The organism is Kitasatospora sp. NPDC005748 (assembly GCF_040630735.1).
GTDB lineage: Bacteria > Actinomycetota > Actinomycetes > Streptomycetales > Streptomycetaceae > Kitasatospora.
The window spans coordinates 170,847-215,537 of the sequence record NZ_JBEXYD010000007.1 but is presented as its reverse complement, the minus strand read 5'-3'; the positions used below and the strand labels follow the sequence as shown (position 1 = coordinate 215,537).

At 73.2% G+C, this 44,691-nt stretch carries 35 protein-coding genes and 1 tRNA gene (1 of these 36 cut by a window edge); 11 read left to right on the top strand and 25 right to left on the bottom strand.

Annotation, left to right across the window (positions count from 1 at the left end; all coding sequences use genetic code 11):
• Positions 1–270: 270 nt before the first annotated feature.
• The 5 genes from thrC to ABZ495_RS08780 all read right to left on the bottom strand — a co-directional run bounded on the left by thrC (position 271) and on the right by ABZ495_RS08780 (position 6,439).
• Positions 271–1,359 (bottom strand): threonine synthase, encoded by a 1,089-nt coding sequence (gene thrC / locus ABZ495_RS08800; RefSeq protein WP_329489603.1) that lies wholly within the window; start codon positions 1,357–1,359, stop codon positions 271–273.
• Between the two features lie 8 nt (positions 1,360–1,367).
• On the bottom strand, positions 1,368–2,660 hold the full coding sequence (locus ABZ495_RS08795) for a homoserine dehydrogenase (protein ID WP_329489602.1): 1,293 nt from the start codon (positions 2,658–2,660) through the stop codon (positions 1,368–1,370).
• 136 nt (positions 2,661–2,796) lie between these two features.
• Positions 2,797–4,188, bottom strand: a complete 1,392-nt coding sequence (lysA, locus tag ABZ495_RS08790) for a diaminopimelate decarboxylase (protein ID WP_359803158.1) — start codon at positions 4,186–4,188, stop codon at positions 2,797–2,799.
• 87 nt (positions 4,189–4,275) lie between these two features.
• Complete coding sequence (gene argS / locus ABZ495_RS08785) at positions 4,276–5,937, bottom strand: arginine--tRNA ligase (RefSeq protein ID WP_352289355.1); 1,662 nt, start codon at positions 5,935–5,937, stop codon at positions 4,276–4,278.
• A 73-nt stretch (positions 5,938–6,010) separates the two neighbouring features.
• Positions 6,011–6,439, bottom strand: coding sequence for a response regulator (locus tag ABZ495_RS08780; RefSeq protein ID WP_352289352.1), 429 nt, complete (start codon positions 6,437–6,439; stop codon positions 6,011–6,013).
• Between the two features lie 178 nt (positions 6,440–6,617).
• Here ABZ495_RS08780 and ABZ495_RS08775 point away from each other — a divergent pair.
• Positions 6,618–6,689 (top strand) — tRNA-Arg (locus ABZ495_RS08775).
• 145 nt (positions 6,690–6,834) lie between these two features.
• On the opposite strand, the gene ABZ495_RS08770 is transcribed toward ABZ495_RS08775, so the two are convergent.
• The 5 genes from ABZ495_RS08770 to ABZ495_RS08750 all read right to left on the bottom strand — a co-directional run bounded on the left by ABZ495_RS08770 (position 6,835) and on the right by ABZ495_RS08750 (position 13,275).
• A complete protein-coding gene (locus ABZ495_RS08770) occupies positions 6,835–7,680 on the bottom strand; it encodes an LppX_LprAFG lipoprotein (RefSeq protein ID WP_359835030.1) in 846 nt (281 codons plus the stop codon).
• Positions 7,681–7,766: 86 nt separating this feature from the next.
• Entirely contained in the window at positions 7,767–8,750 is a 984-nt protein-coding gene (locus ABZ495_RS08765; protein ID WP_359835028.1) for a serine protease, read from the bottom strand.
• Positions 8,751–9,023: 273 nt separating this feature from the next.
• A complete protein-coding gene (locus tag ABZ495_RS08760; RefSeq protein ID WP_359835026.1) occupies positions 9,024–10,514 on the bottom strand; it encodes an MFS transporter in 1,491 nt (496 codons plus the stop codon).
• A gap of 303 nt (positions 10,515–10,817) precedes the next feature.
• Positions 10,818–12,521: a DUF885 domain-containing protein gene (locus ABZ495_RS08755; protein ID WP_329489596.1), complete on the bottom strand. Its 1,704-nt coding sequence runs from the start codon at positions 12,519–12,521 to the stop codon at positions 10,818–10,820.
• Between the two features lie 64 nt (positions 12,522–12,585).
• Positions 12,586–13,275, bottom strand: coding sequence for a rhomboid-like protein (locus tag ABZ495_RS08750; RefSeq protein WP_359835024.1), 690 nt, complete (start codon positions 13,273–13,275; stop codon positions 12,586–12,588).
• 267 nt (positions 13,276–13,542) lie between these two features.
• Between ABZ495_RS08750 and ABZ495_RS08745 the strand changes: the two genes are divergently transcribed.
• On the top strand, positions 13,543–14,277 hold the full coding sequence (locus tag ABZ495_RS08745) for a TetR/AcrR family transcriptional regulator (protein ID WP_329489594.1): 735 nt from the start codon (positions 13,543–13,545) through the stop codon (positions 14,275–14,277).
• Between the two features lie 99 nt (positions 14,278–14,376).
• Here ABZ495_RS08745 and ABZ495_RS08740 read toward each other — a convergent pair whose 3' ends face one another.
• The 8 genes from ABZ495_RS08740 to ABZ495_RS08705 form a co-directional block, all read right to left on the bottom strand.
• Positions 14,377–15,228: a fumarylacetoacetate hydrolase family protein gene (locus ABZ495_RS08740; protein WP_359803168.1), complete on the bottom strand. Its 852-nt coding sequence runs from the start codon at positions 15,226–15,228 to the stop codon at positions 14,377–14,379.
• Positions 15,229–15,572: 344 nt separating this feature from the next.
• Positions 15,573–16,835, bottom strand: a complete 1,263-nt coding sequence (locus ABZ495_RS08735; protein ID WP_359835023.1) for a serine/threonine-protein kinase — start codon at positions 16,833–16,835, stop codon at positions 15,573–15,575.
• A 93-nt stretch (positions 16,836–16,928) separates the two neighbouring features.
• Positions 16,929–17,918 carry an ABC transporter substrate-binding protein gene (locus ABZ495_RS08730; protein WP_329489591.1) on the bottom strand — a complete coding sequence of 330 codons (990 nt, stop codon included), beginning with the start codon at positions 17,916–17,918 and terminating at the stop codon, positions 16,929–16,931.
• An 86-nt stretch (positions 17,919–18,004) separates the two neighbouring features.
• Positions 18,005–18,757 (bottom strand): amino acid ABC transporter ATP-binding protein, encoded by a 753-nt coding sequence (locus ABZ495_RS08725; RefSeq protein WP_359803317.1) that lies wholly within the window; start codon positions 18,755–18,757, stop codon positions 18,005–18,007.
• A 20-nt stretch (positions 18,758–18,777) separates the two neighbouring features.
• Positions 18,778–19,794, bottom strand: a complete 1,017-nt coding sequence (locus ABZ495_RS08720) for an amino acid ABC transporter permease (RefSeq protein WP_352289325.1) — start codon at positions 19,792–19,794, stop codon at positions 18,778–18,780.
• A 40-nt stretch (positions 19,795–19,834) separates the two neighbouring features.
• Positions 19,835–20,785, bottom strand: coding sequence for an ABC transporter substrate-binding protein (locus tag ABZ495_RS08715; protein ID WP_359835021.1), 951 nt, complete (start codon positions 20,783–20,785; stop codon positions 19,835–19,837).
• The gene (locus ABZ495_RS08710; RefSeq protein WP_359803175.1) at positions 20,782–21,342 is read right to left on the bottom strand and encodes a GNAT family N-acetyltransferase; all 561 of its coding nucleotides are present in this window, start codon (positions 21,340–21,342) and stop codon (positions 20,782–20,784) included. Before ABZ495_RS08710 ends, ABZ495_RS08715 begins: the two co-directional genes overlap by 4 nt.
• Positions 21,339–22,505, bottom strand: a complete 1,167-nt coding sequence (locus ABZ495_RS08705; protein WP_359835019.1) for an LLM class flavin-dependent oxidoreductase — start codon at positions 22,503–22,505, stop codon at positions 21,339–21,341. Before ABZ495_RS08705 ends, ABZ495_RS08710 begins: the two co-directional genes overlap by 4 nt.
• Positions 22,506–23,272: 767 nt before the next feature.
• Here ABZ495_RS08705 and ABZ495_RS08700 point away from each other — a divergent pair.
• The 3 genes from ABZ495_RS08700 to ABZ495_RS08690 all read left to right on the top strand — a co-directional run bounded on the left by ABZ495_RS08700 (position 23,273) and on the right by ABZ495_RS08690 (position 29,030).
• Positions 23,273–24,313 (top strand): amino acid ABC transporter permease, encoded by a 1,041-nt coding sequence (locus ABZ495_RS08700; protein WP_359835017.1) that lies wholly within the window; start codon positions 23,273–23,275, stop codon positions 24,311–24,313.
• Positions 24,310–26,328, top strand: a complete 2,019-nt coding sequence (locus ABZ495_RS08695) for an FAD/NAD(P)-binding protein (protein WP_359835015.1) — start codon at positions 24,310–24,312, stop codon at positions 26,326–26,328. The genes ABZ495_RS08700 and ABZ495_RS08695 overlap by 4 nt, the downstream gene beginning before the upstream one ends.
• Before the next feature lie 416 nt (positions 26,329–26,744).
• On the top strand, positions 26,745–29,030 hold the full coding sequence (locus tag ABZ495_RS08690) for an FdhF/YdeP family oxidoreductase (protein WP_329489583.1): 2,286 nt from the start codon (positions 26,745–26,747) through the stop codon (positions 29,028–29,030).
• 41 nt (positions 29,031–29,071) lie between these two features.
• Here the strand turns inward: ABZ495_RS08690 and ABZ495_RS08685 are convergent, their stop codons facing one another.
• Positions 29,072–30,661, bottom strand: a complete 1,590-nt coding sequence (locus tag ABZ495_RS08685) for an NlpC/P60 family protein (protein WP_359835012.1) — start codon at positions 30,659–30,661, stop codon at positions 29,072–29,074.
• Positions 30,662–31,045: 384 nt separating this feature from the next.
• Here ABZ495_RS08685 and ABZ495_RS08680 point away from each other — a divergent pair, with 384 nt between their 5' ends.
• Both ABZ495_RS08680 and ABZ495_RS08675 read left to right on the top strand, forming a co-directional pair.
• Positions 31,046–32,230 carry an inorganic phosphate transporter gene (locus ABZ495_RS08680; RefSeq protein WP_352289302.1) on the top strand — a complete coding sequence of 395 codons (1,185 nt, stop codon included), beginning with the start codon at positions 31,046–31,048 and terminating at the stop codon, positions 32,228–32,230.
• A gap of 26 nt (positions 32,231–32,256) precedes the next feature.
• Positions 32,257–32,511 (top strand): hypothetical protein, encoded by a 255-nt coding sequence (locus ABZ495_RS08675; protein ID WP_359803186.1) that lies wholly within the window; start codon positions 32,257–32,259, stop codon positions 32,509–32,511.
• Between the two features lie 85 nt (positions 32,512–32,596).
• Here ABZ495_RS08675 and ABZ495_RS08670 read toward each other — a convergent pair whose 3' ends face one another.
• Together ABZ495_RS08670 and ABZ495_RS08665 are read right to left on the bottom strand one after the other, a co-directional pair.
• Positions 32,597–34,150 (bottom strand): MDR family MFS transporter, encoded by a 1,554-nt coding sequence (locus ABZ495_RS08670; protein ID WP_329489579.1) that lies wholly within the window; start codon positions 34,148–34,150, stop codon positions 32,597–32,599.
• Positions 34,151–34,308: 158 nt separating this feature from the next.
• Entirely contained in the window at positions 34,309–34,767 is a 459-nt protein-coding gene (locus ABZ495_RS08665) for a MarR family transcriptional regulator (RefSeq protein WP_329489578.1), read from the bottom strand.
• Positions 34,768–34,878: 111 nt separating this feature from the next.
• Here ABZ495_RS08665 and ABZ495_RS08660 point away from each other — a divergent pair, with 111 nt between their 5' ends.
• The gene (locus tag ABZ495_RS08660) at positions 34,879–35,922 is read left to right on the top strand and encodes an ABC transporter permease (protein WP_359835009.1); all 1,044 of its coding nucleotides are present in this window, start codon (positions 34,879–34,881) and stop codon (positions 35,920–35,922) included.
• A 40-nt stretch (positions 35,923–35,962) separates the two neighbouring features.
• On the opposite strand, the gene ABZ495_RS08655 is transcribed toward ABZ495_RS08660, so the two are convergent.
• The 4 genes from ABZ495_RS08655 to ABZ495_RS08640 all read right to left on the bottom strand — a co-directional run bounded on the left by ABZ495_RS08655 (position 35,963) and on the right by ABZ495_RS08640 (position 41,337).
• Positions 35,963–37,177, bottom strand: a complete 1,215-nt coding sequence (locus tag ABZ495_RS08655) for an ROK family transcriptional regulator (protein ID WP_359835042.1) — start codon at positions 37,175–37,177, stop codon at positions 35,963–35,965.
• Positions 37,178–37,328: 151 nt separating this feature from the next.
• On the bottom strand, positions 37,329–37,850 hold the full coding sequence (locus ABZ495_RS08650; RefSeq protein ID WP_329489576.1) for a GtrA family protein: 522 nt from the start codon (positions 37,848–37,850) through the stop codon (positions 37,329–37,331).
• A gap of 172 nt (positions 37,851–38,022) precedes the next feature.
• Positions 38,023–40,416 carry an endopeptidase La gene (gene lon / locus ABZ495_RS08645; protein WP_359803189.1) on the bottom strand — a complete coding sequence of 798 codons (2,394 nt, stop codon included), beginning with the start codon at positions 40,414–40,416 and terminating at the stop codon, positions 38,023–38,025.
• Positions 40,417–40,578: 162 nt separating this feature from the next.
• The gene (locus ABZ495_RS08640; RefSeq protein ID WP_329489574.1) at positions 40,579–41,337 is read right to left on the bottom strand and encodes a rhomboid-like protein; all 759 of its coding nucleotides are present in this window, start codon (positions 41,335–41,337) and stop codon (positions 40,579–40,581) included.
• Positions 41,338–41,912: 575 nt separating this feature from the next.
• Here ABZ495_RS08640 and ABZ495_RS08635 point away from each other — a divergent pair.
• From ABZ495_RS08635 to ABZ495_RS08625, 3 genes are all read left to right on the top strand, one after another.
• Entirely contained in the window at positions 41,913–42,650 is a 738-nt protein-coding gene (locus ABZ495_RS08635; protein WP_209411241.1) for a response regulator transcription factor, read from the top strand.
• Positions 42,651–42,728: 78 nt separating this feature from the next.
• Entirely contained in the window at positions 42,729–43,856 is a 1,128-nt protein-coding gene (locus ABZ495_RS08630; RefSeq protein ID WP_359803191.1) for an ATP-binding protein, read from the top strand.
• A gap of 336 nt (positions 43,857–44,192) precedes the next feature.
• Positions 44,193–44,691 carry the beginning of a multifunctional oxoglutarate decarboxylase/oxoglutarate dehydrogenase thiamine pyrophosphate-binding subunit/dihydrolipoyllysine-residue succinyltransferase subunit gene (locus ABZ495_RS08625; protein ID WP_329489572.1) on the top strand. 3,254 nt of this gene lie beyond the right edge of the window, so 499 of the gene's 3,753 nt are visible here — the first part of the coding sequence; it begins with the start codon at positions 44,193–44,195; the stop codon falls past the right edge of the window.

The window sequence follows — 44,691 nt, the reverse complement described above, 5'->3', positions numbered from 1 at the left end:
CCCGGCGCCGACGGTCGGCGCTCCAACGCCCCTCGTTCCTCGGGGCGTCCTCGCTTCTCCCTTTCGGCACCGGCGCGCCCCTTCGGCTCGGGGCGGGGTCGGCTCGGGGCGGGGTCGGCTCGGGGCGGGTTCGGCTCGGAGTGTCCTCGCTTCTCCCGCCCCTACGGCCTCGCCGTGCCCCCTCGGCTCAAGGCGGGTCGGCTGGGCGGATCCTGGTCCGGGGGCGGTGATTCGGCCAGGTCAGGCCTGTTCCGGTCGGATAGCTTCCGGTCAGTCGAGCAGGCCGAGGCGCTGGGCGGCGGCCTCGGGGTCGATCGGGACGATCTGCGGCTGCGGCGCGCCGGCCACCGCCCAGTCCGGGTCCTTGAGGCCGTTGCCGGTCACCGTGCAGACGATCCGCTGGCCCGGGTCGACCAGGCCGGCCTCCGCCTTGGCCAGCAGGCCGGCCACCGAGGCGGCCGAGGCGGGCTCCACGAAGACACCCTCCTGCGCGGCCAACAGCCGGTAGGCGGAGAGGATCTGACGGTCCGTCACCTTGTCGATGAGGCCGCCCGACTCGTCCCGCGCGGCGAGCGCGTAGTCCCAGGAGGCGGGGTTGCCGATCCGGATCGCGGTGGCGATGGTCTGCGGCTTGAGCACCGGGGCGCCGTCCACGATCGGGGCCGAACCGGAGGCCTGGAAGCCCCACATGCGCGGCGTCCGGGTGGACAGTCCGTCGGCGGCGTACTCGCGGTAGCCCTTCCAGTACGCGGTGATGTTGCCCGCGTTGCCGACCGGGAGCACGTGGATGTCCGGCGCGTCGCCGAGCATGTCCACGATCTCGAAGGCGGCGGTCTTCTGGCCCTCGATCCGCACCGGGTTCACCGAGTTGACCAGCGCCACCGGGTACTTCTCGGACAGTTCACGCGCAAGGGTGAGGCAGTCGTCGAAGTTCCCGTCCACCTGAAGGATCTTGGCGCCGTGGACCAGCGCCTGGCCCATCTTGCCGAGCGCGATCTTGCCCTGCGGCACCAAGACCGCCGACACCATCCCGGCGCGCACCGCGTAGGCGGCGGCGGAGGCCGAGGTGTTGCCGGTGGAGGCGCAGATGACGGCCTGGGCGCCGTCCTCCTTGGCCTTGGAGATGGCCATCGTCATACCGCGGTCCTTGAAGGACCCGGTGGGGTTGGCACCCTCGACCTTGAGGTAGACCTCGCAGCCGGTGCGCTCGGAGAGCACCTGGGCGGGCACCAGCGGCGTGCCGCCCTCCAGCAGGGTGACCACGGGCGTGGTGTCGCTGACCGGCAGGCGGTCACGGTACTCCTCGATCAGCCCGCGCCACTGGTGGGTGTGCGCGCCTCTGGCGATCACGGCGTTCATGGCTCTTCCTACTCCCCTTCGACCCGCATGATGCTGGCCACGTCCCGCACGCTGTCCAGCGCGCGGAGCTTGTCGACCGTCGCCGACAGGGCGGCGTCGGTGGCACGGTGGGTGACCACGACGAGCGAGGCGTCGCCGTCGCGGCCCTGCTGGCGCACGGTGTCGATGGAGACCCCGTGCTCGGCGAAGACGGACGCCACCTGGGCGAGCACGCCCGCGCGGTCGTCCACGTCGAGGCTGACGTGGTACCGGGTGACGACCTCGTCCATCGGCTTGGCCGGCAGCCGGGTGTACACCGAGTCGCCGGGGCCGGTGGCGCCGGCGAGCTTGTTGCGGCAGACCGCGACGAGGTCGCCGAGGACCGCCGAGGCGGTCGGCGCGCCGCCCGCGCCCGGGCCGTAGAACATCAGCCGGCCGGCCGCCTCGGCCTCCACGAACACCGCGTTGTACGCCTCGCGGACCGAGGCCAGCGGGTGCGTGAGCGGGATCATCGCGGGGTGGACCCGCGCGGTGACGGACGCGCCGTCGGCCGCCCGCTCGCAGATCGCCAGCAGCTTGACGACGCAGCCCATCTGCTTGGCGGAGGCGATGTCGGCGGCGGTCACCTCGGTCAGGCCCTCGCGGTAGACGTCCGCCGCGGTGACCTTGGTGTGGAACGCGATGCCGGCCAGGATCGCGGCCTTGGCGGCCGCGTCGAAGCCCTCCACGTCGGCCGTCGGGTCCGCCTCCGCGTAACCGAGCGCGGTGGCCTCCTCCAGCGCCTCCGAGTAGCCGGCGCCGGTGCTGTCCATCTTGTCGAGGATGAAGTTGGTGGTGCCGTTGACGATCCCGAGCACCCGGTTGACCTTGTCCCCGGCCAGGGACTCGCGCAGCGGGCGGATCAGCGGGATCGCGCCGGCCACCGCGGCCTCGTAGTACAGGTCCACCCCGGCCTCGGCGGCCGCGGCGTGCAGCTCGGTGCCGTCCTTGGCGAGCAGCGCCTTGTTGGCGCTGACCACCGAGGCGCCGTTGCGGAACGCCGACAGGAGGAGGTGTTTGGAGGGCTCGATGCCACCCACCACCTCGATCACCACATCGATGTCGCCCCGGTTGACCAGGGCCTCGGCATCCGTCGTGATCAGGTGCTCCGGCACGCCCGGGCGCACCCGCCCGGCCCGGCGGACCGCGATGCCGGCGAGCTCGACCGGCGCGCCGATGCGCGCGGCGAGGTCGGCGGCGTCCGTCGTCATGATGCGCGCCACCTCGGAGCCCACCACACCACAGCCCAGCAACGCCACCTTCAGCGGCCGCGTACGCATCATCCGACTCCGCTCTGCATTCTTCGTGCTTCGGTTTCCGGCGGTATTTCGGGGATCCGCCGGATCTTCGGTCTGTACCAGTCTCCGGGACTTTCCGTACGGATCTACGGTCGTTCCATGATCTGAGACAAGAATTTCGTCATCCGATATCGAGACGCAGGAGATCCTCCTCCGTCTCGCGCCGGACGATCACCCGGGCCGCACCGTCCTTGACGGCCAGCACGGGGGGCTTCAGGGCGTGGTTGTAGTTGCTCGCCATCGAGCGGCAGTAGGCACCGGTGGCGGGCACCGCGATCAGGTCGCCCGGGGCCAGGTCGGCCGGCAGGAAGGCGTCCCGGACGACGATGTCGCCGGACTCGCAGTGCTTGCCGACCACCCGGACCAGCATCGGCTCGGCGGCGCTGGCGCGCGACACCAGGGCCACCGAGTACTCGGCGTCGTAGAGCGCCGTGCGGATGTTGTCCGACATGCCGCCGTCCACGCTGACGTAGGTGCGCAGACCCTCCAGCGGCTTGATCGTGCCGACCTCGTACAGCGTGAAGGCGGTCGGGCCGACGATCGCGCGGCCGGGCTCGACGGAGAGCCGGGGGGCGCTCAGGTTCGCGGCGGCGCACTCGCGGCGGACGATGTCGGCCAGCGCGGCGGCGATCTCGGCCGGCTCGCGCGGGTCGTCCTCGCTGGTGTACGCGATGCCGAGGCCGCCGCCGAGGTCGATCTCGGGCAGCTCGACGCCGTGTTCGTCGCGGATCTCGGCGAGCAGGCCGACCACCCGGCGGGCGGCGACCTCGAAGCCGGCCGTGTCGAAGATCTGCGAGCCGATGTGCGAGTGGATGCCGCGCAGCTCCAGGCCGGGGTGGCCGAGCACCCGGCGGACCGCCTCGGCCGCCGCGCCCCCGTTCAGCGAGAGCCCGAACTTCTGGTCCTCGTGGGCGGTGGCGATGAACTCGTGGGTGTGCGCCTCGACGCCGACCGTGACCCGGATCAGCACCGGCTGGCGCACGCCCTGCCGGCCGGCGATCGCGGCCAGCCGCTCGATCTCCTCGTAGGAGTCGAGCACGATGTGGCCGACGCCGGTCTTCACCGCGTGTTCGAGCTCGTCCACCGACTTGTTGTTGCCGTGCAGCGCGATCCGCTCCGGCGGCATCCCGGCGGCCAGCGCCACGGCCAGTTCGCCGACGCTGCACACGTCGAGGTTGAGGCCCTCCTCGTGGAGCCAGCGCACGACCGCCTTGGAGAGGAAGGCCTTGCCCGCGTAGTAGACGTCCGCGCCGGTGCCGAAGGCCTCGCGCCAGGCGCGGGCCCGGGCCCGGAAGTCGTCCTCGTCCATGACGTAGGCCGGGGTGCCGAACTCGGCGGCGAGCCGCTTGACGTCGAGGCCGCCGACGGTGACCACGCCGTCCGCACCGCGGGCGACGGTCTTCGACCAGACCTTGGGGTCGAGCGCGTTCAGGTCGCTCGGCGGCGCCTGGTAGTGGCCCTCGGTCAGCACGTCGCCGTGCCGGGGGCCTGCGGGGTGTGCGGAGCGGCTCATCTCTGCTTACTTCCTTGGCTTATGGCGAGGGGCGGCGACGGTCCTCGTTGACCGTCCGCCGCCCCCGCTGTGCGCTTGGGGGTGGTCCTACATCCGCTCGGGCGCCGTCACGCCCAGGAGCGTGAGGCCGTTGGCCATGACCGTGCGGGTGGCCTCGACCAGCCACAGCCGGGCCCGGTGCGTGTCGTTGAGCTCTTCGTCACCCTTGGGCAGGAACATGCAGTTCTCGTACAGGCGGTGGTACTTGCCCGCGAGGTCCTCCAGGTAGCGCGCGACCCGGTGCGGCTCGCGCAGCTCGCCGGCCGTGGCCAGGATCCGCGGGAACTCACCGAGGGCGCCGAGGACGTCGTTCTCCCACTGGGTGGCGAGCAGCTCGGGTTTGAAGTCCCCGGCCGGGCCCTTGTCGACGCCGAGCTCCGCGGCCTTGCGGGCGACGCCGCACATCCGGGTGTGCGCGTACTGGACGTAGTAGACCGGGTTCTCGTTGGTCTGGCTGGTCAGCACGTTGATGTCGAGCGTGATCGTGGAGTCGGTGGAGGAGCGCGCCAGGGTGTACCGGGCGGCGTCCACGCCGATCCAGTCGACCACGTCGTCGATGGTGATGATGTTTCCGGCCCGCTTGGACATGCGGACCTCTTCGCCGTCGCGAAGCATCTTCACGAACTGGCCGATCTTGACCTCGATGTTGCGGTCCATGTCGTCGCCCGCGCAGGCCGAGATGGCCTTGAGGCGGTTGACGTAGCCGTGGTGGTCCGCGCCCAGCATGTAGACGGAGACCTCGGAGCCGCGGTCGCGCTTGGAGAGGTAGTAGGCGGCGTCGGCGGCGAAGTAGGTGGTCTCGCCGTCGGCCTTGACCAGGACGCGGTCCTTGTCGTCGCCGAAGTCGGTGGTGCGCAGCCAGATCGCGCCGTCCCGGTCGAAGACGTGGCCCTGCTCGCGCAGCCGCTCGATGGCCTTCTCGACGGCGCCGGAGTCGTGCAGCGACTTCTCCGAGAACCAGACGTCGAAGTGGGTGCCGAACTCCTCCATCGAGCGCTGGATCTCGGCGACCATGAGCTTGAGGCCCTCGGTGCGGAACACCTCCAACTGCTCGCCCTCGGGCAGGTCGAGCACGCCGGGGACGCCGTCCACGATCGCCTTGGCGATGTCGACGATGTACTCGCCGACGTAGCCGTCGGCCGGCACGGGCTGCCCGTTGGCGGCGGCCTTCAGCGAGCCGGCGAACTTGGAGATCTGCACGCCGGCGTCGTTCAGGTAGTACTCGGTGGTGACGTCGGCGCCGGTGGCCCGCAGCACCCGGGCGAGCGAGTCGCCGACGGCGGCCCAGCGGACGCCGCCGATGTGGATCGGGCCGGTCGGGTTGGCGGAGACGAACTCCAGGTTGATCTTCAGGCCCTTGAGCGCCTCGTTGCGGCCGTAGGACTCGCCCGCCTCGACGATGCTCCGCGCCAGCGCGCCCTGGGTGGCGGCGTCGAGCGTGATGTTCAGGAAGCCGGGCCCGGCGATGTCGACCTTGGCGACCCCGGGCAGTTCACGCAGGCGGGCGGCCACCAGGTCGGCCACGGCTCGCGGCGGCCGACCGGCCGACTTCGCGAGCTGGAGGGCCACGTTCGTCGCGTAGTCGCCGTGGTCCCTGTTCTTGGGTCGCTCGACCGTCACGTGCTCGGGCACGGCGACGGCCAGCTCGCCCGCCTCGACGGCGGCGCTCACTGCGGCCTGGACTGCCTGGGAAAGCTCTGCGGGGGTCACGACGCCAAGCGTAGGCGAGACGGGGTACCCGCTCGCCACCCGGTTTGCCGGTTGAGACGCCCGCGCGCCGTGCTCAGCCGCGATCCGTGCGCTCTGTTCGCTCAGGGCGAAACCCGTCCGGCCTCGCCGCCCGCGCCATCAGCCGCCACACCAGCGCCACCAGATCGGCGGGGTCGAAGGGCTTGCCCAGGTAGCCGTCCACCCCGACCGCCTCCCCGAGATCGAGGTCGGCCGGCGTGCAGGCGCTGACGATCGCGATCGGCAGCCCGCTGGTCACCGGCGCCGCCCGCAGCCGGGCCGCCGTCCGCAGGCCGTCCAGCCGCGGCATCACGACGTCCAGCGTCACCACGTCCGGCCGCACCCGGCGGACCACCTCCAGGCACTCGGCGCCGTCGGCGGCGGTCACCACCTCGAAGCCTTCCAGCTCCAGGTTGACCCTGATCAGCTGACGGATCACCTCGCTGTCGTCCACCACGAGGACCCGCCCGGACACTCCCGACACCTCACCGAGGGTATCGGCGCGCCCGCCGCCCCGTCCGGCCTTTCCGGACTTCCGCTCCCCCTCCGGCCCAGCTCCGCTCCCCGCCGCCGGGCCGGTGGTGGAAACCCGTGCACGGACCACGCCCCGGGCCTGGTAATGTTCTCCACGTCGAAGCGAACGCGACGACAGCACCAAGCAGGCCCCCGTAGCTCAGGGGATAGAGCACCGCCCTCCGGAGGCGGGTGCGCAGGTTCGAATCCTGCCGGGGGCACTTCGCGAGAAGTGCAACAGAGGCCCAGATCAGTGGAGTTCATCCACGGATCTGGGCCTTCGTCATGTCGGCGGCGGGGCGGGCGGCATGACCGGGGCCGCCGCCCGGGAAGGACGGCGGCCCCGGCGCTCCGGGCGGCTCGCGGTCAGCCGGCCACCGGGGCGGCGAAGGTCTCGGCCGGGCCGAAGTCGGAGAAGGTGACCTTGTTGACCGCCTTCACGCCCTTCATCTCGACCTGCTGCTCGGCGTAGCGGGTACGGCCCGCGCGGTCGATCCACTGGTCGAAGTCGAAGCCGGTGGTGCCCTTCGCCTTCAGCGACTTGTACGTCCGCGGGTCGACGGTGCTCAGCTGTTCGGTGCTGATGTGGCCGGTGAGGTGGTAGACGGCGACACCGTCACGCGTCTCCATGCCCTTGCGCGCACCGGGGCCGGCGGCCAGCAGCAGCTTGGCGTAGTCGGTGTAGTCGACGACCGCGTTGTCGGTGGAGCGCGGCATCTTGGCCCACTCGTCACCCGGCGTGGACAGGTCGCGCAGGTAGCTGGCGTCGGCCGTCGTCAGGCTCTCGATCCAGAGGATCGGCTCGGCGACACCGGGCGCGGTGGTGCGCATCTCCATCCGGCCGGTCCAGACGCCGTTGAGGTTGCTGCGGCCCTTCATGGTCGACAGCGCCACCCCGCCACTCTCGGTGATCATGACCACCGAGACCGCGTAGGGCGACTTGTCGGCCGCGGCCAGGGCCTGCTCGGGGTCGAAGGCACCCTCGGCGGCCGGGCTCGCGGACGCGGTGGCGGCCGAATTCGCGGGCGCCGGGGCGGTGGTGGCCGGCGAGGAGGCGGTGGCCGTCGGGGAGGCCGTCGGGGCAGCGGAGGCCGCGGCGGAGGTCGGGGCCGGCTGGGCGGCCGACCCGGTGTCGTCGTTGCACCCCGCCACGGTGGCGAGGGCCAGGGCCGTCGCCGCGATCGTCAGGGCGGTGGTGCGGGAGGTGGTCACGGTTGGGGCTCTCCGGGTGTGTCGGTTTCGTCGACGGAGAGTGTTTCATGTGAAGAACGCCGTTCGAACCGCTGTCCGGGCCGGGCTCAGGAGGCCGCGTCCACCGCCTCCTCGTAGAGGGCCGCCACGGTGTGGTCGAAGGCGGCGCTGTAGGAGGTGTCGGGGCTGTCGCCGCCCTCCTGGTAGCCGCCGATGACGCCGACCACATGGCCGGTGGTGGTGCTGATCCAGGGGCCGCCGCTGGTCCCGCCGGGGTAGCCGGGGCAGTCGACGACGCGCTGGTAGGTGCTCTGGCGGCCGGTGGTGTTGCCGCACAGGAGCGGCGCCTCGGTGCCGCTCGGGTACCCGTAGAGGCGGACGGTGACGCCGAAGGGCTCGTCGGTGCCGAGCTGGTTGGCGCCGACCACGTCCTCGATCCGGCGGCCGCCGTCGGAGGCGGTCTCCAGGACGGCGAAGTCCTCGTCCTGGTCGCCGTCCCGCGACCAGCCGGTGGTGGTGTGGATCGCGGTGACCCGCCAGGTGCCGTAGGGGGCGGCGCCGTCGCGGTAGCCGGGGACGAAGGTGACGCCGGCGGCGCTGTCGAGGCAGTGGGCGGCGGTGATCAGCAGGTTCTTCGTGGTGCTGTGCAGCACGCTGGCGGTGCAGAAGTGCTCGCCCGCCGTGGCCTTGCCGCTGAACAGGGCTCCCACGGTGGCGGATTCGGGCGTGGCCGGGGCCACCGCGGTGGTGCCGAGCGGGCCCGGGACGGTGACGGCGGCGGTGGCCGGGCCGGTGGGCGCCTCGGCGGCGGCCTGGTCGGTGGTGGCCTCGCCGGCGGCCCCGTCCGTGGGCGCCCCGGTGGCGGCCGGGGCCGCCGCGTCCGGCGCCGAGGCAGAGGACGAGGGCGCGGGCGAGGGGGACGACGTGGCGGCCGCCGGGGCGGTCACCGTCGGGCTGCCCGCCGCCGTCACCTCCGAGGTCACGCCGTGCGCGCCCGTGACGACGGCCGCCACGGTGAGCACCGTGAGCAGGGTGAGGAGGGTGGGGGCCAGAAGCCTGCGTCGGGGCTGAAGGCGATGGTGCTGGCCCATGCCTGATCCTCCTGACCTGGATGTCGGTGCGAGTACCGTCCGACTATGGCCCAGGGAGCTGGGAGGGCTGTGATGTCCGGCTGGGAGCCGGATGAGAAATCCTCCGCCCGGCGGCCCGGGGCCGGTCGGTCCCGAGGCGTCACCCCGGGTCCGGCGCCCCCCGGCACGGCGGCGCCTCCCCGCTCCCGGGGTGGCCGGGAGCGGGGAGGCGCCGGAGGTCGACTGCGGGACCTCGGGGCATGTTTCAGTCGACGCGGGTACCGGGGCCGCGGCTCATCGGGCGCGCTGCCGGTGGCTCGGCGCCGCCGCCCCCGCGGTGGCCGTCGCGCCGGCCTGCGCGCCCGCCCCGGACACGGTCTCCCCGGTGGCCTCGCCGGGTGCCGGGCGGTGGTTGATCATCAGGAAGGCGATCAGCGCCGCCGCCAGCAGGATGCCCATCGCCACCCAGGTCGCGATCACGTACCCGTGCACCGCGCCCTGGGCCTGGACCTGGGGATTTCCGGCGATCCGGGTGGCCAGGTACGTCGCGGTGGCACTGGCCGCGATCGTGTTCAGCAGCGCCGTACCGACGGAACCGCCCACCTGCTGGGCCGAGTTGATAGTGGCCGACGCGGCGCCGGCCTCGTTCGGGGCGACGCCCAGGGTGGCCAGGCTCATCGCCGGCATGAACACCAGGCCCATCCCGAAGCCGAGCAGCAGCTCGGCGGGGAGCACCATGCCGGCCCACGGACTGTCCACCTTCATCTGGGTCAGCCAGGCCATCGCGGCCGCGGCCAGCAGCAGCCCGGGCCCGATCAGGTTGCGCGAGGGCACCCTGGTCATCAGCCGGGCCGCGAACCCGGTCGAACTGATCACGATGGCGGCCGTCATCGGCAGGAAGGAGACGCCGGACATCACCGGCGAGAAGTGCTTGATCACCTGGAGGTAGTAGGTGAGGAACAGGAACAGGCCGAACATCCCGACCATCGCCAGGCCGATCGAGAGCGCGGCGCCGCCGCGGTTGCGCTCGCCCACGATGTGCAGCGGCAGCAGCGCGTGTTCGGTGCGCCGCTCCACCAGCACGAAGGCCACCAGCAGGAGCGCGCCGAGCACCAGCGAGCCCAGCACCAGCCAGTCCACCCAGCCCCGGCTGACCGCCTCGGACGTGCCGAAGACGATGGCGAGCAGGCCGCCGCAGCCCAGGAACGCGCCGGGCAGGTCGAGTTTGACCCGGCGGCCCTTGGCGACGTGGTCCGAGGTGAGGATCGAGAAGGCGGCGAAGGCCGTCGCGATGGCGATCGGGGTGTTCACGAACAGGCACCAGCGCCAGTTCAGGTACTCGGTCAGCAGGCCGCCCAGGAGCAGGCCGATCGCGGCGCCGCCGCCGGCGATGGCACCGAAGATGCCGAACGCCGTACTGCGTTCCCGTGGATCGCTGAAGGTGGTGGAGAGCAGACCCAGGGCGGACGGGGCGAGGAGCGCGCCGAAGGCGCCCTGGAGGGCGCGGGCCGCGAACAGCATCGCCGATCCGGACGCGGCGCCGCCGATCGCGGAGGCGAGGGCGAAGCCGAGCAGGCCGATGATGAAGACGCGTTTGCGGCCGAAGAGGTCGCCGAGCCGGCCGCCGAGGAGCAGCAGGCCACCGAAGGCCAGCGTGTAGGCGGTGATCACCCACTGCCGGTTGGCGTCGGATATCCCGAGGTCCTTCTGGGCCGAGGGCAGGGCGATGTTCACGATGGTGATGTCGAGGACGATCATCAGCTGGGCGATGGCGATGACCGCCAATGCCCACCAGCGACGACTGTCCGCCGCCTTATGACCGGTGGCAGGTTGAGCAGACACTGGGGGAGCCTTCCGCAGGGGTTCGGAGAGGTCACGCAGTCGCCTTCCAGCCAAACGCTCCGCGCGGCGAATGGCAAGGAAAAAGCTCACCAAATCGGACGAATAGGACTAATTGACCACTGGCCCGGGACCGCGGGACCAGGCCCGCCCCGGCCGGAGGCGGCGAAGAGCCCCCGGGTGCCCCTGCACCCGGGGGCCGTGCCGTCGGCCGCCCGGGCCGGGGCACCCGCCGTCGCCGGCACCGCACTACAGCGCGGCCAGCTCCGCCACCAGGTCGTCCAGCCCCAGCGAGCCCTGCGAGAGCGCCGCCATGTGCCAGGCCTTGAGGTCGAACTCCTCGCCGCGCGCCTCGTGCGCCGCCCGGGCCGCCGCCCGGCCGCGCTGCCAGGCCCGCTCGCCGAGCTTGTAGCCGATCGCCTGGCCGGGCATGCCGAGGTAGCGGACCAGCTCGCTGTCCAGGACCTCCGGCGCCAGCCCGCAGTACCGGCCGAAGAACTCCCGGGCGGCGTCCGGCAGGACCGCCTCGCCCGGGCGGAACGGGGAGTCCGCGGGGAAGTCCAGCCCGACGTGCATGCCGATGTCGACGATCACCCGCAGCGCGCGCATCATCTGGGCGTTGAGGTAGCCGAGCCGGTGGCCCGGGTCGGTGAGGTAGCCCAGCTCGTCCATCAGGCGCTCGGCGTACAGCGCCCAGCCCTCCATGTTGGCGCTCACCCCGCCGATGCTGACCTGGTAGGTGGAGAGCCGGTCGGCGACGTAGTTCCACTGCGCGAGCTGCAGGTGGTGGCCGGGAACGCCCTCGTGGTACCAGGTGGAGACGAGGTCCCAGACCGGGAAGCGCTCCCGGCCGATGGTCGGCAGCCAGGTCCGCCCCGGGCGGGTGAAGTCCAGCGACGGCGAGGTGTAGTACGGCGCGGCCGCGCTGCCCGCCGGGGCGATCATCGACTCGACCCGGGTGACCGGCTCGGCCAGGTCGAAGTGGGTGCCCTGGAGGTCGCGGATCGCCCCGTCCATCAGCCCCTGGAGGTACTCACGCGTCGCTTCGGCGCCCTGGACGGCGGGGCCGTCGCTCTCCAGCCACCGCATCGCCTCCATCGGGGTGGAGCCGGGGAGCACCTTCTCGGCCTCCGCCTCCATCTGGGCGAGCAGGCCGTGGAACTCCTGCCAGGCCCAGCCGTACGCCTCGTCCAGGTCGAGGTCGGCGCCGGTCCAGTAGCGCACCCACCGGCCGTAGCGCTCGCGCCCGATGGTGTCGGAGGTGCCGGCGGCGGCCGGGCCGTAGACGTCGCGCAGCCAGTCACGCAGCGCGGCCACCGCGGCGGCAGCGGCGGCGGCGGGCCCGGCCAGCTCGGCGCGCAGCCCCTCGGGCGCCTGCCGGACGAAGACGCCGAACCAGCCGGCCTCGTCCCCCTCCAGCCAGTCACCGAGCTGCTCCACCACGGTGCTCACCTGACGGGGGCCGGAGAGCAGACCGCGCTCGATGCCCGCGGCGAGGGTGGCCCGGTACTGCTCCAGCGTGAGGGGCACCCGGGCCAGCCGGCGCCCGATCACCGCCCACTGCTGCTCGGTGTCGGCGGGCATCAGGGTGAAGACGTCCCGCACGTTGTGGACCGGTGAGGCCAGGTTGCGAACCGCGCGGAAGCCCTCCCCCGCGTCGTGGACGGCGAGCGAGGCGGTGAGCCGCTCGCGCAGCAGCCGGGCGCAGCGGCGCTCGGCCTCGTCCTCGGCAGCTCCGGCCCGCTCCGCGTCCGCGAGCCGGGCGAGCGTGCGGCGGCCGAGTTCGGCGAGCGCCTCGTCACCGGCCGGGGAGAGGTCGGGGAGTCGGTCGTCGTCGAGGTTGAGCCCGAGGTACACCGCGGTCAGCGGGTCGAGCTCGGCCAGGGCCTGCACGTAGTCGTCGGCAATACGGCGCGGGGTGGTGCCGTCGGAGCTGATCAGTTCTTCAACCATCCGGACATCATTTCGCGGCCCGGGCCGATTGCAAGCCCCTACCCTGTGGCATGGACCGGCCATTTCAGACCTCCGCCCGGCGCTCCCGCCTGCGCCGGAGCAGCAGTCCCGGGTCCCACCTGGACCGGCCGCGGGCGAACCGGAAGAAGCAGAGGCCGATCAGCACCGCGCAGAAGTGTCCGAGGTCCGTGAAGGTGTGCGAACCGACCAGCGGCACCAGGTAGAAGACCAGCACGCCGAGCCCGTACAGCAGCCGCCAGCGGCCGGCGAAGCGGTACGTCAGCACGGCGACCACACCGGCCAGCGCGTACGAGACGCCGACGTCCACCGTGCCGGCCAGGCTCTCCCCCAGCCGGCCGCGCATGATGCCCCGGGCGACCACCCCCTCGCTGACGAGGGTGGCCAGCACGTGGGCGGTGGCGGCCACCGTGAACCAGCGCGGCGTGCCCAGCCAGCGCTCCGCGTTGGCGTGGAAGAGGGTGAACAGCACGAAGTAGAGGAGGAAGCTCGACTGCTCCGTCCAGAGCGCACTGGCCACCAGGACGTGCACCGGGTCCGAGCGGAGGTTCTCCAGGTTGGTCGAGCGGGCGGCCAGGAACCAGTCCAGCCGCGCCGGGTCCATCCGCGCCACCACGAAGCCCGTGGCCGCCAGGAGCAGCAGCCACAGGTACGTCCCGGGCGCCGACCGGACCCACCGGAGGACCGCGCCCGGCACCCGGCGCACGGTCACCGTCCACTGCACTGCCCGCGCCATCCGGCGGCCCTCCTCGAAGCGACGGCGACGATCCGTCCCCATGGTCGGCGCCCGGCCCGCCGTGCGGCGGGCCGACCCGCCGGGGCGGGCGGTCGCGGAGCGGCGGCGGGTCACGAGCGGGCCGGGGCAGGTCGGGGCAGCGGGGGCCGGGGCGGCCGGGCGGCTGGGGCGGCCGGGCGGCTGGGGCGGCCGGGCGGCAAACATCCGTTCGGAATGATCGGTGCAGGCAAGGATCCGATCGGACCGGCGACCATTACGCTGACCGCCATGGAAGCCAGCTCAGCGCCCGTCCCACCATCCTCCGAGGCCCGGCCGCGGCGCAGCGGGTACCGGCGGCTGACGGTGCAGCAGCGACGGGACCAGCTGATCGCGGTCGCCCTGGAGCTGTTCGCCTCGCGGCCGCCGGACGAGGTGAGCCTGGACGACGTGGCGGAGGCCGCCGGGGCCTCCCGGCCGCTGGTGTACCGCTACTTCGCGGGCGGCAAGCAGCAGTTGTACGAGGCCGCGCTGCGCACCGCCGCGGAGGAGCTGACCAGCCGGTTCACGGTGCCGCTGACCGGGAGCCCGACCGAGCAGCTGGCCGCCGTGCTGGAGAGCTACTTCGCCTTCGTGGCCGAGCACGACGCCGGATACTCGGCCCTGCTGCGCGGCGGCTCGGTGGTGGAGACGCAGCGCACCTCGGCGATGGTGGACGACGTCCGGCGGGCGGCGCTCAAGCGGACCCTGCGCCACCTCGGGGTCCGGGAGGCCGGGCCGCGGCTGACGCTGCTGGTGCGCTCGTGGATCGCGGTGGTCGAGGGCACCTCGCTGACCTGGCTGGACGAGGGCCGCGCGCTGCCGGTGGACGAGCTGCGGGAGTGGCTGGTGGACCAGTTCGTGGCGATGGCCGCGGCGACGGCGCTGCACGATCCGCAGACGGCGCAGGTGCTGACCGCGCTGCTGGCGCTGGAGGGCCCGGACGCACCACGGACCGCCCGGCTGCGGGCCGCGCTCGGCGGCTGAGGCGCGGGGCCCGGCGGCTCTTCGCGGGCGGGTCCGGCTCGCTCTCGCGGCCCGACCCGCGACCCCCGTGCCCGGGGTCGGGGTCGGGCCGCCCGGACGTCAGGCCTTGCCGAGCACCTGACGCTGGCGGCCCAGCCCGTCGATCTCGATCTCCACGACGTCCCCGGCGGTCAGGAACGGGGTGCCCGGGTGGCCCAGGGTGACGCCGGCCGGAGTGCCGGTGACGATCACGTCCCCCGGCTCCAGCACCATGAACTGGCTGACGTACCGGACGATCTCCAGCACCGGGAAGATCATCTCGGCGGTGGAGCCGTCCTGCCGCAGCCCGCCGTTGACCCAGAGGCGCAGCCGCAGCCGCTGCGGGTCGGCGACCTCGTCCGCGGTGACCAGCCAGGGGCCGAGCGGCGTGAAGGTCTCCGCCGACTTGCCCTTGTCCCACTGGCCGCCGCGCTCCAGCTGGAAGGCCCGCTCGGTGACGTCGTTGGCGATCGTGTAGCCCGCGATCGCCTCCGCCGCCTCCCGGTGGCCGGCCAGGTACCGGGCGGTGCGGCCGATCACGATCGCCAGTTCGGCCTCGTAGTCGGTCTTCTCGCCGCCCCGGGGCACCAGTACCTCGTCGTACGGGCCGACCACGGTGTTGCTCGGCTTGAGGAAGATCACCGGCTCGTCCGGGATCGCCGCGCCGGCCTCGGCGGCGTGGTCCCGGTAGTTGAGCCCGATCCCGACCACCTTGCCCGGCCGGGTGACCGGAGCGCCGACCCGCTGCCCGGCGAGGTCGGCCACCGGCAGCAGGCCGGCGGCCGCGTCGCGGGCCAGCGCGGCCGGGTCGAGCCCGGCCAGGAAGGCGCCGTCGATGTCCCGGGCGTGCCCGGAGAGGTCGTACGCGGTGCCGTCGTGGCCCAGCGCGATCGGACGCTCGGCGCCCGGTGGTCCGACACGGAGGAGCTTCATCTGAGCGTCACCACCACTTTCGTCTCAGCTCGCCGGTACGGCCGCACACACCGCACCGAACTCTTGTTGCGAGGTATATCAACGGCTGCCGCCTGCGAACCAGACAGTCCAGCTCGGCGAATTCCTATCAATTCCCACAACCCGGAGCAGCACCGAATCAGGTGCCCGTACGGTTGACAGCCCCCGGCCCGGGCGACGGCCGCCCGGCGGGCCGGGCGGCACGGGGCTCCACCGCGGGGCTCGACCACAGGGCTCCACCGTGGGCGGACGGGCCTCCGCCCGGGGTGAACGCGCGGGGCGGCGGCCCGGCGCCGGTCGGTCGTCGGCTGCCGCCGCCCGGGGCGTCAGTCGCTGTGCGCAGGGCCGCCGAGGAGCTGGTCCAGGGGTTGCGCCCGGGCCGGGCCGGGGCCGGCCTCGTCGCGCTCCCGCTCCCAGCGGTCGAGGTCGCGCAGGACGTCGGCGTGCGCCCTCGGCTCGCCGGACAGGGCCGGGGCCAGCTCGCGCAGCAGCGCGGCGGCGGCGCCCGGGCTGCCGGCGCGGGCCAGCCAGAGGGCGAGGTCGTGACAGGTGCGCAGGGTGCGGAGGTCGGCCGGGCCGAAGCTGCGGGCGAACCGCGGGACCAGCTCGGTCAGCATCCGGACGGCCTCCTCGGGCCGGCCCTCCACGCCGTACTCCCAGGCCCGGTCGGCCCGCTGCCGCAGCGCCTCGGGCGGCTCGGGCGGCGGGGCCGGGGCGGCCGGGGTGCTCCGGCCGACCGGGGTGCTCTGCCCGACCGGGGTGCTCTGCCCGACCGGGATCTCGCGCAGCCGGCGGCGCACCTCGGCGGCGTCGGCGGGCCGGTCGGCCGGGTCCTTGGCGAGCAGTCGGCCGATCAGGGCCGCGAGCGCCGGGTAGGGGGTGCGCACCGGCGGCGGCGGGTCGTTGAGGTGCTGGTACATCATGGTGACCGGCGATCCGGCGTTGAACGGGCGCTGTCCGGTGCAGAGTTGGAAGAGCACCACGCCGAGCGCGTAGAGGTCGGCCCGGCCGTCGATGGCGCCGCCGGCCCAGCACTCGGGAGCCAGGTACGGCGGGGTGCCGATGACCACACCGGTCGACGTGAGCCCGGTGCCCGACTGGGTGAGCAGCCGGGCGATGCCGAAGTCCAGCACCTTGGCCTCGCCGCTCTCGGCGATCATGATGTTCTCCGGCTTGATGTCCCGGTGCACCACGCCCGAACGGTGGGCGGCGTCCAGCGCCTTGCAGACCTGCCGGGCCCACTTCAGCGCGAGCGCCGGGTCGGGCGTGCCCTCCTTGAGCACCGCGGACAGCGGGCGGCCGCGGACCAGCTCCATCACCAGGTAGTGGGTGGACCAGGCGCCCTGCTGGACCCGGCCGTAGTCGTGCAACGTGACGATGTGCGGATTGGACAGGCTGCCGGCGGTCTTGGCCTCGCGGACGAACCGCGCGACCGCTTCCTCGTCGCTCGCCTTCTCCTCGGAGAGGACCTTGACCGCGACCGCCCGCCCGATGTTGTTGTCGTGGGCCGCCCAGACCACCCCGAAGCCGCCCCGGCCGAGCGTCCGGTCCAGCCGGTAGCGGCCGTCCAGAACCTCCCCAGCCCTCATGTCTCCCCCAACCCCCGGGTGCACCGGATACGAACAGCGTCCACCGTGACCGGGGCCACCATAGCGTCGGGGGAGGACATGGGGGTGAACGGGCTACGGCTTGGGCTTGGGCAGGCCGGGCGGGTTGATCTCGGAGGTCTGGACGGCCTCGCCGTCGAGACCCCAGCGCTTCAGCGCCTGGCCGTAGGTGCCGTTCTTGATGATCTCGTTGATCGCCCCGTTCAGTGCCTGGACCAGCCCGTTGTCCTTCTTGGTGGTCGCCGCGATCTTCCCCAGGACGTCCGCGCCACCGCCGGAGTAGGTGCCGACCACCTCGGTCTCACCGGTCTGCACGGCGTGGAAGGCCGAGCTCGGGTTGGGGCCGACGTAGGCGTCGATCCGGCCGGAGGAGAGCGCCAGGTAGTAGTCGGAGGAGCTCTGGAAGTACTTGATGTCGGCCGGCTTGAGGCCGTTCTTCACGTTCTCCTCGTTCCAGGAGATCAGCAGCTTCTCCTGGTTGGTGCCGGAGGAGACGGCGATCGTCTTGCCGGCCACGTCCTTGGGGCCGGCGACCTTCCAGCCGGTGCCCTTCTTCGCCTCGAAGCCGAGGATGTCCAGCCGGTAGGTGGCGAAGTCGTACTTCTCCTTGCGGGCCTCGGTGACGGTGATGTTGGTCATGCCGACGTCGAACTTGCCGCTGTCCAGGCCCACGAAGACGTTCTCCCAGGAGACCGGGTTGAACTCGACCTTCAGGCCGAGGACGTCACCGACCAGCGAGGCGAGGTCGGGCTCGACCCCGATGATGGTCTTGTCGTCGTTCGCGTAGAAGTCCAGCGGCGGCGTGGTACCAAGCGAGTTGGCGACCGTCAGCGTCCCTCTCTTTCTGACCTCCTCCGGAACCAGCGCCGCGATGGCGTCCACCTTCGCCGTCGTGATGCGGTTCTGATTCGGCGTCAGGTTCACCGTGGTGCCGTTGGGCGCGGTACTGCCCTTCGCGGGGGCGAGCTCCGCGGCGGCGTCCGTGGAGCTGCCGCAGGCGGCGAGGGTGAGGGTGGCGGCGAGCGCGGCGGCGGCGGTCACGAGGGCGCGACGGGGTAGGGACATGGCGGAACTCCTGATGGCTGGAAGAGGGTCGGGGAGCGGGAGGGGGTCGGCGAGGGGAGGTCGGCGAAGGGGATCGGCGAGGGGGGTCAGAGGACCTTGGCGAGGAAGGCGCGGGTGCGCTCGTGCTGCGGATCGTCCAGGACGGCCTTCGGCGGGCCCTGCTCGACCACCACCCCGCCGTCCATGAAGACCACGGTGTCGGCGACCTCGCGGGCGAAGCCGATCTCGTGGGTCACCACGATCATGGTGGTGCCGGCCCGGGCGAGGTCCTTGATGACGTCCAGCACCTCGCCCACCAGCTCCGGGTCGAGCGCCGAGGTCGGCTCGTCGAAGAGCAGCACCTTCGGCTCCAGCGCCAGCGCCCGGGCGATCGCCACCCGTTGCTGCTGGCCGCCGGAGAGCTGGCGCGGGTAGGCGTCCGCCTTGTCGGCGAGGCCGACCCGTTCCAGCAGCGCCAGCGCGGCCGCCCGGGCCTCGGCCTTGGGCCGGCGCAGCGCGCTGACCGGGGCCTCGATGATGTTCTCCACCACCGTGAGGTGCGGGAACAGGTTGAAGTTCTGGAACACGAAGCCGATGTTGGTGCGCTGGCGCAGGACGTCGCGCTCCCTGAGCTCGTGCAGCCGGTCGCCGGAGCGGCGGTAGCCGATCAGCTCGCCGTCGATCGCGACGAAGCCGCGGTCCAGCTTCTCCAGGTGGTTGATCGAGCGCAGCAGCGTCGACTTGCCGGAGCCGGAGGGGCCGAGCACCACCGTCACCGATCCGGCCGGCACGTCGAGGTCGACGCCGCGCAGCACGGCGAGCGGGCCGAAGCTCTTGTGCAGGCCCCTGACCTGCACCATGGGTTCCACGACGGGGGTGGTCACGAGCGTCCTCCGGTAGCGGTCTCGACGGGGGTGCGGTCGGCCCGCAGGCCCTGGACGAAGGCCCGGGCCCGCTGCAGCGGGGTGGGCGGCGGGGTGCGTTCGGCGCCCCGGGCGAAGTAGCGCTCGACGTAGTACTGGCCGAGCGACAGCACCGTGGTCAGCAGCACGTACCAGACGGTGGCCACCATCAGCAGCGGCACCACCCGGCCGGTGCGGCCGTAGACGACCTGCACCTGGTAGAAGAGCTCGCCGATGGCCATCACGTAGACCACCGAGGTGCCCTTGAACAGCGAGATCACCTCGTTGGCGGCGGCCGGCAGGATGCCGCGCATGGCCTGCGGCAGCACGATCCGCCAGGCCTGGCGCCAGCGCGGCACGCCCAGCGCGGCGGCGGCCTCGCGCTGCCCGCCGTCGACCGCGATGATGCCGCCGCGGATGATCTCCGCGGCGAACGCCGCCTGGTGCAGGCCCAGCCCCAGCACGGCGGCGCCGAGCGCGCCCAGCACCCCCATCGTCTCGAACTCGGCGAAGGTCGGGCCGAACGGGATCCCGATGCCGAACCGCTTGTAGAGGTAGGAGAGGTTGAACCAGAAGACCAGTTGCACGATCAGCGGGATGGAGCGGAACGCCCAGACGTAGGCCCAGGCGATGGACTGCAGGATCGCGCTGCGCGACAGCCGCATCGCCGCCACCACCGCACCCAGCAGGAAGCCCAGCAGCGTTCCGTAGAAGGTGAGTTCGATGGTGCGGCCGACGGCGCGCAGGATGGTGTCGGCGGAGAAGTAGACCCGGAAGGTCGCCCAGTCCCAGCCGGGGTTGGTGGCCAGCCCGTGGGCGAACTGGAGCAGGACGACGACGGCGGCGAGGCCGGCCGCCCAGCGCCACGGGTGGCGGGCCCGGACGGTCCGCAGACCGGCCAGCTCGCCGAGGTCGACGCGCCCGGCCGGGGCGGCGGGCGCCTTGGTGGCGGTTCTTCCGGCCGGCGGACCGGCCTCGGTGGTGGTGATGCTCATGGGGGGATTCCTCCAACAGGCCCGGGGCCCGGACAGGGGGTCACACGTGCTCGGGCGGGCTGATCTGGGATTCCTTGATCGCCGAATCGACGACTCCCCACTTCTTGACGATCTTGTCGTACGTCCCGTCCTTGATCAGCTGGTTGACCGCCGCCTGGAAGGCCGGGGCGAGCGGGGAGCCCTTCTTGAACGCGAAGCCGACGTCCAGCCGGTGGAACTCGCCGAGGAACTTCGTCCCCGACGCCTCCTGGGACGCCTGGTAGCGCAGGCCGTTGATGGTCGACATCACGACGTCGATCCGCCCCTGCTGGAGGCCGGTCAGCGTGGCGCCGTTGTCGCTGAACGCCTTCACCTCGAAGGGCTTCTTGCCGGCGTCGGTGCAGACGTTCTTCTTGGCGTTCAGCGTGGTCTCGAAGGTGGTGCCGGCCCCGGTGCCGATGACCAGCCCGCAGAGCTGCGCGAGGTCGGTGACCGGCTGGACGCTGGTGTTGTCCTTCTTGACCGCGAAGCCCTGGCCGTCGTCGATGTAGGTGACGAAGTCGATGGTCTTCAACCGGACGGCGGTGACCCCGAAGTTGCCGGTGCCGACGTCGTACTTGCCGCTGCCCAGCGCGGGCAGGATGGTCTCGAAGGCGGCCTCCTCGCGCTCCACGGTCAGGCCGAGCACCTTGGCCACCGCGTCGGTGAAGTCGATGTCCACCCCGGCCGCCTTCTTGGTGGCCTGGTCGGGGTAGAAGGCGGCGGGCGGCGAGGCGATCGCCGAGCCGAACTTCACCGTCCCGGCCTTGCGGACGTCCTCGGGCAGCAGGGCGGCCGCCGCGTCCGACTTGGCGACGCCGGAGACGAGGTCCTGCGCGGCGGCGTCGACCGCCGCCTGGCCGGCGCCCGGCTGGGCGGCGGTCTTCGGGTCCGAACCGCACGCGGCCAGGGCCAGGACCGGCAGCAGGGCGGTGGCCGCGAGCAGGCGGCGGCGGACGGTGGTGGTTCTCACGGGAGGTGGGCGCCTTTCGGGGTCGGTGCGTGATGGGGTCGCGCGGGGGCCTCGGCCCGCTCGCTGTCGGTGCGGGCCGGCAGGGACTTCTCGAACGCCAGCGGGCCGATCTCCAGCGGATCGGCGTCGACGTCGAACAGCGGGGTGTAGCCGGTCGCCAGGTAGAGCCCCCTGGCCTCGGGCTGGCGCGGGCCGGTGGTGAGGAAGATCCGGGTGTAGCCGACCGCCCGCGCGGCCCGCTCCAGCTCGGCCAGCACCCGGCTGGCCAGCCCCCGGCGGCGGTGCGCGGAATGCGTCCACATCCGCTTCACCTCGGCGGTCCGTTCGTCGTACCGCTTGTACGCACCGCCGGCCACCGGCTCGCCGTCCTCCAGCAGGAGCAGCAGTACGCCGGCCGGCTCCGCGAAGGCGTCCTTCGGGTACCGGCTCATCTCCTCCCGGGCATCTGGCCCGTAGCGGGTGACGTACTCGTGGGTGAGCTCCCGCAGCAGCGGCTCGACCAGGGGATCGTCGATCGTCACCCGGCGGACCTCGGTCGCCAGGCTGGTGCCGCTCACGCCTGGACCGCGATCAGCTGGTGGCGGTCGCGCTCGGCCCGGGCCTCCCGCTCGGCCGCCTCGGCCGCCTTCGCGGCGTCCCGCCGGGCGACCTCCTCGCGCACCAGCGGGATGACGTACCGGCCGAAGTCGATCGCGTCGTCGAGCAGCGCGTAGCCGCGCGCGGAGAGGATGTCCACGCCGAGGTCGTAGTAGTCGAGCAGCGCCTGCGCGACCGTCTCCGGCGTGCCGACCAGGGCGTTGGAGTTGCCGGCCCCGCCGGTGGCGGCCGCGGTCGGGGTCCAGAGCGCGCGGTCGTAGCGCTCGCCGGCCGCGGCGATCTCCAGCAGCCGCTGCGACCCGGTGTTCTCCGGGGTCCGGGCCTCGGCCGCACCGCGCCGGACCAGCTCGCCGGACTCCTTGCGGGCCCGGATCGCGTCCACCGTCCGGTACGCCTTCTCCCAGGCCAGTTCCTCGGTCGGCGCGATGATCGGCCGGAAGGCGACCTGGATGCGCGGCACGTCCGTCCGGCCGGCGGCCCGCGCGGCCTCCTTGACCCGCTCGATCTGCTCGGCGGTCCGGGCCAGCGGTTCGCCCCAGAGGCAGTAGATGTCCGCCTCCGCCCCGCCGGCCGCGTAGGCGGCCTCCGAGGAGCCGCCGAAGGAGACGCCCGGGCGCGGGGCCTGGACGGGGAAGACGTCCGAGACGAAGTCGTTGAAGCGGTAGTACTCGCCCTCGTGGTCGAAGGCCTCCGTGCTGGTCCACGCCTTCTTGACGATCCCGATGTACTCACGGGTGCGGGCGTAGCGCTGGTCCTTGGTCAGGAAGTCGCCCTCGCGCTGCTGCTCGTGGTCGTTGCCGCCGGTGATGAAGTGGACGGTGAGCCGCCCGTCGCTGATCCGGTCCAGGGTGGCGAAGGTCTTCGCCGCGTAGGTCGGGTAGGAGACGTTCGGCCGGTGGGCCAGCAGGATCTGGAGCCGGTCGAGCCGGGCCGCGAGGAACGCCGCGGCCGCCGCCGGGTCGGGGGCGCCGGCGCCGTAGGCGAACAGCACGCGGTCCCAGCCGTTGTCCTCGTGGGCCCGGGCCAGCCGCAGGGTGTAGTCGCGGTCGAAGGCCGCCGTGGAGCGGGGGGTGGTCTCCGAACCATCACCGGTGGCGGCGATGCCGAGGAATTCGACGGGCATGGTGACTGACCTTTCGGGTCGTACGGAATCCGGCGGCTGCGGGTGGGCAGACCGGAACAGGCCGTGGCAGAGCCAGGCTTGGAGCACGGAGCGGGGAGCAGGGAGCAGGGAGCACGGAGCGAGAAGGCCGAGCGGGGAGCGCGGAGCGAAGAGGGCCGAGCGGGAGGGCGGAGCGGAGCGCGCGGATCGACGGGCACGGGCACGTGACGGTGACGACGGCGGCGAAGGCGTCGACGTCGGCGGAAGGGCGACGGAGAACTGCCGGAGTGCAGTGGGGTACGGAAGGCTGAAGGCGGCAGCGTGCGCCTGAAACGGCCGTCCGTACGGGACTGGACGGCCTACCCGGCCCGCGACGGGGCACCGAGGGAGAGGTCTCCGCGAGGAGGGCCTCCGAGGGAGGAGGCTCCTAGGAGGACAGGGCCGGCTGGACGGCCCGCTGCCGGGTCAGCCGCGACACGCCGCGGACCACACCCGACCGAAGTCGATGTGGTCGCGGGTGACCAGGAGCTGCTCGGCGTACATGAGCACAAGTTGAGCAGTGAAGGATGCACGGCGTCAACCACCGTCCATTACCGCTCTGTTGCGATCACTTGTCGCCGTGTGCCCCGGCGGCACCACCCTTGACAGCCCTCGTTCGCGCATGCGTACGATCAATGCGGAGAGCAGTGCGGAGCCGGTCGCGTTGAGGGACGCGAGCCGGCCCGACGGCCGTACGTGACCACCCCCGTACCTCCCGCCTGCCCGCAGCTTCCGCCTGGAGCCTCCTCATGGCCACCCCGCAGGACGTCCTTCCCGCGCCCTCCCTCACCGAGAACCCCGTGCCGGCCCCGGAGCCGCCCGCCGGCGCCGTCGTCGACCCCTCGGCCCGGCTCGTCGCCCGCCGCCGGCCCGGCCAGTGGGTCTCCGCCGCCGTCGCGCTGCTGCTGTTCGCGATGGCCCTCAGTTCGGTGATCCGCAACAAGGCCTTCCAATGGGACGTCGTCGCCGACTGGTTCACCGCCACCTCGGTCCTGAACGGCCTCACCCTGACCCTCTGGCTGACCGCCGTCACGCTCGGCCTCGGCTTCGTCCTCGGCACGGTGCTCGCCACCATGCGGCTCTCCAGCAACCCGGTGCTGCGCACCCTGAGCTGGACGTACATCTGGATCTTCCGCTCCACCCCGGCGCTGGTGCAGCTGCTGCTCTTCTTCAACATCGGCGCGCTCTACCCGACGCTCGGCCTGGGCATCCCGTTCGGCCCGGAGTTCGTCACCGTCCGGACCGTCAACCTGTTCGGACCCACCCTGACCGCCGTGGTCGGCCTGACCCTGCTGGAGGCCGCGTACGCCGCCGAGGTGGTGCGCGGCGGGATCCTCTCGGTCGACCGCGGCCAGCTGGAGGCCGCCTCGGCGCTCGGGCTGGGCCGGTGGCGGGTGCTGCGCCGGATCATCGTCCCGCAGGCGATGCGCTCGATCGTCCCCACCGCCGGGAACATGCTGATCAGCGCGCTCAAGGGCACCAGCATCATCAGCGTGCTGGCCGTCTCCGACCTGCTCTACTCGGTGCAGCTGGTCTACCTGCAGTCCTACCAAGTCATCCCGATGCTGATGGTCGCCACCATCTGGTACATCGTGATCACCACCGTGCTGTCCGTCGGCCAGTACTACGTCGAGCGGCACTACGCCAAGGGCGCCACCCGCGACGGCCTGCCGCCCACCCCGCTGCAGAAGGCCCGCGCGGCCTGGCGCCGGCTGCGCGCCGCCGCCGACGCCCCGGCCGGGGCCGACGCCGCGACCGGCGCCAAGACCGCAGCCGGGGAGACGCGTTGACCACCCTGGTGATCGTCGGCGCCGGCCCGCGCGGTACCGGGCTGCTGGAGCGGATCGCCGCCAACGCGGCCGAACTCCTGCCCTCCGAGCGCCCGCTGGAGATCCACCTGGTCGACCCGCACCCGCCCGGCGCGGGCCGGATCTGGCGCTACGACCAGTCCCCGCTGCTCCGGATGAACTCGATGGCCGAGGACGTCACGATGTTCACCGACGAGCGGTCCACCATCGACGGACCGGTCCGCCCCGGGCCCTCGCTGGCCGAATGGGCCGCCCGGCAGCCGGAGTTCGCGCCCTACCGGGAGGTCGAGGACCCGGCGGTCCGGGCCGAGCTGGGCACCCTGGCGCCCACCGACTTCCCCACCCGCCGGGCCCAGAGCGCCTACCTGGACTGGGTGTTCCGCCGCGCCGTCGCCGACCTCCCGCCGCACATCACCGTCACCGTGCACCGGGACACCGTCCGCCGGGTCGAGGGCCCGGTGGACGGCCCGCAGCTGGTCCACCTCGGGGACCGGGTGCTCACCGCCGACCACGTCACCCTGACCCTCGGCCACCTCGACTCCGCCCCGCACCCCCGGTACGCCGCGGACGCCGGGTTCGCCGCCCGGCACGGCCGCTTCCACCTGCCGCCCGCCTTCTCCGCCGACGCCGACCTGAGCGGCATCGGCGCCGGCGAGCACGTCGTCCTGCGCGGCTTCGGGCTCGCCTTCGTCGACCTGGTCGCCCTGCTCACCGAAGGCCGGGGCGGCCGCTTCGAGGAGACGCCGGACGGCCCGGTCTACCGGCCCTCCGGCCGCGAGCCGGTGATCCACGTCGGCTCCCGGCGCGGGGTGCCCTACCACTCCAAGACCGGCTACCGGCTCCAGGGGCCGCCCGCCCCGCTCCCCCGCTACTTCGACGCGGCCGCCGTGGACGCCGTTCTCGCGCGCCCCGGACCGCTCGAACTGCGCCGTGACTTCTGGCCGTTGATGGCGAAGGACATCGGCTTCGGGCACTACCACGAACTGTTCCACGCCCACCCCGAACGCACCGCGCTCCCCTGGGCCGAGTTCCTCGCCGGCTACGACGCCCACGACTGGTACGCGCCCGAGCTCGCCCGGCTGATCGCCCGGGCCGTCCCCGACGAGGCCGACCGGCTGGACTTCGAACGGCTCGACTTCCCGCTGGCCGGTCTCGAACTCGGCTCCGCCGAGGAGCTCCAGCGCCATCTGCGCGGCTACATCGCCGAGGACGCCGACCGCCGCGCCGACCCGGCCCACAGCGCCGACCTCGGCGCCTTCCTCGCCCTGCTCTCGCTCTTCGGCCAACTGCCCCGCGTGCTGGCCTCCGGCCGCCTCACCGCCCGCTCGGTCGGCGAGGAGGTCGACGAGTGGTTCTTCGGCTACTTCAGCTACCTCGCCTCCGGCCCGCCCGGCTTCCGGCTGCGCCAGCTGCTCGCGCTCTCCGAGGCGGGCGTGGTCCGCTTCCTGGGCGCGGGCGTCCGGGTCGACCGGGACGAGGCGACCGGCACCTGGCGGGCGTCCGGTAGCACCGTGCCCGGGCACCGCGTCGAGGCCACCGCGCTGATCGAGGCGTACCTGCCCAAGCACGCGCTGGCCCGCACCCGGGACCCGGTCCTGCGGGACCTGCACCGCGCCGGGCGGATCGTGGAGGAGGTGGTCAGCGACGAGGAGCACACCCACCGCTCCGGGCTGCTCACCATCCGGCCCGGGGACAGCCGGGTCCTGGACCCGGCCCTGGACGGCGGGCCGCACCCGCGGCGCACCGCCCTCGGCCCGCACACCAGTCTGCGCGCGGCGGCCGCCTTCGCCCGGCCGCGCACCGACTCCCCGGGCTTTCGCCAGAACGACGCCGCCGCCCGGGCCATCCTGCGGGCCCTGGCGGCCGTCCCGGCGGCGGGTGGGCGGCCCACCGCGCCGCTCGCGGCCCGCGTGGTCGGCCCGGGCCCCCGCCCGGCCGGCTCGGGGCCCGAACAGCTCCTCGAGCAGGTCCTCGGCGGTGACGTGGTCCGGAGCTGACACGACGATCCAGCCCCCGCTCGACGTGATGCCGGTCCGGCGCTCCAGCGCGGTCAGGCAGGCACCGGCCTCCTGGCCCGAGGCGACGTCCCGGGCCAGGAGGGCGCCGGATCGGCACCACGGCCCCGGCCGGGGCGCTCCTGGCCCGGCGGGCCACCCGGGGCCGCGGCGCGCGGGCAGGCCCGGCGCGCGGACAGCGCCGGCCGCTGCTGGTCGGGACAGGTCGTGCCGGGCCCGCGCGGTGGCCGGTCACCCGCGCCCCCGCCTCTCGAAGCGGCCGCACCCCCTCGACGCACCGTGCGGGGTCGGCCGGTACCGGTACCGGGATGGCCCGGACGACTCGAACGGGTGGAAGGATGGACGGCGGGCCACGCGACGGAGCGGCGGCCGGACGAGCACAGCCGAGGAGCGCAGTCATGGCCAAACCGGCCCCGCAGAGCGATCCCGCGCAGGACGCCCCCGTGGTGTCCGCGCCCCAGCACGCCGCGGCCGGACTGCCGGCGGTCGGCCACAGCCTCCGGATGGCCACCGAGCAGATGGGCGCCCGGCGCACCCTCGCCACCCTGCGCAAGGTCAACCAGCCGGACGGCTTCGACTGCCCCGGCTGCGCGTGGCCCGAGCCCGGGAAGACGCACACCGCCGAGTTCTGCGAGAACGGCGCGAAGGCCGTCGCCGAGGAGGCCACCGAGCGCCGGATCCGCGCCGAGTTCTTCGCCGCCCACCCGGTGGCCGAGCTGGCCGAACGCTCCGGCTACTGGCTCGGCCAGCAGGGCCGCCTCACCCAGCCGATGCTGCTGGACGAGGGCGCCACCCACTACACGCCGATCGCCTGGGACGACGCCTTCGCGCTGATCGCCGAGGAGCTGCGCGCCCTGGACACCCCGGACGGCGCGGCCTTCTACACCTCCGGCCGGACCAGCAACGAGGCCGCCTTCGCCTACCAGCTGTTCGCCCGCCGGCTGGGCACCAACAACCTGCCGGACTGCTCCAACATGTGCCACGAGTCCTCCGGCTCGGCGCTCACCGAGACGCTGGGCGTCGGCAAGGGCAGCGTCAGCCTCAAGGACCTCTACCAGGCCGACCTGATCATCGTGGCGGGCCAGAACCCGGGTACCAACCACCCGCGGATGCTCTCCGCCCTGGAGCGGGCCAAGCGCGCGGGTGCCACCGTCGTCAGCGTCAACCCGCTGCCCGAGGCCGGCCTCGAACGGTTCAAGAACCCGCAGAACGCCCGCGGCCTGGCCGGCCACGGCACCAAGCTGACCGACCTCTTCCTGCAGATCCGGCTCGGCGGCGACCTCGCCCTGTTCCGCGCGCTCAACCGGCTCGTCCTCGACGCGGACGGCGGCGTCGACGAGGAGTTCGTCGCGCGGCACTGCCACGGCTTCGAGGAGTTCGCCGCCGAGGCCCGGCAGACCCGGCGCGAGGAGGTGCTCGCCGCCACCGGCCTGCCGTGGGAGCAGATCGAGGAGCTGGGCCGCCTGGTGCTCTCCTCCCGGAAGATCATCGTCTGCTGGGCGATGGGCCTCACCCAGCACAAGCACGCCGTGCCGACCATCCGCGAGGTGGTCAACTTCCTGCTGCTGCGCGGCAACGTCGGCCGCCCGGGCGCCGGGGTCTGCCCGGTGCGCGGACACAGCAACGTCCAGGGCGACCGGACGATGGGCATCTTCGAGCGGCCCTCGGCGGCCTTCCTGGACGCGCTGGGCGGCGAGTTCGGCTTCGAGCCGCCGCGGGCGCACGGCTACGACTCGGTGGACACCATCCGCGCGATGCGCGACGGCCGGGTGAAGGTGTTCTTCGCGATGGGCGGCAACTTCGTCGCCGCCACCCCGGACACCGAGGTCACCGAGGCGGCGATGCGCCGCTGCCGGCTCACCGTGCACGTCTCCACCAAGCTCAACCGCTCGCACGTGGTGACCGGGGCCCGGGCGCTGATCCTGCCCACCCTCGGCCGTACCGACCGGGACGTCACCGCCAGTGGCGCGCAGTTCGTCAGCGTCGAGGACTCGATGGGCCAGGTGCACTCCTCGCGCGGCGGCCTGCGCCCGCCGGCGCCGGGGCTGCTCTCCGAGGTGGCGATCGTCTGCCGGCTGGCCCGCGCGGCGCTCGGCCCCGGGGACGACGTCCCGTGGGAGGACTTCGCCGACGACTACGACACCCTGCGGGACCGGATCGCCCGGGTGGTGCCGGGCTTCGACGGCTTCAACGACAAGGTCCGCCGGCCCGGCGGGTTCACCCTGCCGCACGGGCCGCGCGACTCCCGGACCTTCCCCACCGCGACCGGGCTGGCCAACTTCACGGTCAACCCGCTCACCGCGCCCGAGGTCCCGCCGGGCCGGCTGCTGCTGCAGACGCTCCGTTCGCACGACCAGTACAACACCACGATCTACGGCCTGGACGACCGCTACCGCGGCATCACCGGCGGCCGCCGGGTCGTGCTGGTCAACCCCGTCGACGCCGCCGAGCTGGGCCTGACCGAGGGCGGGTACGTCGATCTGGTCGGCGAGTGGAAGGACGGCGTGGAGCGGCGCGCCCCGCACTTCAAGGTGGTGCACTACCCGGTGGCCCGCGGCGGCGCGGCGGCGTACTACCCGGAGACCAACGTGCTGGTGCCGCTGGACTCCACCGCGGACATCAGCAACACCCCGACCTCCAAGGCCGTGCTGATCCGCTTCGAGCCGGACAGCGGCGCGAGCTGAACCGGCCGACGGCCCGGGGCTCCCCGGGCCGTCGGGCCAAGCTAGTGCTGGCCCGCCGGCAGCGGGGTGGCCGAGGTGGAGCCCGGGGCCGAGGCGGTGGCCGAACCGGTACGGGTGCCGCTGGGCGAGCCCGCGGGAGTCCCGGCCGGCGTCCCGGTGGGGGTGCCCGTCGGGGTACCGGTCGGCGTTCCCGTGGGCGTCCCGGTGGGCGTGCCGGTCGGGGTGCCGGTCGGCGTCCCCGTCGGGGTCCCGGTGGGCGTGCCCGTCGGCGTCCCCGTGGGCGTCCCGGTCGGCGTCCCCGTCGGGGTACCGGTCGGCGTCCCCGGGTCGGTCGGTGTGCCGGTGCCGGGCTGCGGGGTGCCGGGCGTCGGCGTCCCCGGGGTGGGCGTACCGGGCGCGGTCGGCGTGCCGGGCGCGGGGTTCGCCGCGTTCGGGTCGACCGGCACCTGGTTGGCCGGGCTCGGGGCGATCGGGGTGACGCTGTCCCAGCCCGCCGGGAGGTCCGGCACCTTCCAGGCACCGCCCGCCTCGTCCGAGGCGGTCTCCGGGTCGGGGCGGACGGCACCGAGGATCGGCATCGAGCCGATCGGCGACACCTTGATCACGGCGCCCGGACGGGGCGCCTGGACGACCAGCCCGCCGCCGATGTAGAGCGCGACATGGGTGGCGCCCTCGAAGTAGATGACCAGGTCACCGGGGCGCAGCTGGTTCAGGGCGACGTGCTGGAGCTGGGCCCACTGCTCCTGGCTGGTGCGCGGGATCGGCTTGCCTGCGTGCAGCCAGGCCTGCGAGGTGAGGCCGGAGCAGTCGAAGACGTCCGGGCCGGCGCCGCCCCACACGTACGGCTTGTTGAGCTGCGCCAGCGCGTACGCGACGGCGGCGCGGCCGGCCAGCGACGGGGTGCGCTCGCCCTTGCCGAGGGCGCCGGAGGCGAGGAAGGCCAGCTGGGCCTCGTCGGCCTTGGCCTTCTCCAGCTGCTCCAGCTCGGTGCGCTGGGCACCGGTGAGCGAGGAGACCAGTTGCTCGACGGCGGCCAGGTCGGTGGCGAGCTTGGCCTTGGCCGCGTCCTGCTGGGCGACCAGTGCCTGGGAGTTCTTCAGCGCCTCCTCGCTCTGCTTCTGCAGGCCGGTGAGCGCTTCGCGGTCGAGCTTGAGCCGGTCCAGGAACTCGGACTGCGAACGGCTCGCGGCGGAGAGCAGTTCGGCGATGGTGACGGCCTCGTACGGGTCCTGGGAGAGCAGCAGTTCGGCGTAGGCCGAGGTGGCGCCGTTGCGGTACTGGGCGGCGGCGAGCTGGGCGGCCACGTCGGTACCGGCGTCGACGAGCTTCTGCTGACGGTCCAGCCGGTCGCCCAGGTCGGTGACGGTGGCCTGCTGCTCGGCGACCTTGGTGACGGCGGCGTTGAACTGCTCGGTGGCGGCCTCCGCCCCCGTGTACAGCTCGTGCAGCCGGTCGAGCAGCGGCCCGAGGGTGGCCTTGGCCTCCGCGAGGGGGTCCGCGCCGGGCACGGCGGCCGGGGCGGTGATGCCCGGGTTGCCCGGGTCCGGCGCCGCGTAGGCGGCCTGGGCGGCCAGCGGCAGCGCCAGCGCGGCGGCCGCCAGGACGGCTCCGCAGCGCAGGGCGGCCCGCACCCACGGTCGTGTTCCGGCTGTCTCCGTGCGCTGTGCGGCCCCGCCCATGGATTCGTTCCTCCCCGCCCCTGCCGATCCCCGGGATGCCCGGATCCTCGCCGATCCTGTCATGGGTCACCCGGCAGAAACAGACCGCACCCGTACGGCCCGATGAATTCTTCGGTCGGTTGTGAGACAGGTCTCAGCAAACCGGATCGAACCAGGACGTTCTGCGCCAATGCCCAGTTCAGCGGGCCCGAGGACACCTCCTGGCAAGGTCATGGCAACCCCTTGGACACGTCCGGAACCACGCGGCCCGTCTCAGTTCACCTTCCGTTCACCGAGGCTCCCTACCGTCGCGATCGACACCAACGTCAGTGCGACAACTACGACGATTGTTTGGGTATGGAACACATCTCGTTCCTGGTGGCCGTTGTGATCATCACGGCGCTCGCCTTCGACTTCACCAACGGGTTCCACGACACCGCCAACGCGATGGCCACCTCCATCGCCACCGGAGCCCTTCGACCCAAGGTCGCGGTCACCATCGCGGCTGTCCTCAACTTCGCCGGGGCGTTCCTCTCGGTGAAGGTCGCCACCACCATCTCCGGCGGCATCGTCAACGAGAAGGCCGGGATCCATCCGGAGATCATCTTCGCCGCACTGGTCGGCGCGATCCTCTGGAACCTGATCACCTGGCTGAGAGGCCTTCCGTCCAGTTCGTCGCACGCGCTCTACGGCGGCCTGATCGGCGCCACCGTGGTCGGCGTCGGTCTCAACGGCGTCAACTTCGACACCGTGGTCACCAAGATCCTCATCCCGGCGATCGCCTCCCCGCTGGTCGCGGGCCTGGCCTCGTGGGGCGCCACGAAGCTGGCGTACGCGATCACCCGCAAGAGCGACGGCGCCACCGTCACCAAGGGCTTCAAGACCGGCCAGGTGTTCTCCTCCTCGCTGATCTCGCTGGCCCACGGCACCAACGACGCCCAGAAGACGATGGGCATCATCACCCTGACCCTGGTCTCGGTCGGCGCCCTGCCGACCGGCGCGCTGCCCCCCACCTGGGTGATCGTCTCGGCCGGTGCGGCGATCGCGCTCGGCACCTACATGGGCGGCTGGCGGATCATCCGCTCGATGGGCAAGGGCCTGGCGGACATCCAGGCGCCGCAGGGCTTCGCCTCCGAGTCCGCCGCCGCGACCGTCATCCTGACCTCCTCGCACATGGGCTTCGGCCTCTCCACCACCCAGGTCTGCTCCGGCGGCATCATGGGCGCCGGCCTCGGCGGCCCGAAGGGCGAGCTGCGCTGGAGCCTGGTGCGCCGCATGGTCTACACCTGGGGCCTGACCCTGCCCGCCGCCGCCACGGTGGCCGGCCTCGCGGCCCTCGTGGTCGAGCAGGGCACCTGGGGCGTGGTCCTGGTGGGCGCCGTCCTGGTCGCCGGCTCGGGCGCGATGTGGCTGATCTCCCGCCGCCAGCCGGTCCACGCGGACAACGTCAACGAGGCCGGCGACATCACCCCGGTCGAGATCACCCCGACCGCCGCGGCCGGCACCCCCACCACTCCCGCCTCGACCACGGTCGCGGCCTGAGCGCCGGCGGCTGAGGAGCACACAGCATGCACATCAAGTGGAACGCCCTGGCCCAGACCGCCGGCTTCAGCTTCGGCATCACCGTCGCGGTGGTCACCGTCTTCGCGCTGGGCATCCTGGCCCTCTCCCGCCGTGAGGCCGCGCTGACCGCGCAGCGCTCGGCGGCCGGCTCCGGCGCCCCGGCCGGCGGCGGCCGACTGGCCCTGGCCGGTGCCTACACCTGCTTCGCGGTCTGCGGCGCCGCCGTCCTCTACGGCCTGTCCCTGATCGCCGGCCACTGACGCACGGAGTACGGCGAAGGCCGGGGAGCGGTGGTCCGCTCCCCGGCCTTCGCCGTGTCCTGCCCCGTGCCCCCGCCGGCGGCGGTCAGCCCTGGTGGCCGGTGCGCAGCACGGTCTCGCGGATGAACAGCACCGTCACGAAGGCCAGCAGCGCGAACGGCGCCGCGACCAGGAAGACCACGCCGACCCCGTGCCCGAAGGCGTCCGTCACCAGCGGGACGAGCGGGGCGGGCAGCTTGTGCAGGTCCGGGATGCCGCCGCCGGCCGCGGCGCCGGTGGCCGGGACGTGCGCGGCCGCCAGGTTCTCCGTCAGGTAGTGGCCGACCCGGTTGTTCATCAGGGCCCCGAGGGCGGAGACGCCCATCGCGCCGCCCATGGTGCGGAAGAAGGTGACCACCGAGCTGGCCGCGCCGAGCTCGTGCCGGGGCACCGTGTTCTGCACCGCGAGCACGAGGTTCTGCATGGTCAGGCCGAGGCCGATGCCGGTGATCGCCATGTAGACGGCGAGCAGCACGTAGTCGGTGTCGGCCCGGGCGGTGCCGAGCAGGGCGAAGCCGACGGCCAGCATCAGGGTGCCGGCGACCAGGTAGGCCTTCCAGCGGCCGTACTTGGTGATCAGCTTGCCCGCCACGGTGGAGGCGACGGCCAGGCCGAGGATCATCGGCAGCGTCATCAGGCCGGCGATGGTCGGGGACTTCTCCCTGGCCAGCTGGAAGTACTGGCTGAGGAAGGTGGTCGCGCCGTACATCCCGATGCCGACCAGCACGCTGGCGACCGCCGCCAGGGTGACGGTGCGGTGGCGGAAGAGGCTCGGCGGGATGATCGGCTCGGCCGCGCGCTTCTCGATCGCCACGGCGAGCCCGCCCAGCACCAGGCCGCCGCCGACCATGGCCGCGGTCTGCCAGGAGAGCCAGGCGTAGTTCTTGCCGGCCAGCGTGATCCAGATCATCAGCAGGCTGACGGCGCCGGTGATGACCAGGGCACCCAGGTAGTCGATCTTCACCTTGCGCTTGACCACCGGCAGCTTCAGGGTGCGCTGCAGCACCGCGATCGCGGCCAGCGCGAAGGGGATCCCGACGTAGAAGCACCAGCGCCAGCCGAGCCAGGAGGTGTCCACGATGACGCCGCCGATCAGCGGGCCGCCGATGGTGGCGAGGGCGAAGACCGCGCCGAAGTAGCCGCTGTACCGGCCGCGCTCGCGCGGCGGGACCATCGCCGCCAGGCAGATCTGGGCGAGCGCGGTGACACCGCCGGCGCCGATGCCCTGCAGCGCGCGGCAGGCGATCAGCTCGCCGGTGTTCTGGGCGAGGCCGGCCAGCGCGGACGAGGCGATGTAGATCACCAGGGCGATCTGCAGGAGCAGCTTCTTGCTGGCCAGGTCGGACAGCTTGCCCCAGATCGGGGTGGAGGCGGTGAGGGTGAGCAGGGTGGCGGTGATCACCCAGGTGTAGGCGGACTGGCCGCCGTGCAGGTCGGTGAGGATGCGCGGCAGGGCGTTGGAGACGACGGTCGACGACAGCACGGCCACGAAGAGGCCGAGCAGCAGGCCGGACAGGGCCTCCAGCACCTGCCGGTGGGTCATGGGTGTGTCGTCGTCGGCGGTGGCGGCTCCGGTCGCGGCTCGGGTGGTGACGGTCATCTGGGTCCTTCGGCGGGTGCGGGGCGGAAGCGGGAGGCGGCGACGGGGAACGGAAAAGTCGTTGCCTTAAGCAACCATAGGATCAATGGTTGCTTAAGGCAACTTTCTTCAAGCCCAAGTAAAGTCCCGCCCCGCGACCCGCGCCGGACCGCCGGACCTCAGGTCCCGACGGCCTCCCCGACCACGTCGTTGAAGCGGTGCAGCAGCCCGGCGAAGCGGATCACGTCCTCCTCGGACCAGTTGGCCATCAGCTCGCGCACCCGCTCGATCCGGGCGTCCCGCGCGCCCAGGTAGCGCCGCCGGCCGTCGTCGGTGAGCGAGACCAGCGCGGACCGGCGGTCCAGCGGATCCGCCTCCCGGGTCACCAGGCCCAGCTCCTCCAGCGCCCGGATCTGCCGGCTCACCGTGGCCTTGCCCACCGCGAAGTGCACGCCGACGTCGGTCACCCGCACCCGCCCGGCCTGCTCGATGTAGCCGAGCATGCTGTACGCCGCCCCCTCCAGGCTGGGGTGCACCCGGCGGGAGAGTTCCGCCACCCGGGCCCGGCCCCGGCGGAACATCAGCGCGACCTCGCGCTCCACCGCCAGCAGGGGTTCCTCGTCATTCGCCGCACTCACCGCGCAAGTATCCCGCAGCACAGTGCCCCCACATACGGCGCGGGAAATCGGGAAAGCCAACTACTTGATGGTATGAAGTATCCGTTTTTCCCGATACGCAAGGAGATGTGGATGACCACCCCAGGGCAGGGACCGAGGCCAGGACTCGTCGCCGAACTGAAGGGGGCGGTCACCCCGCGCGCGGCGCTGCTGGTGATCGCCGTCCTCCTCCTCCAGCTCGGCTTCATCACCTCGTACGTCGGGGCGCTGCACAGCCCCACCCCGCACGAGCTCTCGATCGCGGTGGTCGCGCCGCCGCAGGTCTCCCCCAAGCTGGTCGAGGCGCTGGAGGGGGTGCCCGACAACGCGGTACGGGCCTCCACCGCGCCCGACGCGGAGACCGCCACCGCCCGGATCAAGGACCAGAAGCTCTACGCCGCGCTGGTGGTGGACCCGGCCGGCACCGAGGACACCCTGCTGGTCGCCAACGCCCGCGGCCCGGCCGCCGCCCGGGCCGCCCAGACCATCGTCACCGCGGTGGACCAGACCCAGGGCCGGACGGTGCGCACCGTCGACACCATCCCGCTGGCCAAGGGCGACACCAACGGCCTGTCCTCCTTCTACCTGGTGATCGGCTGGTGCGTCGGCGGCTACCTGGTCGCCTCGATCCTCGGCGTCAGCGCCGGGGCGAAGCCCGCCAACGCCTACCGGGCGGCCATCCGGCTCGCCGCCCTCGCGCTGTACTCGATCGCGGCCGGCATCGGCGGGGCGGTGATCGTCGGACCGGCGCTGAACGCCCTGCCCGGCTCGTCCTGGGGGCTCGCCGCGCTGGGCGCCCTGGTGGTGTTCACGGTCGGCGCGTTCACCATGGCGCTGCAGTGCCTCTTCGACATCATCGGGATCGGCGTCGCGGTACTGATCTTCGTGGTGCTCGGCAACCCCAGCGCGGGAGGGGTCTTCCCGCCACCGATGGTGCCCCCGTTCTGGCGGGCCATCGGCGCCTGGATCCCGAACGGCGCCGGCACCGACGCGGCCCGCTCGATCGCCTACTTCGGCGCGACCAACCTCACCATGCCGCTGCTCGTGCTGCTGGTCTGGGCACTGCTCGGCGTCGCCGTCACCTTCGCCGCCGTGCTGCGCCGGCCGCGCGGGGGCCGCGAGCTGCCCGCCGGGTAGCCGGGCCACCGCCACCGCCCGGGCCGGCCCGACACCGCCCCTACCCGTCGAGCCGGCCCGGGTCCGCGACGATCGCCCGGACCACGCCGACCGCCGCCCCCAGCAGCGGCCCGCGCCGGCCCAGCCGGGAGACCGTCAGCCGCTCCTCCGTCCAGGGGCGGACGGTCACCCGGGCCGCCAGCTCGGCCCGCATCCCCGGCAGCAGCCAGGGCGCCAGCCGGGCGTACCCGCCGCCCAGCACCACCTCGGCCGGGTCGAGCAGGTTGACCGCCCCGGCCGAGGCGATCCCCAGGGCCGACCCGGCCCCGTCCAGCGCCCCGCGGACCTCCTCGTCCCCGGCCCCGGCCCGCTCGGCGAGCAGGGCGACCCAGTCGCCCCGGATCCCCTCCAGCCCCGCCGCCCGCAGCACCGCCGCCTCCCCCGCGTACTGCTCCAGGCAGCCGTGCGCCCCGCAGGCGCAGCGCGGTCCGTCCGGGTGGACCGGCACGTGCCCCAGCTCTCCGGCGTAGCCGTGCGCCCCGCGCATCAGCCGGCCGCCGACCACGATCGCCGAACCGACCCCGGCCTCGGCCGAGACGTGCAGGAAGTGATCCGGGGCGCCGCCCAGCCAGCGCTCGGCGAGCCCGCCCAGATTGGCCTCGTTCTCGGCCTCGACCGGCAGCTCGGCCAGGCCCTGCGCGCCGGCCGCGCGCAGCGCCGGCCGCAGCTCGGCGGCCAGCGGCACGTCCTGCCAGCCCAGGTTGGCGGCGCGCTGGAGCACCCCGTCGCCGTCGCCGACCAGGCCGGGCACCGCGAGCATCAGTCCGGCCGGGCGCAGCCCCGCCTCGACGACCGCCCGGCGCAGCAGTTCGGCCAGGTCGGCCATCACGGCGGCGGGCCGCCGGTCCCGGTTGCGGATCTCCTGACGGTGCCAGGCGCGAACCTCGCCGCGCAGGTCGACCACGCAGGCGCCGAGGTGCTCGACCCCGATCTCGGCGCCCAGACCCGCCGGTCCCTCGGGGTTGAGCCCCAGGGCCGTCCCGGGCCGGCCGACCTTGCCGCTGGGCGCCGCCGGACCCTCCTCGACCACCAGCCGGGCCGCGATCAGCTCCTCGGCGAGCGAGGACACCGCCGCCCTGGTCAGCCCGCTCTCCGCGGCGACCTCCGCGCGCGAGCGCGGGGCCCGCGCGATCACGCCGAGCACCAGCGCCAGATTGGCCCGCCGCATGCCCTGCTGGCTGGCCGGCCCGGCCCGGAGGCCGTCCGTCTCGCGCATCGCGCTCACCCCGCTCAGCTTCCGCCCGCCCCGCCGGTGGGCGGGTCCCGCAGTTCGGACCGGTGTCTGCAGCGTAACCGCGTTCGGCCAGGCGCTCCCGCCGGGCCCGGGGGTCGGATCGGCCGCTCCGGCGCCCCGCCGCGCCGGGCCGCTACGGGATCCGCTGCGGCTGCTCCACGCGGGGGGCGACGGGCTCGGGGAAGCGCGTGAAGACCCAGCGCTGCATCGCCCAGAAGCGGAAGAGCATCGCGACGAAGGTGCCGAGGACCATGCCGCTCAGGAAGTCGGCCACCTCCTGGGTGAAGGGCGTCACCTGCGGCTCGCGCAGGTCCAGGACGTAGCGCGAGACGATCAGCGGGAGGTCGTTGACGCCGATCGCCACCACGCTGACGAGCAGGAACAGCAGCACCTCACGCCGGTGACCGCGGGCCCGGAAGGACCACCGGCGGTTGAGCACGTAGGAGACGGTGGTGGCCACCACGGTCGCGATGGTGAGCGCAACCACCGGTTTGTGCTCCAAAAGGGTGAACTTCAGTGAGAAGTTGATCACTGTTGTCAGAACGAAGCACGTCCCCCCGACCAGCAGGACCTTCACCAGCCTGCGGTGCCTGACCAGGAACGGGCGCAGCCCCGCCGGCACCTTGGCCAGGGCGCGCTGAGTGGGGGACGGCATCTTCGCAGTTTCGCACGGGGCCCGCCGACGCTCCCTCCGACGGAATCGGCGGCCCGGCGGCTCCCGACGCTCCGGCGGCTCCCGGCGCCCGGTGCCCCCGGTCGTGCGGACGGGCGGCGGCCCGGCGGGAGCAGCGCGCTCCGCCGGGCCGCCGCCCGTTCCCGTCCCGCCGTCAGGCGGCGACCAGCACCTCGGCCGGCTCCAGGGCCAGCTCCAGCACCTCCCGCACGTCCGCCACCGGGTGGACGGTGAGCCGCTCCAGCACCTCGGCCGGGACGTCGTCCAGGTCGGCCTCGTTGCGCTTGGGGATGATCACCGTGCCGACCCCGGCCCGGTCGGCGGCGAGCAGCTTCTGCTTCACCCCGCCGATCGGCAGCACCCGCCCGGTCAGCGACACCTCACCCGTCATCGCCACGTCCGTGCGCACCCGGCGGCCGGAGAGCAGCGAGGCCAGGGCGGTGGTCATGGTGATGCCGGCGCTCGGCCCGTCCTTGGGGACGGCCCCGGCGGGGACGTGCAGGTGCACGCCCCGGTCGCGCAGCGAGGTGACCGGCAGCTCCAGCTCGGCGCCGCGCGAGCGCAGGTAGGAGAGCGCGATGTGCGCGGACTCCTTCATCACGTCGCCCAGCTGCCCGGTGAGGGTGAGCCCGGTGCCGCCCGTCTCGGCGTCCGCCAGCGAGGCCTCGATGTACAGCACGTCGCCGCCGGCGCCCGTCACCGCCAGGCCGGTCGCCACACCCGGTACGGCGGTCCGCCGCTCGGCGGGCTCCTGGGCCGCCTCCGGGACGTGGTGCGGCCGGCCGATCAGCGCGCGCAGCTCGCCCGCGCCGATCGCGGCGGGCAGCTCGCGCTCGCCCAGCTCGGACTGCGCGGCGATCTTGCGCAGCACCCGGGCGATCGAGCGTTCGAGGGTGCGGACGCCGGCCTCGCGGGTGTACTCCCCGGCGAGCCTGCGCAGCGCCTCCTCCTCGACGGAGACCTCCTCGCTCGTCAGTCCGGCCTTCTCCAGCTGGCGCGGGAGCAGGTGGTCCCGGGCGATGACGACCTTCTCGTCCTCGGTGTAGCCGTCCAGCCGGACCAGCTCCATCCGGTCGAGCAGCGCCTCCGGGATGGCCTCCAGCACGTTGGCGGTGGCGAGGAAGACCACGTCCGAGAGGTCCAGCTCGACCTCCAGGTAGTGGTCCCGGAAGGTGTGGTTCTGCGCCGGGTCCAGCACCTCCAGCAGGGCGGCCGCCGGGTCCCCCCGGTAGTCGGAGCCGACCTTGTCGATCTCGTCGAGCAGGACGACCGGGTTCATCGAGCCGGCCTCCTTGATGGCGCGCACCAGGCGGCCGGGCAGCGCGCCGACGTAGGTGCGCCGGTGGCCGCGGATCTCCGCCTCGTCCCGGACGCCGCCGAGCGCCACCCGGACGAAGGTGCGGCCCATCGCCCTGGCCACCGACTCGCCCAGCGAGGTCTTGCCGACGCCGGGCGGGCCGACCAGGGCCAGCACCGCACCGCCGCGCCGGCCGCCCACCAGGCCGAGCCCCTGGTCGGCCCGGCGCTTGCGGACGGCCAGGTACTCGACGATCCGGTCCTTGACGTCCCCGAGGCCGGAGTGGTCCGCGTCCAGCACGGCGCGGGCGCCGGCGATGTCGTAGGCGTCCTCGGTGCGCTCGTTCCAGGGCAGCTCCAGGACGGTGTCCAGCCAGGTGCGGATCCAGGAGCCCTCGGGCGACTGGTCGGACGCCCGCTCCAGCTTGTCGACCTCCTTGAGCGCGGCCTCGCGGACCTTCCCGGGCAGGTCGGCGGCCTCGACCCGGGCGCGGTAGTCGCCCTCCTCGTCGGCCGGGTCGCCGTTCAGCTCGGCCAGCTCCTTGCGGACGGCCTCCAGCTGGCGGCGGAGCAGGAACTCCTTCTGCTGCTTGGCCACGCCCTCCTCGACGTCCTTGCGGATGGTGTCGTTGACCTCCTCCTCGGCGAGGTGGTCGCGCAGCAGGGTGAGGGCGTACTCCAGGCGGGCCACCTGGTCGGCCTCCAGCAGCACCTTGAGCTTCTGCTCCGCGGTGACGAAGGACGCGTAGCCGATGTTGTCGGCCAGCTCGCCGACGCCCTCGATCTGGGCCACCCGGTCGACGATCTGCCAGGCGCCGCGCTTGCGCAGCCACTGGGTGGAGAGCGCCTTGTACTCCCGGACCAGCTCGGCGGCGCGGCCGGCCACCGGCGTGCCCTCCGAGGACTCCCGGAACGGCGTGGTCTCCACCCAGAGCGCGGCGCCGGGCCCGGTGGTACCGACGCCGATCCGGACCCGGCGCACGGCGCGGACCAGCGCGGCCGGCTCCCCGTCGGCCAGCCGCCCGACCTGCTCGACGGTGGCGAGGGTGCCGGCCGCCGCGTACGAGCCGTCCACCCGCGGCACCAGCAGCACCTGGGGCTTGCCGGCGCCGGCGGCCGCGGCCCGCGCGGCCTCGACCGCGGCACGCACCTCGGTGTCCTTGAGGTCCAGCGGGACGACCATGCCCGGGAGCACGACCTCGTCGTCGAGCGGCAGTACGGGCAGGGTGAGCGGAGTGGACGTCGATGCCATGATCTCTCCCCAGTCAGCGAAGTTGAGTTGACCTGACTAAGGTTTCGCGGCCATGGAATGTTCCCCCCGCCCTGTTCGCCGGGAGCGAACAAGAAGGGTTCCGGGAAGGGGTGTCAAAAACGCCACGCGGGGGCGCGCACCGCCCCCCGGAGCACCCGGGAGTTACGCGCGGTCCAGCAGGGCGGTCGCCCCCTGGGCCTGCGCCGGGCCCGTGGCGCCGACGGCCGCCGCCTCCGGGCGCCGCCACCGGGGGCCGGGCCCGTTCCGCAGCCAGCGCCAGAGCGCGACCCCGGTCAGCAGCGCCACCGGGTGGCCGACCCCGGTCACCAGGTCCCGGTCGCCGGCGATCTGCTCGGCGACCAGGACGGCGGCGCCGCCGAGCGCGAGCAGCCGCCCGCGCGGCGGCAGCAGCCCGGCCAGCGCACCGAGACTGACCAGCACGCCGTAGCTGACCCCGATGTCCAGGCAGTCCAGCGCGCGGGGCTCCATCCGGCCGGTCGCCACGGCGGTGATCACCACCGACTGGGAGAGCACCGTCGCCGTGACGTGCCCGATCCCGAAGACCGCCGCGGCCCGGACGGCGCCCACCCGGCGCTCCAGCGGCGCGACGGTGAAGGCGAAGGCCCAGAGGTAGGGCATCCAGATCGTCCCGGCCACCCAGAAGCCGCTGAACAGCAGGGCGCGCAGCGGGTGGTGGACCAGGTTGTGCCCGTCCGAGCTGGAGGCCTCCTGCAGCCGGAGCACGAGGCCCGGGTCGGCCAGCCCGGCGAAGGTGGTGGTGGCCACGACCACGGCGAGGTAGCCGAGCGCGAAGGGGTTGCGCCGGGGCGTCGGCACCCGGGCGAGCACCCAGGCGGCCAGGCCGGTCCGCAGGCCGAACCGGAGCATCCCGTACGGCGGCCCCGGACGCGGCCCGCTCACCACAGCGTTCCTCCGCAGCTCCGCCATGCCGCCTCCGCTCCAGACCCGCAGCCTCCGGCCCCCGTCCGGTGCTCAACGTACCGGCGCGCGCCGGAAATCCCACCTGTGCGACTTGTCGTGACCACGGTACTTCGGGGTCCTGGGAGCCAGCTGGGAATACCCCGTGAACATCATGCGGCGCGCGACTCCACGATTGGTACAGACCTGCACTCCGTCTACGCACGAGTAGCGGCTCTGACCGGCGGCTTGTCGTCAACTGGAGTGCATACGTACCGTTACGCAGTGAAAAATCGGCGGGTAAGGTACTGGCCCGTGCCCACTTCCGAGTGGGTCCGACGGGCGGCCGGACGGCCGGCCCACGGGCCGGAAACATCCGGTCCACCTGCCGGGAAGCACCGGGTGTCCGTACGCTGCGAAGTGTGCGGGAGCGGTGGGCAGTCCACACCTGTCCTCCGACTCCGCACGCGCTACGGGACGGCGGACCCGGCACAGTCCACGACGGAACAAGACTACGAGCGGAGCCTCGCCATCCCCACAGGTGGCCGGCCCGCAGCCCTGGGGGCGGTGGCGTGACCGTGACAGAAATTCAGCAGGACAACCAGAACAGCGGCGGCACGGTGAGCAGCCAGCGCAGAGTGCTGGTGGTGGAGGACGAGCCCACGATCGCCGAGTCGATCGCGGCCCGGCTGGGCGCGGAGGGCTTCAAGGTCGCCGTGGCCCACGACGGCCCGGGCGCGGTCGACGGGTTCCACACCTGGCAGCCCGACCTGGTCGTGCTCGACATCATGCTGCCCGGCTTCGACGGCCTTGAGGTGTGCCGCCGGATCCAGGCCCAACGCCCGGTACCGGTCCTGATGCTGACCGCGCGTGACGACGAGACGGACCTCCTGGTCGGCCTCGGCGTGGGCGCCGACGACTACATGACCAAGCCGTTCTCCATGCGGGAGCTGGCGGCCCGGGTCAACGTCCTGCTGCGCCGCGTCGAGCGTGCCCAGCAGGCGGCCCGCACACCGGCGCTCGGCTCGCTGCGCTTCGGCGAGTTGGAGATCGACCACGTGCAGCGCCGGGTCCGGCTGGCCTCGGGCGACGTCCACCTGACGCCGACCGAGTTCGACCTGCTCGCCTGCCTGGCCGCACAGCCGCGGGCGGTACTCACCCGCGAGCAACTGCTGGCCGAGGTCTGGGACTGGACGGACGCGTCCGGCACCCGCACCGTGGACAGCCACGTCAAGGCGCTGCGCCGGAAGATCGGCGCCAGCTGGATCCGCACCGTCCACGGGGTCGGCTACGCGCTGGAGGCCCCGCTCTCCTAGCGGCGCCTCGGGCACCGGGCCTCCGGGGGGCCCGTGTCCCGAACCGCCGCGCGGACCCGCGGGGATCACAGGGGACCAATGACTTTTCCACAGCAACGCAACGGCGACGCCGACGGCGTCCGGCCCACGCTGGCCGCCCGCGCCGCCCACCGGGTGTGGGCCGACATCCGGCCGCTCGACCCGGTCCGCTCGATCAAGGGCAAACTCGCCCTCCTGGTGATCGTCTCGGTCTTCCTCGCCACCGGCATGGTCGTGGTGGCGATCCGCTCCGAGACGCAGATCCGGATCATCATGGTCTTCTCCATGATCGCTTCGCTGCTCTTCATGCAGTTCCTCGCGCACGGGCTGACCGCCCCGCTGCGCGACATGACCGCCGCCGCCCGCGCGATGGCCTCCGGCGACTACAGCCGCCGGGTCGAGGTGAGCTCCCGGGACGAGATCGGCGAGCTGGCGGCCACCTTCAACCACATGGCGGCCGACCTGGAGGCCGCCGACCGGCACCGCCGGGAGCTGGTCGCCAACGTCTCCCACGAGCTGCGCACGCCCATCGCCGCGCTGCGCGCCGTGCTGGAGAACGTGGTGGACGGCGTGGTCCAACCCAATCCCGCGACCCTGGGCGCCGCCCTGGAGCAGACCGAACGGCTCGGCCGGCTGGTCACCCACCTGCTCGACCTGTCCAAGATCGACGACGGCGTGGTGGACCTGGACGCGCGCCCCTTCGAGGTGCGCGAGTTCCTGGACGGCGTGCTGCGCGGGGTCACCGTGGACGGCGCGACGGCCGGCGGGGCCTTCTCCCGGCGCGGGGACGTCCGGCTGGCCCTGGAGGTCAGCCCGGTCGGCCTGACCGGCGTGGCGGACACCGAGCGGCTCCACCAGGTGGTCGCCAACCTGGTCGACAACGCCTGCAAGCACTCGCCGCCCGGCGGCACCGTGACGGTCCGGGCCCGGCCCGGCGGCGAGCCCGGCGCGCTGCTGCTGGAGGTCGAGGACGAGGGGCCGGGCATCCCGGCGGCCGACCGCACCCGGGTCTTCGAGCGGTTCAGCCGCAGCGGCACCGCCACCGCCCAGGGGCCCGGCTCCGACGGCGGCACCGGTCTGGGGCTGGCCATCGCCCGCTGGGCGGTGGACCTGCACGGCGGGCGGATCGAGGTGGCGGAGGCCTCCCCCGGCTGCCGGATCGAGGTCCGGCTGCCCGGCCCGCGGTAGCGCCCGCCCGGGGTCCGCTCGGCGGCCCCGGGCGCCCTCCCGCGTCGATCGGACGTCGCCCGCATGTCACAGAAGCGACACAGACGTGGACGGACGATCCAGGTGGCTCCGGACTGCGATTTGTCCGGTTTCATCCATATATAGCGGCTGATCGGAAGCGATCGCTTCCCATCCGAGGCGGCTTTCTAACGCACATTTTCAGCCAACCTGCAGGTCAGGACTGTGATCTGGGCGACGCCTGAGCCCTGGGGACTGCGCGATCACTGGTCAGGGGCGTAGCCTTAATCCCCGCTGTCCAAACATCCCAAAAGGAAGCGGAAGAGGGCGGTTGCCGCCGTGTCGCCACAGTCCCAAGAAACCCCCAACAGCTCGGCAAGCTCCACTGGCTTCGGCCCCAATGAGTGGCTCGTCGACGAGATCTACCAGCAGTACCTCCAGGACCCGAACTCGGTCGACCGAGCCTGGTGGGACTTTTTCGCCGACTACAAGCCCGGTACCGAGGTGACCCCAGTGACCCAGGCCGCGACCCAGGTCGGCCCCACGCCGACCCCCGTTGCCGCCCCCGCGCCCGCCGCTGCTGCTCCGGCCGCGCCCGCCCCCGCCGCACCGGCCGCGCCAGCGCCCGCCGCCGCGGCCCCGGCGCCCGCGCCCCTCGCCGCAGCTCCTGCCGCGCCCCCGGCCCCGAAGGCCGCCGCTCCGGCGCCGGCCGCGCCCGCCGAGACCGGCCCCGAGCTGGTCCAGCTCCGCGGCCCCTCCAAGGCGGTGGCGACCAACATGGACGCCTCGCTGGAGGTGCCGACGGCGACCTCCGTGCGCGCCGTGCCGGCCAAGCTGT

Bases quoted from the DNA above. Each gene is read 5' to 3' on its own strand.
- ABZ495_RS08650 (WP_329489576.1), bottom strand. From the start codon at position 37,850: ATGCCGTCCCCCACTCAGCGCGCCCTGGCCAAGGTGCCGGCGGGGCTG.
- ABZ495_RS08745 (WP_329489594.1), top strand. From the start codon at position 13,543: ATGGAAGCCAGCTCAGCGCCCGTCCCACCATCCTCCGAGGCCCGGCCG.
- ABZ495_RS08735 (WP_359835023.1), bottom strand. From the start codon at position 16,835: ATGAGGGCTGGGGAGGTTCTGGACGGCCGCTACCGGCTGGACCGGACG.
- ABZ495_RS08740 (WP_359803168.1), bottom strand. From the start codon at position 15,228: ATGAAGCTCCTCCGTGTCGGACCACCGGGCGCCGAGCGTCCGATCGCG.
- ABZ495_RS08750 (WP_359835024.1), bottom strand. From the start codon at position 13,275: ATGGCGCGGGCAGTGCAGTGGACGGTGACCGTGCGCCGGGTGCCGGGC.
- ABZ495_RS08705 (WP_359835019.1), bottom strand. From the start codon at position 22,505: ATGCCCGTCGAATTCCTCGGCATCGCCGCCACCGGTGATGGTTCGGAG.
- ABZ495_RS08655 (WP_359835042.1), bottom strand. From the start codon at position 37,177: ATGCGCGAGACGGACGGCCTCCGGGCCGGGCCGGCCAGCCAGCAGGGC.
- ABZ495_RS08660 (WP_359835009.1), top strand. From the start codon at position 34,879: ATGACCACCCCAGGGCAGGGACCGAGGCCAGGACTCGTCGCCGAACTG.
- ABZ495_RS08730 (WP_329489591.1), bottom strand. From the start codon at position 17,918: ATGTCCCTACCCCGTCGCGCCCTCGTGACCGCCGCCGCCGCGCTCGCC.
- ABZ495_RS08700 (WP_359835017.1), top strand. From the start codon at position 23,273: ATGGCCACCCCGCAGGACGTCCTTCCCGCGCCCTCCCTCACCGAGAAC.
- ABZ495_RS08670 (WP_329489579.1), bottom strand. From the start codon at position 34,150: ATGACCGTCACCACCCGAGCCGCGACCGGAGCCGCCACCGCCGACGAC.
- ABZ495_RS08795 (WP_329489602.1), bottom strand. From the start codon at position 2,660: ATGATGCGTACGCGGCCGCTGAAGGTGGCGTTGCTGGGCTGTGGTGTG.
- lysA (WP_359803158.1), bottom strand. From the start codon at position 4,188: ATGAGCCGCTCCGCACACCCCGCAGGCCCCCGGCACGGCGACGTGCTG.
- ABZ495_RS08680 (WP_352289302.1), top strand. From the start codon at position 31,046: ATGGAACACATCTCGTTCCTGGTGGCCGTTGTGATCATCACGGCGCTC.
- ABZ495_RS08720 (WP_352289325.1), bottom strand. From the start codon at position 19,794: ATGAGCATCACCACCACCGAGGCCGGTCCGCCGGCCGGAAGAACCGCC.
- ABZ495_RS08630 (WP_359803191.1), top strand. From the start codon at position 42,729: ATGACTTTTCCACAGCAACGCAACGGCGACGCCGACGGCGTCCGGCCC.
- ABZ495_RS08725 (WP_359803317.1), bottom strand. From the start codon at position 18,757: ATGGTGCAGGTCAGGGGCCTGCACAAGAGCTTCGGCCCGCTCGCCGTG.
- ABZ495_RS08675 (WP_359803186.1), top strand. From the start codon at position 32,257: ATGCACATCAAGTGGAACGCCCTGGCCCAGACCGCCGGCTTCAGCTTC.
- ABZ495_RS08755 (WP_329489596.1), bottom strand. From the start codon at position 12,521: ATGGTTGAAGAACTGATCAGCTCCGACGGCACCACCCCGCGCCGTATT.
- ABZ495_RS08690 (WP_329489583.1), top strand. From the start codon at position 26,745: ATGGCCAAACCGGCCCCGCAGAGCGATCCCGCGCAGGACGCCCCCGTG.
- thrC (WP_329489603.1), bottom strand. From the start codon at position 1,359: ATGAACGCCGTGATCGCCAGAGGCGCGCACACCCACCAGTGGCGCGGG.
- lon (WP_359803189.1), bottom strand. From the start codon at position 40,416: ATGGCATCGACGTCCACTCCGCTCACCCTGCCCGTACTGCCGCTCGAC.
- ABZ495_RS08765 (WP_359835028.1), bottom strand. From the start codon at position 8,750: ATGGGCCAGCACCATCGCCTTCAGCCCCGACGCAGGCTTCTGGCCCCC.